The organism is Salmonella sp. SSDFZ54 (genome assembly GCF_004010735.1).
Lineage (GTDB): Bacteria > Pseudomonadota > Gammaproteobacteria > Enterobacterales > Enterobacteriaceae > Salmonella > Salmonella enterica.
Genome location: NZ_CP034819.1, coordinates 3743505 through 3798958, shown reverse-complemented (window position 1 = coordinate 3798958; position 55454 = coordinate 3743505). Strand labels below are relative to the sequence as shown.

Sequence of the window (55454 nt, the reverse complement as noted above, 5' to 3'; positions counted from 1 at the left end):
TTCAGCAATTTTTTAATGCGCGGAACTTCGTTTCGGAACTCTGCGCTGTCGATACTTAAATCAATGACCAGGTTCGCTATCTGGTCCATAGCGGACACCTCCGGTAATACCTTCGCCCAGGATCATCAGTTCATCATCCGTTTTTTCGTGCAACGACTCAGGATCAGTGATCAGGCTGAACATTTCTGCATCGTGATGCGTGCCTGTAACCAGTCCGGAAATCAGCGATTTCAGCGTTGCAAACTCCGCATCCAGCAACATGTCACTGAAGCTGTTCTTCCCGAAATGCTCCGCCCACTCACCCAGCTCTGTCGCACTCATTTCCGCCAGCATCTGCCGCCAGTCTGGTCGCCGGAACTCACGCGCGAGCCGCATCACAAACGCCAGCTCCCGGTTCAGGACTTTTCCGGCGTGGTCGTGTCCTTTTCACTCCCGCTGTCGTCTTCCTGCGATGCCGGAAGACGCATACCACTCAGGGACAGAACCATATCAGCGCCACGTCCCAGCGCCTCATAAGACCATTCCAGTCTGACGGACTCATACAGGGCGCGGGCCTCCTCCTCTTTTTTGCTTTCACACAGGGAGCGGGATACCAGCCATGCATTAATATCCACCCCCATCTGCATAAATTCTGTCTGACGCTCTGCTTCCGTCAGGGTTTCAGGCTGTGCGTCATAGTCTGCCGTCCGCTGCTGAATAAACTTCAGATAATCCACACGTTGCAGGGCAGAAAGCTCACTGAGCACGATGGAATGCCCACCGTAGTTAAAGGTGTCTGTATTGAGAAACATGATGATTTTCCATAGAAGCCCCGGAACCGGGGCGGACTGATAAGAGAGGGTTATGACGCCGTCACTGTCACTGCTGCCACCGCGACAAGACTGCCGTCACTGCTGATACCAACAATATTCACGCTGCCCGCCTTCACGCCTTTAACCGTGGCCACATTATCCTTCAGCGTGACGGTGGCGATCAGCGGATCGGCGGTCGCAACCTGCAGCGTTTTATCTGACGCGTTATCAGGTTTTACCGTAAATGTCAGCGTGGTGGTGGCTCCGGCAGCCACCGTGGCACTGGCCGGCGCAACGGTCACGCCGGATACGCTGACTACGTCAGGTGTATCCTCCTCCGCAAGAGAAGGACGCCCGACGCCGGTGATTTTTACGCTGCGTGTCATCACCTCTTTGGACGTCACGGTTTTACCCAGTGAACTCAGCCAGCCGCGGAACACATCAACCGTCCCGTTAGGATACCTGATACGGAAGGCGCGAACTTCGCCGGTGTCAAACAGCTCAACCAGTTTTTTCTGTCCGGCCTCACCGGGTTTCCAGGCCAGCGTGGCCGTGGTGTCACCGACGCTTTTCTGCCCCTGCGTAGTGCTTTTCCAGTCGGCATTTTCATCATCAAGATAGTCATCGTCTTCCGCATCTGCACTCATTTCTCCGGGCTGCAGATCCTTAATACCTGCCAGTCGCAGCCAGTCATCATCAGCCAGTGGATTTTTAAACGCATCGCCGCTGCCGGTATACAGCCAGAATGTGGTTCCGGCGCCTTTCGTTTTTACCAGTGGGTTTGGTGTTCCCATCATATCCTCCTCAGTTGGTATAGGTGATCCGGTAAGTAATTTCTGCCATCCCCCACGTTGCCATTTCGCTGTCACGCTGGTAGTCATAACCCAGCGGGGTCATGGTATCGATAAGGCGCTCCAGACCACTAACCTCTTCCAGCGCAGGAAATATTTTTTCTTCCATCCAGATATCAAGCTCTGTATCAGGAGCCTGAGCCCTCAGAAAAACTGCCGTATGGAGAGTAGCCTGCCAGTCATCCTCATCGGTCATAAGGCCTGTATACTGTGCGTCTGTCAGCCAGACAGCTATTGCGGGTAAATCTTCCTGTTCTACGAAAGCAGGAAGTCCATCAAAAAGAGTGACAGGTGCGCCAGTCACGGATTCCAGCTTTTCCAGAACGGCCCGGCGGATTAATGTGTGTTTGCTCATCGTGAAAGATAAAGCCTCAGTTGTTGTTTCAGGGCATACCCCAGTTGCTTCGGTATTTCCTCGTCAATCAAGCTTTGTGTGGCGCTTTCGAATGCCTGAGTCAATGGTCCGGAAAGAGGAATTTTCACTACATCAATTGGATAACGGTTTTTCCCGTTAACGCGTCGCATAACATGCCAGCGTCCGTTAGCCAGTTGCTGAATAAAGGCATCCCGGAACAGATATGGCCCGATTTTCAGCACACTTCCACGATACAGCAGTTTTCCCCTCCGTTTGCTCATCCTGACCTGTGCAGCGCCCAACTTTATGGCGGGAAGGTTTCCCCGGTTAATCCGTATCCGGGCAGAGCGTTTACCGTCTGTACCGGCTTTAAATAACCTCACCCTCTGGCGAACCAGCTTCAGCGGAAGTCCTCTTACCTGGTTATCTCCGGCGACAGTCTCCCGCGCCACCTTACGGGTTGCCACTGAAACAGCTTTCTGCGCCACGCGATTCACAGCCCAGATACTGGCCCGGGGAACCATCTGCCGGTCAAGGCTGTTCAGATTCCGGATCGCATTTTCAAGCCCTTTCAAACATTCCTCCCGTCCTGCGCCGGTTATCCGTCGGCGGCTCCCCCCTGCCCAGCAGAATAATACTGCTGTCTCCACCAGCCGGAGTGATGCGATCCACCCAGAAGGTGTCACCGAGAATGGTTAGTGTGTCCGGGCGCTTCAGATGGACTGTCAGGGATGTTTTGACAAAAAATGTAGGCTTGTCCCCCTCAATCCGGACACCTCCGGCGGCATACGACACACTTTCAGGATCGTCAAATACGCCCGTAAGCGTGGCCCCTGCCAGAACGCCGGAGGTTATTGTTGCTACCGTTCCCATCACCCGGAGGATGGCATCATCAGCCTGAGAAATCGCGGTATCAAACAGGTTTTCGGACTGCGACATATCGCCACCCTTACAGTTCAATAATAAGTCCTGCAGCAATCAGCTCGTCCACATCGTGTTGCGAAATACGCGCCGGGTTTCCCGCCATAACCATATCCAGTTCCCGGTTACTGTCCGGATCGATGGCGCAGATGTGTAGTGTACGAAGCGCCCTGATAAGTACCCGTTCGGATCTTTGCCCGATCCCGGGCGGCACTATGGATTCATCACTGTCATTTTCCACAGCAGGCAAATGCTCCGCCTCCGCCTCCGCTTCCTCTTCCCATTCCATGACACGCTGGCTGAGTTCAGCGGCGCTCCCGGACACATCCGGATCACGACCAAGCCGCGTCGCAAGCTCCCGCAGACGCTGTATATTCTCTTCTTTTGTTGCCATAAAAGATCCTCCCGCAATTTGTAACAATAAAGGCCTGAATCAGGCCTTTTGGGATGCTTAACCGACAGTGACAATGACAAACTCATCCGGGTCCGGCAGGACCATCAGCGGCGCAGACTGCGTCATGGTATATTCATTCGCCGGGTCCCCCACCGTCAGCCAGTGTTTGGGATAACGGGTGGCGGCAACAATACCCTCCGCGAGCGCCTGTGAATCCTGAATGGCACCATAGCAGCGGATACCTTCTGCCGCCGTATTTCCCAGAACCAGAGTCCCTTCAGGCAGGTAACGCTTTTCGGTCCCGTTATCAGCAACATAGGATGTTTTAGCCACCACAATGGCCAAATCTCCGTAATACCCCTTGAACGACACCACAGCCCCAAGGTCCTTCACCGCCGTTTCCAGCTGAGAATTTGAACCGCGGCGTGTATCCAGTTTTTCACGGAACAGCTTAAAACCGTTCAGCAGACGCCAGACTTTCCCGTCCATCACGGCAATATTGATCAGACCGGATGCCTGGTCGCAGTACATATCCAGATCATAAGTCGGGTCAAAGGTTTCCCTGTCCTGCTCTGACCATTTTTTACCTGTGGCCTGAATAATGTTATTCCCGGCTGAGCGACCAAAATCCACCTCCACGGTGTCAAACTGCTCGCCCTGCATGGTGTATTTCCCGTTCAGCACCGCACTGACGGCCTGCATCTCCTCCACCTGGACGATGGCCTTCTCTTCCTGCTTCAGGTTATCGGTCAGAATGCGCAGACGACGGTAGGCCGGATCGTTAAGCCTGGCCGGGTCTTCACCCGGCAGACGCTCAACAACCTGCGCATAGTTAACTTCATGCTTCGGTTTGACATACCCCGGACGCAGTACGCGCGTTTCCCCGCCGCGGTTACGCAGAACCTTCCCTCCTACCACCGGAGATACATAAGCGGCAATCGGTGTTTTTCCGGTAATTTTGTCCAGCATGACTTCCTGGGTAGGAAATGTCACAGTACGGCGAAAAAACAGGCTCAGGAAGAGTGGGTTAAATTTAACTTTCTGCTCGGTATAACCCAGCAACTGGCGGGTGGTAAACAATCCCATAAATGGTGTCCTCCGGACGTTAAATACGATAAAGGCCGCTTCGCGGCCTTCTTATTACGGTAAAGCGGCGTGACTGACGGCGCTTCCGGCGAATGCATTTGCCTGCTTAATGGCATCCACACTCTTCGGCCATGCCAGTGATTCTGTGGCAAAGGTGCCGCTCTTCCAGTACGTCAGCAGGTTTTCCGACCCGTCCAGCTCAAGGGCCAGAACCCCGACTGCCGTTCCGGCCTTCTGCCCGTCCCAGGCCACCAGTTTCCCGGTGGTATCATCCAGCATCAGGGGCGTCAGCATCGGTGTGGCCGCCGTTATACCGCTGACTCCCGTTGCGGTATGTGCCGGATCGTTACCGGCGAAAATGCGGTTATCCGCACGTTTCTCAATAGTGGTGGTAAATGACATACTGTCTCCTTATCAGGTGGCTGAAGTACCGGGAATACTCATCAACAACGTCGTTTCGGTATCATTACTGTGGCCTTTGCCGCCGGATATGGGGCCCGGGGAATGAGACTGCATGAAAGCATCAAATGCGTTGTTCATGCTCAGCCCCGCATTACCGGATTTGTCCGGCGCGGCAGCCAGCAGGTCACGGGCCTGATCTGTGGTCATACCAGGCATGACAGCCAGTTTTTCCGCCAACTCTTCACGGCCTTTCGCCTCATCAAGCGCCATCACGGCATCATGAAGTGACGTTGCCGCAGCGATCGGCGATGCTGCCAGAATGGTTCTGGCCTGTTCCACCGTCATCTCTGGCATGGCCGCCAGTGTCTGTGCGAGTGTTTCCCGACCACCAGCTTCTTCCAGGGCAAGGATACGGTCAGCGGTGCTGGTCGTGTCCGTCGGCGCGGCGGCAGCCAGAATAGACTTCGCCTGAGCAACGCTCATTCCCGGCTGCCCGGCCAGCATCTGTGCCAGTGCCTCATGCCCCCTGGCCTCCGGGCAACCCAGAATTCCCATTACGCGCTGGTTTTCCTGCGTGACAGCGTCAGCTGCACTTAATTCAGGCATAGTGCCTCCTGTCTTGTTACTGTTGATAGCTTCTGCCATCACGCCGATGGCGTCAGCAGCATTCACCATTCCATCTGCCAGTCCGGTAGTGATAATGGCCTGCCCGTCATACACTGCCGCCTCCGTCGCCATTACCGCATCGACAGACAACCCCGTGTACCGGGCCACTTTTTCTGCAAACATCTTTCTGGCCTCGTCCATTCGCTGCTGGTAGTCGGCATGGACGCTTTCCGGTAATTTCTGGCTGGGCGTCAGATCAGCCTTGTGTGCGCCAGAATAGATAAGGGTGATATCGATCCCTTCCTGTTTCAGTTTTTCGGCGTAGCTGGTATGCGCCATCACCACACCAATTGATCCCATTCTGGACGTCTGGGTCACAAGGCGGTGCGAACAGGCTGCCGCCAGCAACATGGCCGCCGAACAGGCTGTTTCATTTGCCAGTGCCCAGACAGGTTTCTGTTCGCGCATCCGGTAAATCATGTCAGCACAGTCAAACGCCCCGGCAGCCTGACCGCCGGGACTGTCAATATCCAGCAGAATGCCTTTTACCTCCGGATCTGAAACCGCCTGTTGTAGCCGGGCAGTGACACCGTCATATCCGGTCATCCCTGAAAAGGGACGCATTCCGCCGAGTTTATGAACCAGTGTTCCGGTCACGGGTAATACCGCAATACCGTTCACTACCTGATAAAAACGTGCCTGCGGCTTTCCGGTCGCCATAAAATCGCCTGTGACCAGTGCCATATCCGACTGATCCAGACTTTCGTTATTACCGGGAATGTGCAGGCTGTTAATGCCTGACTCCCTGCCCAGCGCGCAAAAGAAAACCCGCGCATAGGCGGGTTCAAGCAGCAACGGAGCACTGGTTGCCTGGCTGATGATGTGCGGGAGATTACGTTGCACGCTTTTCCTCCTCCGTCTGACGGCTCGCCGCGATCTGTTGTTGATAGGTATCAGTGATCCATACCGGACGCGAAAGTCCGGCTGCCCGCCGTTCTTCGGATTCCCTGACCTGCTGGCGGAATATCTCCTGGTAATCCTCGCCCATAATGGCGAGTTCTTTTTCATAGGTACTCAGCCCGGCCTCAATACGCATCACGGATTCCTGAACCTCCTTGAGTCCGTCAATCGCCATACGTCCGGCACCAATCCACTCCGAGCGGCTCCAGCTGGATCGGGCCTCCCAGAAGGAAAACCTGGCCCGGGGTGCCCGGATAACTCCCCGTATCAGCGCCTCCTCCAGCCAGCAGGAAAACATTTGTGTCGCCAGCCGTCCGGCAATGAACCGGCGCCGCCCCAGGAAATAGCGCCAGGACTCATTGGCAGATGCGCGGGCGCTGGAATAGCTGACCTGAGAATAATCACGCGAAAGCTGCTCATAAGAGACCCCCAGCCCGGCGGCAATATACCGGAGCAGCGCCTGCTCCAGCGCTGAAAAGCCATTATCGGAATCCTGCGCAGTCTGCAGATTCAGCTCATCACCCGGGTACAGGTGGGGAATTTTTACACCGCCCAGTTTGATACTGTTGGTACTGTAATAGCGGGCATAATTTGCCAGCATGTTAACAAGGGGCGTATCTTTGTTATCTGCCGCCGTGATGTATTCAAAGGCTTTCTCGGAATCGAGTTCGCTTTCGATCGTGGCGGCGTACATGGCTTTGACAATCGCGGACTGAAGCTGCGTTGCCTGCAGGGTATCAAGCATCTTCAGCCGCTCCATCACACTGTAAAACTGATTGGCACCGCGCGTCTGTCCGTCCTCAACCGGCTCGAAAATATGTAACATCGCGGGTCGTCCGGACGGCAGAAAACGAGGAATACGGGTCCAGCGTTCCCCACCAGCCACCGGCCAGTCATCATCACAGACATGATAGGCGAGGGCTTTTCCATTCCGGTCCGTTTCCACTCCTGCGCGAAGCTGGCGGTTTCCGCGGGCATACCCCGGCGTGTCCACCCGTTTCGGACTGACAGCCTTGAATCGGGTACGGAAAACCTGCGTGGTTTCAGCGTCCCAGACAGGCTGGAGAAAAATTTCACCATTAAAGGCGTGAACGCCCACGCCTTCACGGATGAACTCTGTAAAAGTACGCTTCCCCTCGGCATCCATTTCGCCAAAAATACCATCGCAATATTCTGTCCATGCAGCTTCAACCTCATCCACAAAACTCTTCGCTGCGCTCTCACGCATACCAAGATAGCGCCAGTTTGGACGATAGCTGATAAGAAACAGGTGTCCGACAATATGATCCTTGTGCAGCGCCACCGCATTTGCTGCAATACCATTATTACGGACCAGATCATCAGCCCGCGCATTGCCGAGGCGCAACGAAGGCAGCAGCGCGGCATCCACGCTTTCCGCCGGGGGCATCCAGTCAGCCATCTGTCCGCCGAAACCGATCCCCCCGCCGGTGTATCCCAGACTTTCCCGCAGCGGCGTGCCGTGAACATCCACCAGAACCGGGGTGCGCTTCACAGTCTCACCCCCACAGGTGCCCGGCGGCGACCATTGCACAGTGACGCCTCAAGTTCCGCGACATATTTTTTCAGATCCCCTACCGATGTCGCGGTAAATTCAACCCGTCGCCCGTCTTTCTGAACCGTCGCCACCCGTTTTCCCGTCATCAGGTCATGCAGCGCGACGCGGGCTTCCTGTAGCTCAGTGATTGTTGCCATTAACTCCTCCTGCCAGCATTGCGGCCAGTTGTTCAAGTGTCGGGGTATCCTGCTCTTCGCTTTTCCTTGATGTCGCCAGCGCCTCCAGATCCAGTTGCCAGCGCTGCACAGACACCCGTAACGCTGCACTGGCATAGACAAGACAATCCAGCGCTTCGTTACGACGTCCTTTGGCATCCCATAACAGCCGGAATTTTCCGTTAACCAGTTTCTCCACCAGCTCTTCGGCTACCAGTTGCTTCGCTTCCACCTCCGTAAAAACATCCGGATTATCCGGAAAGCGGATCGCATAAGGCGTGGCTTCGTCGGCAGGCGCAGTAACCGCCCCCATTCTGGCGTAAAGCATTTCTTTGGCAGTATCAGTACCGATTTCGCACAGGAATACCCCGCTCTGGTTGCGTTTTTTAGGCATGGTAATAACGGGTTTTCCGTAAACGGAGGCCCCTTTGACAGGCAGCACGCGGAAAATGCCGTGTTTTTTTGAGCGTTTATAGACGATTTCTGCATCGATACCGCCGATATCCCAGCAGATACGGGAAATGGAAATATCCGTCCCGTCAGCATGACGATATTTTTTATTAATGACGGCATCCACACGCTGCAGGGTATCTTCATCATCATGCCGTCCCATGATAATTTGCTTATCAATAAGGAAAGCCTCTTCGCCCGGCGCCCAGCCCCAGACATACATTTCATAACGGTTACGCTGGGAGTCGATACCAGCGGTCAGATACACCACCCGCTCCGGAACCGGCGCCGCATAATGAATCACTTTTTCCAGCAAAAGCTCATGGCTGAGTTTTTCGGCCACCGCCTCTTCATAAGGCTCGCCCAACGTGGTGTTTATAAAGGTTTTCACACCATTTGGATCTTTCAGCGCATCCAGCCAGTCATAAATAATCTGTATCCAGGTGGTAAAGGGACTGTAAGCCGTCCAGATATGAAAGGTAATGGATCGTGGCGGCGGAACCTCCTCACCGGACGCGCTGAAATAAGCCAGTCCATCGCGTGTCCACATGCCTGTGTTATCGCAAATCCAGCGGCCTGCTTTCTGATCAAGTTCCGATTGACGGATCACGCATCCATTATGTTCACAAAGGTAATACACCGTCTCCGGCTTGCTTTTCTCCCATTTCAGACCGAACGGCGTACTGCCATCACCGAATTTAAGGTACTGTTCTTCGCCACAGTGCGGACACGGTACATGAAAACGCATAAAATGCGCCGATTCATTTGCCGCCTTTTCAATCTGGCATGACCCTTTGACTTTTGGTGTGGAGCCCCGAATGGATTTAGGCCAGACAGAACCTTCAATACGTTTATCCCCCAGCAGCGTCGGCGAACCTTCTTTCTCGACATCCGGCTCAAAAGATGACAATTCGTCATAGCAGACCACATCCACCGATTTTTCACGGTAGTTTTTGGCTGCTGCACCGCCGAGGCACCAGAACCCGACACCGGAAGAAAAGCGTTTCAGGGTGAGCGTGTTATCACGATGTTTACGCCCGAACCAGGGGGCCAGCTCCAGCAATACAGGAACATCCCTGATAGTCGGCTCCACGTGGGATTTCATAAAATCCTCAGCGGATGAGTCGGTCGGCTGGAACAGCAGGCTGTTGCGCGACTTGTGCTCTATGAAATAGCCTTCCACCCCCAGCAACATTTTGGTATAGCCCACGCGGGCAGACTTAATGAGGTTTACAACGCGGATCAGTTCATACCCCATCGCGTTCATTATCGCTACCTGAAACGGCAGCGTTTCCCATTTGCCGGGGGTGTAGGAGGACTCTTTTGGCAGATAGTAATACTTATCAGCCCACTGCACGGTGGTAAGCGGTACGGGAATATGAAGCGCTATCAGCCCGTTAGTTATGGCTCTGTTGGCATTATTCGCCCTGCGCTCTCCGGAAATCATCGGTCCACTTCTCCACATCCGCTATCGTGGCGGCCCTGCCTGACGCCCTGGCGATTTCCGTTCTGACCACATCGATGTGCGACTGGCACAGATCAGGATATTTGCGCTGTAATACCAGCGGTACCCTTGACAGTATCCCTGCTATTTCCTGAGCCACCCGTTGCAGGATGTAGGTGAACAGTTCGGTCTCAAGAACCAGCCCTTCGCGCTCAGCATTTTTAAGTTCCTGCGCATCCGCCTGGGCTTTTGTCAGGCGGTAGCGCTCATAGTCGATGGTGCCGGGATTAAGATCTGATTCCGCAGCGGCACGTAAATCATCAACCTCTTTACGCAGCTTTTCATTTTCAATAGACGCATCACGCTCCGCGTACCATGAAATCGCTGCCGCGGTGTCGAACACTGCTTCGTTACCTTTTCCTCCTCCGGAAACAAGTGGCAGCCCCTGGCTTTGCCAGGCTGTGACAGTTCTGACGTCACAACCAAAAATTTCAGCCAGTTTTTTTTTGTTCACGTTCATGGAAAAGTCTCCCGGAAACAGGAAAGGATCTGCGATCTTCGTTTTTAACTAAAAACGTTATCCAGCAGATCCTTTCTTTTTTCTAAAAAAACCTTTAAAAACAGGAAATAAACGATAAGAAGAACGGATCTGGCTTTTCCCTGAAAATTTTCATAAGGAGTGAAATCCTGCGACGCTGCCGCCCCGTAACAGGCAGAATTCCCGGAAAGGACCCTGGAAAAAACCGAACAGTTATTGTTACAATATAACAATTAATCATTTTAACGCTGACTGAGGGTCTTACATATGAAATTCAAGAGTATCGCTAAAACTGTTTTTCTTTTTGCACTGCTAACCTCAGCTGGCTTTGCAACTGGTAAAAACGTGAATGTCGAATTCGATAAAGGACAAAATAGCGCCCGCTATTCCGGCGTAATAAAGGGATACGATTACGATACATATAACTTCCAGGCCAGAAAGGGGCAGAAAGTACATGTAAGTATTTCGAATGAAGGCGCAGATACCTACCTGTTCGGGCCAGGAATTGGCGATTCCGTTGACCTGTCCAGATATTCATCTGAACTGGATGGCAATGGCCAGTACACGCTACCGGCGTCCGGAAAATACGAACTGAGAGTACTTCAGACACGTAATGAAGCCCGTAAAAACAAAGCGAAAAAATACAGCGTCAATATTCAGATAAAATAAATGCCAGCCTGGTCAGGGGATTCGTTCCAACACCAAACTTTTCAGCCACTGGGTTATTTCATGAGGTGTACCAGTTTTTAGCGTCTGGTTACGTTTTTGAGGTGTACGAAAACTGGCTTACGTCAGTACTATAAAAGCGCGATGTGGTAGTACGAAGACCCAGAGACATTATCATGTTTATGCATTTCTGAAACTCCCCCGCAGGTAAGCTCCTTTTCCCTCCTGCGGGGATTTTTTATTTACGAAGTTTCTCAGACTACTTACGTAGCCGTTCCTGCAAATCTTTTTCAAATATCCCGGTACTTTTACACTCCACCGGCTTCACCTTATCGTTACCGTCGGCAGTATCCAGTCCGGCAGTGCCTGTCACCATTACCGAAACATTACTGCCTTCACCGGCACTCCAGACCTGCGCGACGATACGGTAATGCTCCTGGATATTTTGTGTCTGCGGTAACAGTGAACAGTCCAGATACAACGAACTCAGTTCCGGGTCATCCCCGGTACCGGCGATAATTCCTGTGGTCTGGTCGTTAACACTGGCTGTGATGGCTTTCTCCCTGAAATACAGCGCCACGGCATTCAGCAACTCATCCGGTTTACGGTTACCGATGAATGAGGTTGATATCTGTTCGCTCATCCCTGGCTGCTGCCCGGACTGGCTGTCCTGCTGTTGCTGCCCGCCCGTTTTAACCGGACCATACACAGTAATGCAGCCGCCAAGACAAAGTGCGGCAGCGGTGGCTAATATACGGCGCATAGTCATTACCGATAATAAAGCGTTGTACAACCGGCGAGGGACACACATACCAGGGCCAGTACGAATAATTTTGCCTTCATTAATTTTCCTTGTTATCAGGTTTCAGTTCTGTCCGCTCATTTTGTCCGGGGCTCGTTGACAGATGTAAAAAAGCCAGTGGTCAGACTGGCCAATGTTTTGTTATGTTATATCATCAATCATCTGGGGATTATTTCACTGGTTATAGTCTCCAGAAACAACTAAATAAGATTTCATGGCGTGCTTTTAATGACGATTCTGAACATGTTTGTCTTCCGCCCGGAGATGCAGGTGTCCATCTCCGGGTCTTTTATTTCAGACATTGCGTCCGGATGTACTCCTGCAAATACTTCAGTTTTTCCTGGTCGCTGATGATTCCGGCGCGGATATTGAGAACGTTTTGTCCAGCACCTGGAGAGAGTTCGACGGTGGCAGCATTGCCCACGCGGCTGGTGCTGGCGGTTTCGGTCCGGGTGGGCACTGAACATCGCCCTTCGACGCGCACCCGGCTACCAGCAGCAAGGCGGCGCTGCAAATCAGTATTCCTGTTTTGTGCATCAGCTAGTTCCTTTGTGTATTTTGCATCGAGGGCGGCAACGTCACGCTGGCGCTTCGTCATGTCGGTAATTGTCTCGTTCGCCAGCTTCAGGTTGTGAGTAGCAGTATCACGCTGGTACTTGTAAGTGATAGCGTTATTGCGGTAGTGATTTGCCAGCCGACCGGCAACAATTAGCGAGACGAGCAACAGGCCAACAAACATCGTTTTCCAGTTGAACATCATGACAGGAACAGAGCACGCTCCGCCTCACGCCGACGGGTAAGCCCGTTCAGTACTTTGCCACCAGCCTTATTCCAGCGCAGGAACTCATCAGCGGCGCCGGCGTAATCACCAGCGTTTAGCTTCCGCAGCAGAGTTGATGAGGATAATGTCCGGGCGCCGAGGTTGTACGCGAACGACACCAGCGCATCAAACTGGCCTTGCGTCAACTTGACCTTAACCAGTTTGGACACATCATTTTCATAACCGACTAAACCAGTTTTAAGCAAGCGCTCGGCAGTAGCCTCGTCAATCATCATTCCGGGCTTAACTGGCTTACCGTCAACAGAGTGGGTCCAGCCATAACCAATCGTCCAGGGATCTCCCCCCGTTCCCGGGTCCGGATAAGCTGTCAGGCTACAACCTTCAAACTCTTTGATTAGGGTAATGCCTTTTTCACTGATTCTCATCATTAACCCCTGCACGTTTTTTGAGTGCGCTAATTGCGATTTCGCGCAGCTTGTCCACACCGACAAAGCCAATAATTCCGCCAACGAAAGGCGAAATGGAAACCGGCAGGCCTACCACATCAAGCGCACTGGTGACACATAAGGAAAGAGCGCCACACAGGACGCCCTCAAGCCATTTATTTTTACGGGTGGCGCCGTCGTATATCAGTCGGCCGTAGGCAATGAGTCCGGCCATTAACGCCCCAAGTATCTGGGGCCACGCATTTTTGAGTCCGGTCAAAACCGCAGCCCAGAATTCAGGAGTCTTGTCATTCATTTTCATAAGCCTCACCTCCGATGATTTCGGATGGTAACTAGAGTGAGTGAAATGGTTGGGTTGCAGGGTTTAATATCTTGTAAAACAGGATTGCCTGTGGTTGCAGAATCTGAAAGTAAAATCACGCAGAGTACAATTTTAATGGAGGTGAGGCACAAATACTGCAAATTTAGCTTTTAGCTTAATTGATTGCGTGCTGAGTGAATTCTGTTTGACAAAAACATGCTATTTATAGAATGTTAATTCCATGTAATAAAAAGGATGTGTAACTCATCATGCCAACGGGAATTAAACCAATATTTATCAATAATATGATGTCAACATATGGATTATCCCATCCTCATGACAGCAAGGTATTTCCAGACCTTCCAGAACACCAAGATAATCCTTCTCAATTACGCCTCCAACATGATGGTCTTGCTACCGATGATAAAGCCAGGCTGGAACCAATGTGTCTTGCTGAATACCTTATCTCTGGACCAGGAGGAATGGATCCTGATATCGAAATTGATGATGATACCTATGATGAATGCCATGAGGTGCTATCACGCATACTTGAAGATGCATACACTCAAAGCGGGACATTCCGCAGACTGATGAATTATGCCTACGACCAGGAATTGCATGATGTAGAATAACGCTGGTTGCTGGGAGCCGGAGAAAACTTTGGTACTACCGTAACTGATGAGGACCTGGAGAGTTCAGAAGGCAGAAAAGTGATTGCCCTCAACCTGGATGATACAGACGATGATTCAATACCAGAGTACTATGAAAGTAATGATGGCCCACAACAATTTGATACAACACGCTCATTTATTCATGAAGTTGTACACGCGTTGACTCACCTTCAGGACAAAGAAGACAGTAATCCAAGAGGCCCGGTAGTCGAGTATACCAATATCATTTTAAAAGAGATGGGTCACACATCACCACCAAGAATCGCCTACGAATTTAGTAATTGACACTCATCAAAAAATGCAAAATCCCACGATGCTACAACACAGTAACCAGTTCAGGTCTGAGCTAATACAGGTCAGCAGTCCATAGACACTGGCTCCTGTCAGGATGCCACCTGCTAACCCAGTACCAGAAATCGATTCGGACATTCATCCCCCTCTGGTTGTGTGGGGCCTCTCAGTTATGAGGGGAAATAATAAATATCCTCCGGCATAGCCGGAGGATATTTATTCATAAAGAACACAATTAAGAATAATACCGATTTAATTAAAATAACTTGATCTCACAGTTGAAGAATGAATAATAGCGAGCCCTGCCAAGGCAGGGCATAGAAATAACCAACGAGAAGAAATAGGTAGGAACTAATGAAAAACACCGCTCTGGGTAAGTTCATTTTTATCGTCGGCACCGCGTTACTGCTCGGTGGCTGTAGTGGCATGGTCATGCCTCCCTATGCCACCCACGGTACATCGGTCGGAATCATTGCGCCGGCGGGAGGCTATAGCGAGTGGCACACGGATAGCCGCAACCACACCACAGGAGACAGTCACAGCCAGTCACAGGGAAACTGCACCCAAAGTGAAGATAGCCAGCTCAACGAAAATGGTCTCACACGGACACACCAAAGCAACTGTAACACCCGTAGTCAAACCCACAGCAGTAGCACCAGCAAAACCCGCTCCAGCAGCGTCGGTTTCAGCGTCGGGGGGCCTGTTGGTGCTAGCATAGGGTTGATTAAGCAGATGGAGTCGATGAACCGTGCGCCAGCCAACGATATGAGTAGTAATGAGATGTTCAAGAATTTCGGTTTCTAGCACATAACGCCACCTGGTACCGTTGTGGTGTCTGGCCCGGCGGCTATCTGTAACGACTCACAATCGAAAAAAGTCAGACTCGCAATCAGCGCAAATTTTGGCTCACAATAACTGCAACTGAAATCGGACGTGGACTCACGCTAAGTGAGAGCGAAATCCGACGCTCAGAGCCAAATGAGAAGTTTTTTCCATTGGCAGTAATTGTGAGCCAGCAAAAATAGATTGTGAGTCCATTGAATGGGGATCGTTGTGCATTTTCATAAGCCTCACCTCCGATAGCTCGGATGGCGCAGTGTGAAGTAGGAAGGCCGCCCGGTGGATTAACGACAAAACTCAGAGGGATTATTCCGGACGGCACAAACAGAAAAGCCCCGGCAATCACCGAGGCTTAAATTGTTGCCGGTTACCGCTCCGGCGCGATCAGCAAAAGCTATCGCGGTATCAGATTGTGGTCCTGCCTGTGTGAGCTTTGCGGTCGGCTGGAACATGTAGACTCCGCATCACTCCCCGCACTTTGTCTTATTGGCGTCGGGAATCCATAAAAGAAAACCCCGCCGAGGCGAGGTTCTTAATTCTTGTAACATCACAGGCATAATAACCCATCGTTGGAATCAGGTTAGCCATTTTCCGTTAAGTTTGCAATAGCTAAATTATTTTGGTCATCGAGTCACGTTTCCCAGAACCTTTTCTGCATACGATTCCTCAATATGGCAATGCTCCACCAGCCGATCGAAAAACAGTTTATAGTTGTACCGCCATACCATTTCCGTTACTCCTAGTGCTTTAAAAATCTCGGTATCTTTGAGACGTGGGTAGCCTCTTCCCTTGCATCTTGGGCATTTTTTATAAACCGGCACGCCCTGCAACTCAGATTTTTTCTTATCGAGAATTTCTCCGCGTCCCCGGCAACGACATTCATTTTTCACATGGCCTTTGCCATCACACGCCTTACACACTACGCGCACCTGCTCACGAACTGATTTCCACACCTCCCAGTCGGACGGAGAAATACCTTTCGTATCTTTTACCCATTTTGGTGGCTTACCATCCGGGTAGGTAACCTTGTTCGTGAAAACCTCAGCATCAATTAATTTAGCACCATGACAGCTACTGCACGTCACCAGGCTGGCCGCGCTGAGGGAATAATCGCGAAATACATAACGCGCCATAGTGTCGAGAAATTTTGAACGCTTACCCTCTTCCATTTTCCGTAATGCCCCATGCCGTTCTGCACGCTGCTCTGCTAATAGCCTGATATAGGCGATGATATTTTCAGAAGATAAAACCCCAGCTTTTGCAAGATACAATTCAATACCCACTGCGGCTTTTGCAGTAAGTAGCCCGAGGGATGCCATTACGTCAGTAATAGTCAGCGTATCAGACGTTATTCCGCATGGTACTGCGCCGGGCATCATGGATTTAGGTGAAAAATATTTCGGTAAGGACTCAAGATTCATTTCGATGCTCCCGTTTTGCTTCAATGCGGACGTAATTACGAAGAATGCGGTATGCCACAGGAAAAGATCCCCGGTATCGATAAATTCGGAGACGCAACCAGCGCATGCGGAGTATCTCGATCAGTTCTGGTTTCATGCGGCCTCCAGCTTTTTTAGCGCACGCAGATCCGCCAGAGCCGCGAGCCTGATTTCCTTCAGCTCCTCGACCGTCCAGCGGTGCGGGGTGTTATTGTTCTCGAGTGCCAGCACCGCAGCCTCACCGTAACGCTCAACCAGCGCGGCACGATATGCTTCGATGTTCCCTGATTTGTAGACGTTGCAGACATCACACTGAAGATGGATGTTGAAGCGAGTAAAGCGCAGATGCCCGGCGGCGGCCGTACTCCTGTAATGGCCTGCATGCCATGCGAATGCCGTCTTCGTTCCACAGGAGATGCAACCGAGTCCTTCTGCCAGTTCGGTTTCGCGGCAAATGTCATTTACGGCGCGCTGCGTCAAGTCAATCCAGTGTTTCAGCGGCTTAACCGCGGCTTTCCGCTGGCGCCAGGCGGCGCGTTCTTTTTTCTCAGCGGCGCGCTGAAGGGATTGCGCCTTACGTTGCGCGGCTTCGCGAGCTTTTCTGGTCTGTTCTTTGCCGACGGCGCTGGCGCACTGGTACGAGCAAACGATCTGCCCCTCGCGTATCGGGTGAAACCACTGGCGGCATTCTTTGTTTGCGCACTTACGGCGCGGTAATTTAGCCATGTTCACCCCCAGACCTTTTGGCGTAAGGATTTTGGCGTCCGCACCCGGTGTGCATATTCAGGTAATTTCGCGCTGACAGTCCAGGTAATGAAGTCAGGGTTCAGGCTCTTTTCTGTCCTTACGCCCCGCTTCTGATAATCCGATATCAGCGTGTCGGCCTGCTCGGTTGTGCAGTCGTGATGATGGAACCAGGAGTATTTCATCGCCATCACCCCGCAAAGCTCATGAGCTGGGCGGCGGCGTTCTCGGCCTCGCGCTGGGTACGGAATATCCGTGATAAAATCCACCGCCAGAGCACATCAAGCGCGGATTTATACAACTGCTGAAATTCGACCTCATCCATGCTGGAAAAAGCGATGCTGCGGGGATGTTTGCGGAGGGTGCCGTCCGGTAGCTGGATGGCGTCATAGTGACCAGCCTCAACCGTCACCCATGCGCGGTAGGCATCGAATGATTTACACAGGCTAATCCCGTTTGTTACCCGGCGGTTTGCAATCTGTTCCAGATACTGTTCAGCCGCATCCAGTAATGCGCTTTCATTCCCGCCATATGCAGCGAGAAACTTTGCATAACCGTTTACCAGTTTGCGCTCATTGGCAGAAATGGCGCCGCCGGTGGGTTCCCAGTATTCAAACCCAAGATTAAGCAACGCGAAAAAGCGGCGATGGAATGCAGGATTCCTCACCTGACGGAACTCAGCCACCAGCACGGCGCCGAGTTTGATTTTTGATTGCAGAATATCACTGGTCTCCGGCGTTGCGGGGATCAGAATTCCAGATGACTGCTTGATGAGTTGTAATTCGTGCGCCATGGTGTTCTCCGTGGCGCAGAAGGTTAACGGTTGTTCAGGCCGTTGATTTCATATTATCAGAAGGTGGTGTTACCCGGTAGCCGAGACGGCGAATAAAATGCATAAAACCGTTGGGAGTAAAAACTTCTTCATCATCCAGCAAAGGACGCATAGATACCATGCCATTTACACGATAAATAAGATGCCTGCCTGATGATGGAAAGCTAAACACCACGCAGCCATCAGATCTTCTTACAATGTCATACCAGCTATCTTCTGACTTTTGCAAAGCTGAATTACTCAATTTTTGTTCTCCCTTCAGGCGATATACAGACGCGGTTAAAAATTGTCGGCAGCAGCATCAAAGGGATACGCAAATTGCGGTATTCTGAAAAATGCGCGCCAGCATTAAGCGCAATGTTAATAAAACCAGTCGTCAGCGCTTTCCCACGTTTCCTGCAGAATGCTCTGTATACGTTTTTTATCGCCATCAGCAGCACCGACGATACTCAGACCATCCTGACTGCCTCGACGGATGGTTAAGTTGCAGTTTTCATACTGATTCTGGAGACGGGTAATTAATTCTTTTTCAAGTGCAGGAACGGCACCTTCCGGAAGCTGTTTTGTCCGGCTGATAACAAGTTCAATTCTCATAATTCCCTCTACACTTAACTACTGTATATAAACACAGTATACCTGTTAGAAAGAATATTCAAGAGGTGAATAGCACTTTTTGCAAAAGCTAGCATGTTGTTTCATATCAGATTTTAGGCGAAAAAACCCGCCGCAACGGGTTAGTATTTGTAGCGGTTTTCCGGGGCACACGCGTATTCGTAGGTAAAACTGAGCGCCTCGTTGTCCTGCTTGTCTTTTGATTGTGCTGCAATATTCCAGTCAGACATTAGTCAGCAGTTCTCCCACGCCAGCGTTTATTACTCTTAGAGATTCGATCTGTATCAACGGATTCAACCTCCCCTTCAGAAAATCTAATGGCATTTGCTTTATTTAGTGCCGCCCTGGCATCTTCTTCAGCCTTACTGAAATGCACCTTCTTTCTTCCCCTGAAACTGCCAACGCGAATTTTGGAAGAGGTCTGCAACTTGTACTTGCTAATCCGTAACTGTGCCGCTAAATGTGCTTTTGCCTCTGTCCGGTTCGCAGGCTTCTTCTTGACTAATTCAAGGTCTAATTGGTACTGCTGCTTAGCATTTAGCTTCTTCGGCTTCATGGTGTCACCCTCAAACAAAGTCCGTTTATCATAGAATAAAAGGCCCTAAGGGCCTTGATTAATGTCTATGCCAGCCTCTCCACTTGGCACCAATTACTCGACCTCCTGCGGCGGTTCTGGTAGCTGCATCCAGTGAGTTATCTCACTCCTCGGTAATATCATTATCAAACTCTATCCTGTCGGCTTCAAGCCAACGCCTTACTCTTTCCTCTTCTTCTTTCCTCTTTAGGTGCTCGGTGATATAGATATCAGCGGGGAGCGGGGGGAGTGGAGTCGAACGCGATTTTTGGTCTTCCTCGTACATAGCCCGCATTCTCTTCTCAACCTGCCAGTAGTTAATTTCCTTATACTCAATAGGCCAGTTTTCTTGTAGTTTTCTTGCAGTATCAGCAAGTTCGAATTTTAGGTACGGGTTTAGGCCAATGAAGTTACCTGCAAGGTCGTCATAAACCTCGTCTACATTTGCGATGACCGCGAACTTTTCGATGGCCTGATTTATATCCCAGCCTGAAACAAACAGCAAAAGCGCGGAAAAGGCGAGAAGTTTAACTTCGCCATCAGCACGGTCTCTTACAGATTTATTCTTAAATTCGTCATAACTGCTTATGATGAAAGCGTTGAGCTGGAGTGTTTTCTCATACTCATCTTTTAGTAAGGTAGGGTCAATCAATACGCCCTGCGATGGGCTGCTGACGAACTTGGTCAGCATTGAAAGTTGTTTTCTCCAAACTTTTAAGTCTTGAAGTTTACGCAGGGTGGGCAGATGCACCAGAGTGAACTCTCGTTGGATAGCATCTTCCCATGAAAAACCGGGGATGGTGGCTTGCACTGGGCTAAATGGCGCTACGCCATTCACATACCCCCAATTGACACTTGTATTATCTGTTATGTAATGAAGCCAACTGACCTGCTCTTCAGTAAGAGACAGCTTAAACGTTGAGTCGACACGCTTCTGGAAGAACCACTTACGCATCTGCCTCATGGATTCTTGATCAAAAAAACCCTCCTGTATCCCTGCGCATACCATTTTTCTTATAACATGCGTAATCTTGGTTCTGTCGGTAGAGAAGTAAACCAGATGGTTTTTGACATCAGGTGAGATGCGCTCATCGTAGAAATCGCAAGAAGGATGGTGATTGCTTTTGTCTTTTGTGTTTCTGAACCGGAAATGTGCTCTTCTGTTAAAGCGAGCATTAGTACCGCCACGGACAAACGTTCCACCAGTTGCCTCGCATATTGGGCAGACAATATCTTCTCGCGCAAATGTGTGAATAGTATCGATAGTATGCCCTGTGAGTACAAGATATTGTTCAGGGTCAACTTCCTTTTCAAGTGACTTAGAATATGCTGTGTCAGTCATTTAAGGCTCCATTTCAGAGATGTTCAGCCAGTGTTACTGATTGATTATTATCTGTATGTTACCAAAGATCTCAGTCATAGATATGGGGCCACTGGTTGCGAAACGAGTCTTAAAGCCAGATATTTCAATTTTTCTTGCTATCTACTCTGTATCATAGTCTGGGACTGTTAATCGAATACGTTCGTCATCTCTTACCAGTCCCAGGCTAGCATCCCCTCCACTAGCTCGGCGTCACGGTCAAAATGAACCACGTCGTATCACGCTTTCAACGCACAGGTATCTGGCGTGATTGGCCCTTCGTGGAAGTGGTTCATTCAGCCTTCCACTTGATGCCAGCAGCGGCCAATGCTTTTGCTTTGGCGCATACCGGGCAATAGAGCTCGCCTTTATGCAGCACCCAGCCGTTATTAAGCGAATCATCTTTAAGAAATTTCAGCGCTATGGAAACACTCTTAACACTTTCACGTGCTGACGTTATTGAACCGGCGTTCTGGCTAGAGAAACAGCCATCAATATCACCGAGACCCTCACAGCGCACTTCCATGAAAATAGCCATTACATGTCCTCCACACTGAATCCAGCCAGACGAACCTGCCGCTTAGCGAGCGTAATGGCTTCTTCATACGCTTTCTCTTGCTCGGTCCAGTAGCCGTTTGTTTTCGGCAGCAACACGGGTTTAGATAGCTTTGACTCCAGTTCTGCTATGCGCTTCTCAGAATCGGCCAACGCTGCAATAAGCTGGTCGGTGTACTGCTCGACGGCTTCCGCTATAGCGCGAAGCTCTGCGCTATTAGCTTCAATGATGAGACGAGAAAGCCTGTGTTGGTTTGCGTGTTTATCGGCACCCAGTAGCGCCTGTTTGTCGATGTTGCTCATTGGGCTCCCCCCTTGTTGATGCTCATTTTGGATGCTCCATAAACCTGCATTACCTGGCTTTTCTCCAGTGCCGGTAGCGCTGAAAATCCGGTTGTCTTGTTGCAGCTATAACGCTTCAGGTCATAATCAATTACTGCCCGCTGGTCACGAAAAACGCCGCACCGCCCGTGGCGGATGAAACCTCCGCGCACTAACGCGATCTGCAGATATTTCTCCGCCGTGGTTCGGTGCACGCCGAACATCGCAACGACGTCGTTCGTCGTGATGCGCCCCTGCTCTTTCACCAGACCGATAATCCGCTCAAGAATAATCATCCGTTCGCTGTGTGTTTTAGGTCGGGCCATTTTTAACCCCTTATTTCACAATCCGGAGGTGGCTAACGTTTTTCCGGTAGCTTCCCCAGTCAAAATTCACCCACATCCCTCCGTCCATCTGGAGGCGATCGATAACCCTCGCGCCCAGTGAATCCAACAGCCCCTCGTGGTTAAGATTCGTCAGAGCGCCAACAGGTCGCATCGATGAGAGACGGCGATCGATAACCTGATTGAGAATGACCTTCTCACCACTGCTCCCACGCTGAATACCGACTTCATCCAGTACCAGCAGGTCAACTTTGCAAAGGTCATCAAGCAGGGACGCTTCTGATTGCCCACCGTCGTAGCACTCACGAACCCTGAGCATCAGGTCAGGAATGGTTACCACCAGAACGCTATGACCGCTGGCCAGCAGATGATTTCCGATTGCCGCCGCAAGATGGTTTTTCCCGGTTCCCGGACCACCGCTGAACACAAAGCTCGCAAATCCGGCGCCAAAGTTCTGCGCATAGCTCTTAGCCATCGTGAAAGCCTTACGCTGGCCATCGCCGTTAACTTCGTAATTGGCGAACGTGCAACCGCGGTGTAAATCCTGAATTCCGGAACGTCCGAAAATCTTCTCGGTGCGGGATTTCTGATTCATCCTGTCAAGCTCTTCACTGCGTTTACGCCCTTCGGCTTCCTGCCATGTCCGCCACTCATCAGCAGTCGAGAATTTCGGCTGCACACTGGCTGGGATAATTCTTTTCAGGCGATCAAGCGCACTGCCAGTACCGATTACGTTTTTCATCGTTACCCCCTGAATCCGGTAGGAATGGTTTTGTCTGGCGCAGAAATGTGGTTCACATCTCTGCCAGCTCTTCGGTCGTTGAGAGCGAACTTCGGTTTGAATAGTCCCTGGTAGCCGTTGGCAATGCTTGTGTTGATGACGTTTACCGGATCGTGGCCTTCATCCAGGCACTCCTTCAGAAGCCTGAAAGCTTTTGTTACCGTCAGTTCGGTTTTTATGGGCTTTCCGGATTGCTGGCGGTATGTGACCCATTCGTTCCACGACGCAGCATTCAGCCATTCGGGAACAGGAATACTCAACGGATCAAACTTCACTTTTCCCTTAGGGGGATTAAAGGGGGTTAGATCTTTTATATTTGTCTTTGGAATAATGTCTTTGGTGTTCCCTGTTTTCGGGGATGCCATTCCCTCTTTTCGGGGATAACTATCCCCGTTTTCAGGGATGGCTGAATGGGGTAAAACGCTATCCCTGTTTTCAGGGATAACTATCCCCGTTTTCGGGGATGCCCTTCCCCCTTTTCGGGGATAACTATCCCTGGTTTCGGGTACAGAAATAATCCATGTGGCAATTTCATCATCAGGAAAAGACACCGGACATTTTGAGCAATGTGGCTTGGAATAAGCCCATTTATCCAGGTTTGTATTAATCCCTATGTATCTTGTTTGACCAATACGGCGCAGGATAATGATGTTACGATAGGCAAGACTCAGCACCGCTTCGGATACGTGCTTTACCTTCAGTGTTGTCTTATCTGCAATGAGGCTGTTGGCAATACGATCTGATTTTTTCGACCAGCCATAAGTCAGCCGGATAATCGCATTCAAAACACGGAACTCACGCCCCGATAGTTCAACGATACACAAGGCGTCCTGGATCTGATTAGCTAAACGTAAATAGCCATTTTCCAGATCAGCCATACGGCACTCCTGTTGCGTCGGTACCGGCGCAGGGAATTTGTATATTTCAGCGGTATTTGACATACTCATCTCCGCAATTACCTACCGTTTTTGCACCAGAAAGCCGTTGGTGTTCGCGCACCGCGGCTTTCGCCTTTTTGGTTGCTGCCATTTTCAGTCCCACCCCAGCGCATCCGGCCTGGCTCGTTCAGCCTTTAGCCCGGCATCAGCGAGAATCTCTACGGCTGTGAGATAGTTTCTGGATACCAGTACCGCTTCCGGTGGCGCGGCCTGAATCCCAAGAAAAGCCAGCTCTTTCGCCATGTTGCAGAAATATCCCTCAGCTTTACGCCTGCTGACTGTCGACTCGCTGATGCCCATATGCTCGGCGTATGATTTCTGCCCTACTGATGCAAGTCGGTTGAGCAGGACACTCTCTATCTCAATCGGGTTGATTTCTGGTGGGTCTAACTTTCGTGCAATTGCGTTCTCCATGGGTAAATATCCTCTATGGTTATTTGGCTGATGCCTCTTGGCTTGGTAATCCATCTGTTGGGTTTGGATACATGTCAGGGCGAAGTTCGTGTGGGGTGATGCCAGTTACATGAAAAATGGGGAAAACTCGGCCTTTAGGTACAACACCACCGTAACGTTTTTTCCAGTGACTAATTGTCATTGACGAAACACCGAGCTTTTCTGCCAGCTTTGAAGAATTGCCGGCAACTTGTATGGCTTTTTCTAATGCGTTCATAAACCACTCCTTAGAAGTTACAAACAAAATTAAACATTATGTTTAGTTTAAAGTCAACATTATGAATGTTGAGGAGATAAACTTTTAGTTTAGAATTTCGATATATGAGAAAAAACACACACCAAACTGACAATCCGCAGGTTCGGCGGTTAAATGAGATCATTGAGAAGAAGCGCATATCCAAAGCGGATATAGCGAGGATCTGCGGTGTGAGCGCTCAATCGGTCAACAACTGGTTTGTCAGGGGAGCAATAGGTAAAAGCTCTGCAATAAAACTTGCCGATGCGCTTGGCGTTAGCCTGGAATGGGTTTTAGGACAAGACGTGGATGCCAAAGATGGTTTGAGGCACGACGAACGGAGACTGTTGGAACTCTACAACCAACTACCAAATGAAGAAGAACAACAGAACATGTTGCGGATCGTATCCCTGCGCCTGAAGGAGCTCGACGAACTGTACGCCAAGTATATGGGGCGGCGGATTAAGGGTGATGCCGAGTAACACACAGCAGACGTACAGGAAGCATGGGTAATCATGCAAAAGAAGTCCGTTGAACTTAAAACAATATCGTAAATTAACTGTATATGCGATCAGGTGAGTGCCATAATGGATGCAGGCAGCGATTCGGAAACTAATGATATGAAGTTCAGGATAGTATACGACGGTCCAGCACTGGAGACGCACGAAATGAACGTGCGTGACCTTGCTCCTGCCCTCCTATCCTTGTCAGATGCATTAGAGGAAGCCGGAAAAACAGTTTATGGAAACAAGACCGTTGTTTCCGTAAAGGTTAACGCATCATTCAAAGCTGGATCATTTGGAATAGATCTGATTGCCTCATCTACATCTTGGATCAAACAGGCTGTTGATTTTTTTTCTGGCGATACAGCAACAGCCGCCGCTAATCTTATTGCTTTAATTGGTTTTTGCCCTGGCCCCAGAGAAAAAATTTGCAAGGGTCTAATCCAACTAGTTAAATGGATTGGACCAAGAGAAATAAAAAAGTTACACAATCTGCCTGATAGCAACGTTGAAGTCTTTGTTGATGACGATAGTGAAATTTTCGACAGCAAAGTAATTGAACTGTATAGAAATATTAAACTTCGTTCTTCATTGCAAGAAGTTATAAGCAAGCCATTAGAGCAAGAAGGCATCGACAGTTTTGCTTCCACTGTCGATGATGGACTGACATTCATGACGATCGACAAGCAAGAGGCACATTATTTCAAAGTTGAGCTACCTGCAGAGTCAATAATTTCAGAGTCCACGGTAGAGAAAGCTCTTCAGATTAAAAACATTTCTTTTAATGAAGGCAGCCGATGGAGATTTTCTGATGGTTCCAGTAGCTTTTTGGCTGAGATTAAAGACCAGAAGTTTATCAGTGATATTGATAACAACACCTTAAACTTTTCTAAAGGTGATATGTTGCTTGTTGACCTGAAGGTAACCCAATACATGATTGGCGATGCCATAAAAACCACATTCGAAATTGAGCATGTAAAAAAACAGCTGAATCCACAAAGACAAATAGATCTCCCATTCGAATAAATATACCCGGCCACCGCGCCGGGTATTTACTGCCCTTTCCTCACCATCGCAGCCGCATCCCGCAATACACCTTTGTGAATGACGTTTCCCACTGCCCTGCGCTTCTCCTCCAGGCGTTCAACGATCGCATCACGGTTAATCACTACGCCGTCGATTATCAATTCGACCACTGCGCCGCCAATCTCACCCGCAATGAATGCCGCACGGTCTTCTTCCAGCTCGTCACGATCCATAGCTAACCCTCTTTGATGATTTTATGACCATATGAAACCTTAAAATACATACTACCCACACCCCCCCCCTCCCAACAAATAAACAATTTGTTTATATAAAAACACTCATTATGTTGACACACTAATAAACATTGTGTTTAATTAATCCATAGCAACAACGAACCACCCAGGCAGGACGCCCACGAAGTAGCCGTCCGGGGCATACGAAGACCGGAATGAGGTGGAAAAGTTAACGCGCAGAAGGTTTAAAACGTTCCGCTGGCCGGCGATAAGGCACGAGGATGAGAATGATTGATTTCGCACGTAAACCAGCTCGACAGCAGGCCGTCCCGCTCAACCGGATTGAGGTTTTAATCCGCCGCCTCTGCTACCTGCTGGCGCAGAAAGGAGATCCGGATGCATAACCAAAAGACATGCGCTTACCACCTGTGTGGAAAGACGATTGAGCAAGGCAAAGAAGTAAAAAACGAGCTGACGCTGATTCGCGGCGCGCAGCTGACACATGAAGAGCGCGATTACTGCTCTGTACGTTGTGCCTCATACGACCAGATGGCGCACGAAAGTTAAATAGTAGTTCCGAAATATGAAATGAAAAATTCGCCATTAATTTGGCGTGGCTTCCTACACCCTGAATTTAAGACTGGAGAAATTATGGAAATCGTAAAAATCGAAATGAACCTGAAAGCAGTTAATAAGAGCATTGCTTTATTCAATTGCGAAAAGAAAGTCTCAGGCGTTATTCACTCAAATTCAACTGGCGAAACTACTGTGATTCTCGACGGTGGATATGTACTCGGAAAGTTCGACTGTCCTCATTGTGCTGTAGAAGCCATTTCGCTGCTCACAGTCAAGGTAAGTGATGGAGAACAAGCAGGGTTTGGTAATTACCGAAGTTACAAGCTTGATTACTCAGAAAAATTTTATCAGACCATCCATTAAGAAAACGCCCACCGAAGCGGGCGTGCCCTGTCCGGTCCAACCGACCAAAGCGAACCGGACCTAACAACCAGATATATCGGGGTGCTGTTAAGGCACCTCCATTCTACACGAATTGAGGACAAAACAATGAGTGGAACTAATCCTGTATTTTTAGTCCGCAAAGCAAAGAAATCATCAGGCCAGAAAGACGCTGTACTCTGGTGCAGTGATGATTTTGAAGCGGCAAATGCAACACTGGATTATCTTCTGATTAAATCCGGTGCGAAGCTGAAAGATTATTTCAAAGCTGTCGCTACTAATTTCCCTGTCGTTAACGAGCTGCCGCCGGAAGGCGAACTGAGCTTCACTTTCTGCGATTACTATCAACTCGCTAAAGACAATATGACCTGGACGCAAATCCCCGGCGTCACCCTGCCATCATCTGAAGCCGCCGCCGCGGCGCGCCAGCATATCGTCGATGGTGTTGATACCGAAACAGGCGAAGTGCTGGAAGACCACACCGAAAATTTTGGTAACGAAAGCAACAGCCCTGCCCAGGCAACAGCCCCAGCCCCCGAGCTGACTGTTGTCGCAACTATGCCTCTCCGTCACCGCGTTCTTGCTCAGTACATAGGTGAAGGTGAGTATCTTTATCACGTCGACGCCTCCCAGAAAAAAGAAATTCTGCGTCTCGAAATGGACACCGATAATTCATATGTCCAGAACTTGCTGCTTGCCGCCGAGAATGTTGAAGCGTTCAAGAAAGCCATTGAACACGATGTTCATAAGGTAGTTAATGCCATCAAAAAAGTATTCCCTGTCGATGGAAAAACTCCTGAACTGGCGACTGTTATCCAGTTCCTTAAAACATGGTTCGAGACGGAGCATATCGATCGCAGTTTGCTCGTTAAGGAGTGGGCGAAAGGCAACCGTGTATCGGCTATTCAACGCACTGAAAGCGGCGCCAACGCTGGCGGTGGCAATAAGACTGACCGTAACCCTGATTACGAACACACTCTCGATACTCTGGACGTAGAGATTGCAATGGCCACTTTGCCTATGGACTTTAATATCTATGAGCTACCTGGCAGCGTTTACCGTCGCGCAAAAGAAATCGTAAAGAAAAAGGAAAGTCCGTTCAAAGAATGGTCCGCAGCACTTCGCGCAACGCCCGGTATCCTGGATTATTCCCGCGCCGCTATTTTCGCGCTGATCCGAAGCGCACACCCTGAGTTTTATCACTACCCCGGACGCCTTCAGGGGTATATCAACGCCAACTTAACGGAGACTGATCACGAGAACCCCACCGAGGAAGCTCTCACGGCTGCCCGACACACTCCGGAAAAAGACGCGGTAGAAGAAGCCAACCGACAGCTTGCCGCCGCGCGCGGTGAATATGTGGAAGGCATCAGCGACCCGAACGACCCAAAATGGGTGAAGACCGGGACAAGCCAGCCGACCACCGAACCTGGACTGGTTAAAAATGTTGGCAACGGTATTTTCGACGTGTCCGCTTTAATGCAGAACTCATCAACTCATGGCACAGAAACGAATCCGGAGACCACCAGCAATGTGCAGGTTCAAAAAGCTGACAGTGATGAAAAACAGGCTGGTGATGCGGTGCAGGCAGGCGAAGGCGATCTGGGTACTGGTAAAGAAGCAGTTACCGTAGAGAACCAGAATCAGGCTGAGACGCACCAGAACAACGATTCTGTGAGCCAATCTGAACCTGAGGCGCAACAAAACGTACCGGAATCGCAACAAGAAGAGCCAGAAGCAGCCTGGCCGGAATACTTCGAGCCGGGCCGCTATGAAGGTGTACCAAACGAGGTTTACCACGCCGCCAACGGGATCAGCTCAACTCAGGTGAAAGATGCTCGCGTGTCGCTGATGTACTTTAACGCGCGTCACGTAGAGAAGACTATCGTCAAAGAGCGCTCTCCAGTGCTTGATATGGGCAACCTGGTACATGTTCTGGCTCTACAGCCGGAAAACCTCGAAGCAGAGTTCAGCGTAGAGCCGGAGATCCCTGAGGGTGCTTTCACCACCACCGCCACCCTGCGCGAGTTCATCGACGCGCACAACGCCAGCCTGCCAGCGCTGCTGAGTGCTGACGATATCAAAGCGCTGCTGGAAGAGTACAACGCCACCCTGCCGTCGCAGATGCCGCTTGGAGCTTCGGTAGATGAAACCTATGCATCGTATGAGCAGCTTCCCGAAGAATTCCAGCGCATTGAAAACGGCACCAAACATACAGCCACGGCGATGAAAGCCTGCATCAAAGAGTACAACGCCACCCTGCCCGCGCCGGTTAAAACCAGCGGCAGCCGTGACGCGCTGCTGGAGCAACTGGCAATAATCAACCCTGACCTGGTCGCTCAGGAAGCGCAAAAATCGTCGCCGTTGAAAGTCTCTGGCACGAAGGCCGATCTGATTCAGGCCGTGAAATCAGTCAACCCGGCAGCGGTATTCGCCGACGAATTGCTGGATGCGTGGCGGGAGAACACCGAAGGGAAAGTGCTGGTCACCCGCCAACAGCTCAGCACCGCGCTGAACATTCAGAAAGCCCTGCTGGAGCACCCGACCGCCGGCAAATTGCTGACTCACCCAAGCCGCGCTGTCGAGGTTAGCTATTTTGGGATTGATGAGGAAACCGGGTTGGAAGTTCGGGTACGCCCTGACCTTGAGCTCGATATGGGCGGCCTGCGCATTGGCGCCGACCTGAAAACTATTAGCATGTGGAACATCAAGCAGGAAGGCCTGCGTGCGAAGTTGCACCGGGAAATCATCGATCGGGACTATCACCTGAGCGCGGCCATGTACTGCGAAACTGCGGCGCTGGACCAGTTTTTCTGGATTTTCGTCAACAAAGACGAGAACTACCACTGGGTCGCCATCATTGAGGCGTCTACCGAGTTGCTGGAACTTGGCATGCTGGAATACCGCAAAACAATGCGAGAGATAGCAAACGGCTTCGACACTGGTGAATGGTCAGCGCCTATCACAGAAGACTACACCGACGAACTGAACGATTTTGATGTGCGCCGCCTTGAAGCGTTGCGCGTACAGGCATAAGGGGAAAATCATGGAAAACACAAATATTGTTACCACTGAGCAGCAGGCACCAAACACCATTTCTGCCAGTAACGCAATTTTTAACGTTCAGGCACTGGGTCAGTTAACAGCTTTCGCTAACCTGATGGCAGACTCACAGGTGACGGTACCGGCACACCTTGCAGGGAAACCAGCCGACTGTATGGCAATCGTCATGCAGGCTATGCAATGGGGCATGAACCCTTACGCTGTGGCGCAGAAAACACACCTGGTTAACGGTGTTCTTGGTTACGAGGCACAACTGGTCAACGCAGTAATCGCAAGCTCCAGTGCCATTCATGGCCGTTTTCATTACCGCTATGGGGGTGACTGGGAGCGCTGCACCAGGACACAGGAAATCACACGCGATAAAAACGGTAAAAATGGGAAGTACACCGTCACTGAGCGCGTTCGTGGCTGGACAGATGAGGACGAGATCGGCCTGTTCGTTCAGGTTGGTGCCATTCTGCGAGGTGAATCTGAAATCACCTGGGGAGAACCTCTTTACCTCTCCGGCGTTGTTACCCGCAATTCTCCGCTATGGGTTTCAAACCCTAAACAGCAAATTGCCTATCTGGGCGTTAAATATTGGGCTCGCCTGTACTGCCCGGAAGTGATCCTCGGCGTGTACAGCCCTGATGAGGTTGAGCAACGAGAAGAACGCGAGATTAACCCTGCTCCAGTCCAGCGCATGAGCGTACAGGAAATCACCAGCGAGGTTAGCACCAGGACCAGCGCGCAGGAGTCGGCAGCTAACGTTGATGCTGTTGCCGACGATCTTCGCGAACGCATTGATACAGCAAGTTCCGTTGATCAGGCAAAAGCAATCCGTGCGGATATCGAATCACAGAAAGCGTTGCTGGGTACTGCGCTGTTCACCGAATTAAAAAACAAAGCAGTGAAGCGCTATTACCAGGTCGATGCACAGAACAAAGTCGAGGCAGTGATCAACTCAATTCCAAACCCTGGCGAACCGGAAGCCGCAGCGATGTTTGCTAAAGCTGAAAGCACGCTTGGCGCTGCTAAACGTCATCTTGGCGACGAACTGCACGATAAGTACCGCGTCACCCTGGACGATATGAAACCGGAATACATCGGCTAATTGCATCGGGAGGGGTTACGCCCTCCCGCCTGAGGAGGTTTTATGCGCCTTATAAATCGCAGTAAGCAATCGCCATTGGGCCGTCGCGCATGTGATGTTGCACTGGCGGCGCATCATGAAAAGTTCGGCGATTACGGCAGACAAAAGCACGTTACCAATTACACCGTTGTAGTGGATGGCGTAAAGGTGCCTGTTGAAGTAGTTAACCGGGCCACCAGCTACGTAGCCACCGCAATGATCGGCGTCCGGAAACTTAGAAATCTGCCAGCACAGGCAAACTGAATATTAGCGATGGCCCGCTGCGGGGCCACTGGAGAAAACGATGAGCAACATTATCCAACTGACGCCAAACAAGTGGGTTAGCGAAAAAGTTCTGATTGCGGTTACCGGGCTTAAGCCCGGAACCATTACCCGCGCCAGAAAAGAATCCTGGATGCTGGGCCGCGAGTACCTGCACATTTCACCAGACGGAAATCCGAAGCCTTCGAGCGAATGCATATACAACAGAGAAGCCGTTGATCAGTGGATCGAGGCGCAGAAAAAAAATCAACCAGGTGCGAAGACAACATGAAAAGCAGTACACTCGTCAATGCTCCTGGACGTCAGGAGGGATTAATGGCTAATGCATCATACCCGACAGGCGTCGAAAACCACGGCGGTTCGCTCCGCATCTGGTTTCTGTATAAAGGTAAACGTGTCAGGGAAAACCTTGGTATCCCTGACACTGCAAAAAATCGCAAGATAGCTGGCGAACTGCGTTCTTCGGTTTGTTTTGCGATAAGGATGGGGAATTTTAACTATGTGGAAAAATTCCCAAACTCACCGAACCTTGCCCGGTTCGGTCAGGATAGAAAGGAAATTACTGTGCTGGAGCTTACCGAAAGATGGTCCGAGCTGAAGAGAATGGAGATCAGCTCTAATACCATGAGTAGGTACGAATCTATCATAAAAAACATGCTTCCACTCATCGGCGAAAACAAAATGGTTTCTGCGGTGACTACTGAGGATTTGCTGTATGTCAGGAAGGAGTTGCTGACGGGCTTTCAGGTAATGAAGAAGGATCACCGGACTCAGGTTAAAGGCCGGAAATCGTCCACAGTGAATAATTACATGATGCTGATGGCCGAGATCTTCCAGTTTGGAACAGATAACGGCTATGCAAAGGAAAACCCGTTTAGCGGAATTAACCGTCTCAAGAAAGCGAAAGGGGAACCAGATCCACTCACGACAGACGAGTTCATCAGGTTTATCCAGGCATGCGGACACCAGCAGATGAGAAATCTCTGGTCACTGGCAGTCTATACCGGAATGAGGCATGGGGAGTTGTGCGGTCTGGCCTGGGAAGATATCGATCTGCATGCCGGGACGATCATTGTGAAGCGCAACCTTACCCAGACGGATGAGTTCACCCTGCCAAAAACCGACGCAGGTACTGACAGGGTGATATATCTCATTCAACCAGCTATTGATGCCCTGAGGAATCAGGCCCAGTTGACACGCCTTGGCCGGCAGTTTGAGGTTGAAGTGAAGTTGCGGGAATATGGACAATCTGTCATTCAGCCCTGCACGTTCGTATTCAGCCCTCAATGCGTCAAACGTGGACCTCGCACAGGATATCACTACGCGGTTAATTCCATTAATAAAATTTGGGCCCCGATAATCAAGCGTGCCGGCATTCGTTACCGTAACGCGTATCAGTCACGACATACCTATGCATGCTGGTCATTATCAGCTGGTGCTAACCCAAACTTTATAGCAACGCAGATGGGGCATACCGATGCACAGATGGTTTACAAGGTGTATGGAAAGTGGATGTCAGAGAAGAGCGCAGAACAGGTTTCTCTGCTCAACCAGGCACTTTCCCGCTATGCCCCATCACTGCCCCAAAGCATGGTAGCAGCGCAGTAGAAATCCTTAAATTCAAGGGGTTAGCAGTCGCATCGCTACATTTTTATAACATGGGGCACGAAATGCGCTCGACCCTAAAGACAGCTTATGGTGTGATCGGGGTTCAATAAATCGCTAAACAAGGTATACTCCAGCGGTTTTCTTAGTTGTTTATTGTACTAAACGCTCCCGTGAGAGGACGCAACAGCGCACCTATGACACAATTCGCTTCTCCTGTTCTGCACTCGTTGCTGGATACAGATGCTTATAAGTTGCATATGCAGCAAGCCGTTTTTCACCACTACTATGATGTGCAGGTAGCGGCTGAGTTTCGTTGCCGTGGCGACGACCTGCTGGGTATTTATGCCGATGCTATTCGCGAGCAGGTGGACGCGATGCAGCACCTGCGCCTCCAGGAGGACGAGTTCCAGTGGCTCTCCGGCCTGCCCTTTTTTAAACCGGATTATCTGAACTGGTTACGCGAGTTTCGCTATAACCCGGCTCAAGTCTGTGTCACCAACGATAACGGCAAGCTGAATATTCGCTTAACCGGCCCGTGGCGTGAAGTCATTATGTGGGAAGTGCCGCTGCTGGCCGTGATCAGTGAGCTGGTTCATCACTACCGCTCGCCAAACGCGGGCGTTGATCAGGCGCTCGACGCGCTGGAAAGTAAGCTGGTTGATTTCACTGCGTTAACCGCCAATCTCGATATGTCCCGCTTCCACCTGATGGACTTCGGCACCCGCCGCCGTTTCTCTCGTGAAGTGCAGCAGGCGATAGTTAAACGTCTCCAGCAGGAGTCATGGTTCGTCGGCACCAGCAACTATGATCTCGCGCGTCGCCTGGCGCTGACGCCGATGGGCACTCAGGCGCACGAATGGTTCCAGGCGCATCAACAAATCAGTCCGGACCTGGCGACCAGCCAGCGTGCCGCGTTGGCCGCCTGGCTTAACGAATATCCGGACCAGCTTGGTATCGCATTGACAGATTGCATTACAATGGATGCGTTTTTACGCGATTTCGGCATTGAATTCGCCAGCCGTTATCAGGGGTTACGCCACGACTCAGGAGACCCTGTCGCATGGGGCGAAAAGGCGATTGCTCATTATGAAAAGCTGGGGATTGATCCGCTGACAAAAACGCTGGTCTTTTCAGATAACCTTGATCTGCAAAAGGCGGTCGAGCTCTATCGCCATTTCGCCTCTCGCGTGCAGTTAAGCTTCGGCATCGGTACCCGACTGACCTGTGATATCCCTCAGGTAAAACCGCTCAATATCGTGATTAAACTCGTGGAATGTAACGGAAAGCCGGTGGCTAAACTTTCCGACAGCCCCGGTAAAACGATCTGTCATGATAAAGCGTTTGTGCGCGCGCTGCGTAAAGCGTTCGATCTCCCGCAGGTGCGTAAAGCAAGTTAACCATGCCTGTGCGAAGCGCCCGGAAAGTGGGCGCTTTGTTACTCTTCTGACCATCTTACCTGTTCTGGCCGCGATGGTTACTCCTCTTTCCCTTCACTCTTCGACATATTTACGTGCGTGATTTGCGTTGTTTTTACAGAATTAGTGTCCCGCTGTGTACGCGTTCTGAATATATTGAATTCGCTAATAAATTCTTTACGCAGCAAGAACAGAGCAATTACGTTGGGGATAACCAGAAAACCGACAGCAATATCAGCCATTAACCAGATTACCGGGATTTCCATATTAACGGCAATCAGTGGCGGCAAAAAATATAGCCATTTAATGATGCGTTCTAGCTTATCGCCAAAGATATAGTTTATCGAAGTGCGAAATTTAATATATGAACCAAGATAAGAAGTAAACAGAATCAACGCCACACCGAGACAGAGAACCTGAACAATAATCGGATGCCATGTTTCTTTTAAGGCGGCAAAGATAATCTGAATACCTTTATAACTGGCGTCTGTCCACATACCAGAAGCAAGTACAGCAAATGCGGTAAAGTTACAGGTAATCATTGAAACAAAAAATACTTCCACTGCCCCCCACATTCCCTGACGGAAAGCATAATCCACGTTGGCAGTAGCATGTACTGTGGCCGAGGTACCCATGCCGGCTTCGTTAGTGAATATTCCGCGACTGGCTCCTTTACTGATGGCCATCATGATGGTTGACCCGACAAAGCCACCGGCTGCTGGCGCAGGGGCAAAGGCATAATAGAAAATACTTTTTATAACCTGTGGGATAGCCTCGATATTCAATACCACTACACCAGCGGCACCAATGAAATAGGCAATGGTGATCGGTGGAAGTGCAATCGTACAGAATTTACCAAGACTGGAGAGTCCTTTTAAAATAACCAACGCGCCTACGATGACAATAAATCCCCCGATGACGCTTGTTGGGATTTCAAACGTATAGTGAATGACCGCCGCCATCGTATTAGTTTGCACAAAACAGGCATCCGTAATAACCAGAATCATTAATGCAAACGCATATAATCCTGCCAGGGGATGCCATTTTTTATTGAGCCCTTTCTTAATATAATGCATTGGGCCGCCATAATATTCGCCATTCTCACCTTTACTTCGGTATTTCACCGCCAGCGTCACTTCAACCATTTTGGTCATCATACCCACGACCGCAATGATCCACATCCAGAAAATTGCCCCAGGTCCGCCAACCGCAATAGCCGCAGCAACACCTGCGATCGTTCCCGCGCCTAATGAGCCGGATAGCACAGTGGCAGCCACCTCTATTGATTTTAAGGATTTTTTAGACGCTGCCTCGCCAGTAGTGTTTTGTTTATTTTTTCCGGCAAGTGTACCAATTGTATTACGGTAAATTTCTTTTAAATTGATAATCTGGAAAAATTTGAGGCGTACTGTGAAATAAAAGCCAATGCCGATAACACACAAAAATAATGGGCCACCCCATAGAAATTCAAAGAGTTGTGAAAGTTGCTCTAACATAATGACCTCGGATTTAAATTAATTCGTTCAGTCTCAGAAATAATCTTTCCAGTTCAGCGTAATCCTGAATTTTGCCAACAACACTAAACTGGAAAGTCAGCGGGTAGGAGCATCCCTTACTCACTAAATGCCGTTTTAATGGTATATTGTTATGAAGTTTTGCTTCCTGCATTAGGTTTATTATGCGTATAAAAAACGCGATTTTTACATGCTGCCTTTATTATCTAATTTTTTAGTCGTAATGTTTAAGCACTGCGTCCGTTCCAGACTATATCTTCATAAATATCTGGGGACGTATCGCCTTCGGTGCTAATAAGCAGAACATGAGCACTGGCATCAAGCTGTAAGCGATTAGCAAGATCCTGATAATGCATATTGTTCATCAACTCATAAAGTAATCCTACGCCAATAGCTCCGGACTCGCCGGAAATAAAAGGCGTATCAGTGCCTGGACGCGGCGCGGCAGAAATGCGCATACCCTTAGCCGCCAGACAATCATCAGCGGAAATAAAACAACTGGTGTTGTCCCGAATAATAGGCCAACTGATAATATTCGGCTCCCCACACGCAAGCCCGGCCATTATCGTCGCCATATCGCCAGTGACGCAGTGAGGTTGACCATCATCCATAACTGCGGATTGATAAAGACAGTTGGCCTGATGCGGCTCAACCACAATAATATTATGGATATTTTCCTGCATTTTTTCAACAAAATAACCCATAACACTGCCAGCAAACGATCCCACCCCCGCTTGTAAAATAAGGTGGGTTGGCAACGGACTGTTTGTTTCTGCGAGCTGCTCATAAGCTTCAACCGCTAGTGTCATATAGCCTTGCATAATCCACGTTGGGATCTCTTCATACCCTGTCCAGGCTGTATCCTGCAAAAGCACCCAGCCTTTTGTTTGCGCCATTCTATGGGCCAGTCGCACTGCATCATCGTAGTTCAGATCGGTGATGGTGCATTCAGCTCCATGATGGCGAATATTCTCTGCCCGGATTAACGATGATCCTTTAGGCATATAAACGACGGCTTTTAGACCTAATTGCTCCGCCGCCCACGCCACACCACGGCCATGATTGCCATCCGTCGCGGTAACAAAAACACAATCCTTAATTTTTTCTTTAATCTCAGGAGTGTTAAGGGCAGCAAAACTTAACGAGTTAATATCACATTGCAATTTATCAGCGAGATATTTTCCTACAGCATAAGAGCCGCCCAGACCTTTAAAAGCATTCAGACCAAAACGCCAGGATTCATCTTTAATATGGATGGACCCTAGTCCAAGCCGCCGGCTTAGATGCGCCAGATTATGTAACGGCGTGACGGCATAATTGGGTAATTTTTTATGAAATGCTAACACCTCACGCCCAACGTTTCCGTTAAGCAAACTTAAGGCCGCTCCTGTACCATATTTTTTCCGACGTGTATTAAACTGGTATTTAATAAGTTCATGCATAATGATACCTTTTGTTAAAGTTTATTTATTGAAATAATATGTTTTTGGCAATTATTGAGTAGAAACAAGTAAAGAACTCGCGTTTTGTGGCTGTAGTAGTGGTTATCCTCACTTTAATAAACCGTACTGATAAAAGAGTCGCACAATATCTATTACGTCCTTTTCTTTATTCCACTGATTATGATAGTACTATGCTTATTGCTGTTAAATGGCGCGAAAATGCCCATCGTCGTGCAATTTTCACCTTTTTTTAACGACCTGGACGCGGCAAAATTGCGCACAGTGATAGTCATCACATTAAAGAGGTTATTTGCGATATGAAGCTTGACGCCTGGGATAAAAACATTCTGACATTATTGCAGCGCGATAATCGTCTTTCTCAGCGGGAAATCGCCGAACAGGTCAATCTTTCACCTTCGGCAGTGAATCGTCGTATCGCGGCACTGGAGGAGGCGGGCATAATTAAAGGCAATGTCAGCCTTATTGATGCTGGCAAAGTGGGACGCCCGGTCACGATTGTGGTGCAGGTGGTGATCGAAAACGAGCGATTCAATTTACTGGAAGAGGCTCGTCAACGGTTTGTCAGTTGCCCGCAGGTGCAGCAGGTCTACTACGTAACGGGCGATTTCGACTTTTTACTGGTGCTCAATGTTCGTGACATGGCGGAATATGAAGCGCTTACCCGTGAGCTTTTCTTTTCCTCAGGCAATATTAAGTCTTTTAAAACGATTGTCGTGATGCAAAACGCCAAGCAAGAGATGCGCGTCCTGATCGAGTAACGTGCGCAAAGCTTGCAAAACCAGCCTAAATTCTCAATGGTTCGCGAGCAGGTGCGAACTTTTTACAGGTTTCTTTCTGAAAACCTGCTTCCAGATGCGATTTCTGCTTGTCTGATTGCAGATGCCAGGTAACATAGGAATACCCCCATTTCGGGTGGACAAGTGTTTATTTTTTCCGACTATTAACTAGAGAGAATATTATGAGCGTTGTGCCTGTAGCCGACGTACTCCAGGGCCGCGTAGCCGTTGACCAAGAAGTCACCGTGCGCGGATGGGTGCGTACCCGCCGAGATTCAAAAGCTGGCATCTCCTTCCTCGCCGTTTATGACGGCTCCTGCTTTGATCCTGTACAGGCTGTCATTAATAATTCTCTGCCCAATTATAATGAAGAAGTATTACACCTGACGACAGGCTGCTCCGTGGTAGTAACAGGTAAGGTTGTCGCGTCGCCGGGACAGGGGCAAAGTTTCGAAATCCAGGCCACGAAAGTAGAGGTCGCAGGCTGGGTGGAAGATCCGGATACCTACCCGATGGCGGCAAAACGCCATAGCATTGAGTATCTGCGTGAGGTCGCGCATCTGCGCCCGCGCACCAACCTGATTGGCGCGGTAGCGCGCGTCCGCCATACTCTGGCGCAGGCGCTGCATCGCTTCTTCGATGAGCAGGGTTTCTTTTGGGTCTCTACCCCGCTGATTACCGCTTCCGATACCGAAGGCGCTGGCGAAATGTTCCGCGTCTCAACGTTGGATCTGGAAAACCTGCCACGTAACGACCAGGGCAGAGTAGATTTTGACAAAGACTTTTTTGGCAAAGAATCATTCCTGACCGTCTCCGGCCAGCTCAACGGTGAAACGTATGCCTGTGCGCTGTCCAAAATCTATACTTTTGGGCCGACCTTCCGCGCGGAAAATTCCAACACCAGCCGCCACCTGGCGGAGTTCTGGATGCTGGAGCCGGAAGTGGCGTTCGCCGATCTGGAAGACAACGCCCGTCTGGCGGAAGCCATGCTGAAATATGTCTTCAAGGCGGTTCTGGAAGAGCGTGCGGATGACATGAAGTTCTTTGCCGAACGCGTGGATAAAGACGCTATCGCTCGTCTGGAGCGTTTTGTCTCCACCGACTTTGCTCAGGTTGATTACACCGATGCGGTCGCCATTCTGGAACGCTGTGGTAAGACATTTGAAAACCCGGTGTTCTGGGGCGTCGACCTCTCTTCCGAACACGAACGCTATCTGGCGGAAGAGCATTTCAAAGCGCCGGTAGTGGTGAAAAACTATCCGAAGGAAATTAAAGCGTTTTACATGCGCCTTAACGAAGATGGCAAAACCGTGGCGGCCATGGATGTGCTGGCGCCGGGAATCGGCGAAATCATCGGTGGTTCCCAGCGTGAAGAGCGTCTGGATGTGCTGGATGCCCGTATGGCCGAAATGGGGCTGAATAAAGAGGATTACTGGTGGTATCGCGACTTGCGTCGCTACGGTACTGTACCGCATTCCGGCTTTGGCCTGGGCTTTGAACGCCTTATCGCTTACGTCACGGGTGTGCAAAACGTGCGCGATGTTATTCCGTTCCCACGGACCCCACGCAACGCCAGCTTCTGATTTTTACGTCACACTCAAGGCCAGCTATGCTGGCCTTTTTTTTCGCCTGAATGTCAGTTTTATTATCAATAAGTAAATAAATTTAATTACAACCCTCTGAATTACCACATCTTGTTACTGTATATTTCACGAAAATATTTACACATAAAAATTAATCCTTAATTTTATTGCGGATTAGATTTTTCTGCTCTAATAGCACAATTTTTCACCACAATTTCGGACATCAAGACTTCTAAATGGCTATTTTTATGAAATAGCTCGTCTGCTGCTTTTTCAGGCACAACGGTTCTACAAGCCAATAATTACAATAAAATCATAGTAATAAAAGAAAAACGATCAAATCAAAGCGAGAACTCAGGGGAAGTTTGACGTTGTTCACAAAGTTCCGTGAAAATAACATTTGTTTACATATTTTTTCCTTTTGAAACTAAATCTTTATATTTGTAGCACTTTCACGGTAGCGAAACGTTAGTTTGAATGGAAAGATGCCTGTCAGACACATAAAGACACCAAACTCTCATCAATATTTCTGTAAAGTTTTATTGACGGAATTTATTGACGGCAGTGGCAGGTGTCATATAAAAAAACCAATGAGGGTAATAAATAATGATGAAGCGCAAAATCCTGGCAGCGGTGATCCCTGCCCTGCTGGCTGCTGCAACCGCAAACGCAGCAGAAATTTATAATAAAGATGGTAATAAGCTGGATCTGTACGGTAAAGCCGTGGGTCGTCACGTATGGACAACGACCGGCGATAGCAAAAATGCCGACCAGACTTATGCCCAGATTGGTTTTAAAGGGGAAACGCAGATTAACACCGATCTGACCGGTTTCGGTCAGTGGGAATACCGTACTAAAGCAGACCGCGCTGAAGGCGAACAGCAGAACTCGAATCTGGTCCGTCTGGCCTTCGCGGGTTTGAAATACGCGGAAGTGGGTTCAATCGATTATGGTCGTAACTACGGTATCGTTTACGATGTTGAATCTTATACCGATATGGCCCCCTACTTCTCCGGCGAAACCTGGGGCGGCGCCTATACCGATAACTACATGACCAGCCGTGCTGGCGGTTTGTTGACCTACCGTAACTCTGACTTCTTTGGTCTGGTGGACGGTCTCTCTTTCGGTATCCAGTATCAGGGTAAAAATCAGGACAACCACAGCATTAACTCTCAGAATGGCGATGGCGTAGGTTACACCATGGCATATGAGTTCGACGGCTTTGGCGTCACCGCAGCGTACAGCAACAGCAAGCGTACTAACGATCAGCAGGATCGCGATGGTAATGGCGATCGCGCAGAGTCATGGGCCGTTGGCGCGAAATATGATGCAAACAACGTCTACCTGGCTGCCGTATATGCTGAAACCCGCAATATGAGCATTGTTGAAAATACGGTTACCGATACCGTGGAAATGGCAAACAAAACGCAGAACCTGGAAGTGGTCGCTCAGTACCAGTTTGACTTCGGCCTGCGTCCGGCAATCTCGTATGTGCAGAGTAAAGGTAAGCAGTTGAACGGCGCCGACGGCTCGGCCGATCTGGCGAAATATATTCAGGCAGGCGCGACTTACTACTTCAACAAAAACATGAACGTATGGGTTGACTACCGTTTCAACCTGCTGGACGAAAACGACTACAGCTCCAGCTACGTTGGCACCGACGATCAGGCGGCTGTCGGTATTACTTACCAGTTCTGATCAGCAGACCCCTTTGTTTTATGCCTCAAAAACAGGACTTCGGTCCTGTTTTTTTATCTCTCTTAGAGAAAATGTGCGTCTTTCAAAAACAGGCGGGCTTTTTAGCGCTAACGGTTGGCATTTTGTAAATCTGCCGTTAACCTGATAGCGGATTTCCCTTCTGTAACTATAATGGAACCTCGTCATGTTTGAGAACATAACCGCCGCTCCTGCCGACCCGATTTTGGGCCTGGCCGATCTGTTTCGCGCCGATGACCGTCCAGGGAAAATTAACCTTGGCATTGGCGTATATAAAGATGAAACCGGCAAAACACCGGTGCTCACCAGCGTTAAAAAAGCCGAGCAGTATTTACTGGAAAATGAAACGACGAAAAACTATCTCGGCATTGACGGGATTCCGGAATTTGCTCGCTGCACTCAGGAACTGCTGTTCGGCAAAGGCAGCGCGCTGATTAACGATAAGCGCGCACGCACGGCGCAAACGCCGGGCGGTACCGGCGCGTTACGCATTGCCGCCGACTTTTTGGCAAAAAATACTCCGGTAAAACGGGTGTGGGTGAGCAACCCCAGCTGGCCGAACCACAAAAGCGTGTTTAACGCTGCCGGCCTGGAAGTTCGGGAGTACGCTTACTACGATGCGGAAAATCACTCGCTGGATTTTGAAGCGCTACAAGCCAGCCTGAGCGAAGCACAGGCCGGCGATGTGGTTCTGTTCCACGGTTGCTGTCATAACCCAACCGGCATTGACCCTACTCTGGAACAGTGGCAGGTTCTGGCTGAGCTTTCCGTTGAAAAAGGGTGGCTGCCGCTATTCGATTTCGCCTACCAGGGCTTTGCCCGCGGCCTGGAAGAAGATGCGGAAGGTCTGCGCGCCTTTGCCGCGCTGCATAAAGAGCTCATTGTCGCCAGCTCCTACTCCAAAAACTTCGGCTTATATAATGAGCGCGTCGGCGCCTGCACCCTCGTTGCCGCCGATGCGGAAACCGTGGATCGCGCTTTTAGCCAGATGAAATCCGCCATTCGCGCTAACTACTCCAACCCACCAGCGCACGGCGCGTCCATCGTCGCGACTATCCTGAGTAATGACGCCCTGCGCGCTATCTGGGAACAGGAACTGACGGACATGCGCCAGCGTATTCAGCGTATGCGTCAACTGTTCGTGAATACCTTGCAGGAAAAAGGCGCGAACCGTGACTTCAGCTTTATTATCAAGCAGAACGGGATGTTCTCATTCAGCGGTCTGACCAAAGATCAGGTGCTGCATCTGCGTGAAGAGTTTGGCGTTTATGCCGTGGCTTCTGGTCGCGTGAACGTGGCGGGCATGACCCCGGATAATATGGCGCCGCTGTGCGAAGCCATTGTCGCGGTACTATAAAAAGCTGCCGACTGGCGTGACCGATAAAAAAGCCTGCACATTGCAGGCTTTTTCATTCTGCTTACCAGACCGGCATCTCATCTTGCAGGAAGGGATTATGCAGACGCTCGTATCCGAGCGTAGAGAGCGGGCCGTGGCCAGGAATAAAGGTCACATCATCGCCAAGCGGCAATAATTTACGCTTAATGGCGTCAATCAACTGGGTGTGATCGCCGCGAGGAAAATCGCTGCGCCCGACGCCACCTTTGAAAATCACATCGCCGGAGATCAGCAGTTGCGACTGTTCATCAAAGAAAACCACGTGTCCCGGCGTGTGTCCCGGACAATGTAACACCTGTAACGTCACATTCCCCACGCTGACGCGATCGCCGTCGTTCAACCAGCGATCAGGCGTCAGCGGCTGACACTCATCCAGACCAAACATGCGGCTTTGCGCCGGCAGTCCTTGCAGCCAGAACTCATCTTCTTTTTCCGGACCGATAACAGGAACGCCGTAATACTGCGCCAGTTCACTCGCCGCGCCGACATGATCGAGATGCCCATGCGTGAGTAAAATTTGCATCAACGTCACGCCGCTGGCGTCCACTTCCTGTTTAATTTTTTCCGCGTCGCCGCCCGGATCGACCAGCGCCGCCAGCCGGGTTTGTTCGCACCAGATTAATGAACAGTTCTGGGAGAACGCGGTGACCGGAATAATACGATAGTTCATACTGCTCCTTTGATTAAGCCTCGCTGATTACCAGTGCCGCGCCGGCCCGGTATCAATATGCACAAAGTTACTACGTGGGTAATATCCTACACCACCTGCGCGCATAGATAACGCCGCTTTGCGAATATTGCTCAGCGCCACGCCTTCAATATGAAAATCCATCGCCTGCCCTTTTGTATGGTAGCTTTTTTTCGCTACGCCGCTGCTACGGGCGCGTAATTCATTATTGGTATCAAGAGAACGGTAGCCTGAGATGAGCTGCACAGGTTTACGCGTCCCTAACAGCCCCTGAAGTCGGTAAAGTTGGTCAAACAGGCGGGGATCGATTGATCGGACTTTATTCGCGCGATAGTCACGGAAAAAATGGTTTAACTTTGCTAATTCATCCTGAATGTAGGCTCTTCCATCGAAAAACTCCGCCTTGATTGACTCTCCGGTATGGAGATTGTTTAACGTCAAAATGCGCGGGCGTGGGGTCGAGAGTGTGGCAAACGCTGGCGCGGGCAGGATGGCGGCGCCGAGAGCGACACCACCAAGCGCCAGCAGCTTGCGGCGATTAGCGTCAAATTTGTCCATGATAATCAGGTCTACAGGTCAATGTTATCGTTAATACACTTCTACCTTTAAGCAGACATGATACCGGCTGGCACAGACTTCTGAACGGCCCGGTCGACTTAAAGGTTGTTGTATATGCACTTCTGGCGCACGAAAGGCACCTTAACTGCCGATAAAGCCCGCGTCAAGATGGCCCTCCCCCAGCCACAACGGGGGTCTACAGCGAAACGCCCCGTTGAAGCCAAACATTAGGACAACATATTTACCAGAACTTCTTCATTTACCTGATTAATTGTTCAACCTTTGGCACAATTTGTGCGCTGGATCGCGCTGTGAGATCGTAATTGTAAATATCTGTACGATATTGCATACGTCCATCTGCGCCGACAAACGCGGTCAGATAGTAAAGATTTACTGGAATGTTCTGCCGGATATTGACATACCGCGTGTCGCCTTGCTTCAGGGCGCCTGAGATCCGCGCATCGTTCCAGCCAGCATCCTGCAAGAGCATATTCGCCAGTTCAGAGGCCTTATTGACCCGCACGCAGCCGGAACTTAACGCCCTGGCGTCACGCTGAAAGAGAGTATGGTTAGGCGTATCGTGCAGATAGATCGCATCTGAGCTCGGCATATTAAATTTATAACGCCCCAGCGAATTGTGCGCGCCTGGCGCCTGCTGGAAACGGAACGGAAGATTCGATGGCGTAATGGTGGCCCAGTCAACCTGCCACGGATCGATCGCTTCTTTGCTGTTCCAGCCGCGCATCACGGTGTAGCCATGGCGCTCCAGATAGCCTGGGTCATTCCACACCTTCGGTAAAATGTCTTTACGCGCAAGCGTGGGCGGAACGTTCCACGGCGGGTTCACCACCACATTATTCAGCGCGCTGCTCATCATCGGCGTTTTACGATCGGGACGCCCGACGATCACCCTTGAAGCCAGCACCTGGTTGCCATTCTGATAGTAGACCAGCGAATAAGCGGGAATGTTTACCATAATACCGGTAGAGAGTTCCGCCGGCAGCAGGCGTAAACGCTGGATATTCAGTGCCAGTACGCCTGCGCGTTGCGCGGGGGTCATATTAAGCCAGTTACGCGTCGCCGGGCCAATAACGCCATCCGCCCCCAGCCCTTGCCATGCCTGAAAACGCTTTACCGCCTCGACCAGTTCACGATCGTAGGCGCGTGCCGCCGGAACCGACTTACTACGGCGGGCCGTTTGTTCGTCGACCGGCTGCGCCACCGATGTTTCGACTACCGCGGCGGAGGGGCTGACGACGGCGCTATCAGCAGTGTTATCGCCGGGTAAGGCTATCTTTGGACCGCCATCCAGCATCCCCGTACGCTGTAATATTTCGCGCAGCGCAGGCACATCGTTACTCCATTGCCCCGGGCGCAGCGTCGCGGTATTGGCCAACTGCGGCCACGGGCGAGAGTCCGCCACCAGCTTCAGCAACGCGTCATGCATGGGCGCATACTGTGGATGCTGCGGCGCCAGGCTGGCGACAAACATCGGCAACTGGCCCTCTTCCAGCGCGATTTGCCACTGGTTAATCACCGAGACTGGCGGCGTCGCCAATGCGTAAGGTTTGTTGCTATATAACCAGCGCTGGCCTTTGACGGGGATATTCGCAATGAAATGGAGATAGCCCATCATGGCGTCTGACAACACAACATCGCGCGCCATACCGTTTACGGCGGGATCGGTCAACAATGCCACCCAGGCGGTAAACTGCGGCTGGAATCCGGCAATCGCCACCTCCGCCAACTGTTGCTGGAAGGCTTTCACCGCATCGCGATTATCCCACATGGGCTTCATGTCGCGCGCGGCATACAGCAATGTCAGCTGGCTCATATAGACCGGCGTATAGCCGGAAGGAAGCTGCGACTGTAAATCAGCCCGGACTTTCTCGGCTGAAACGCCCTCCGGCAGCGGCTGAATCCCGGCCATAATCGCCGTCGCGGCGGATTGCTTCTGCGGCCCAGCCTGATCCGTCGCGGCAACGGCGCTATCGCCAGGTATCATTTCAGGCTCATCGGCCTGCGCATTGAACAGTGGAGCGAATGTTACGGCCAGGCATAAACTGATTGCCGACAGACAACGACCACACATCTTATTAAGCAACATCCCTTGCCCCCTGTTTTCGTTATCATACTCCGCATGACTGCGCTGCCCGCAGCGCGGGTCAACCGCAACCAATGCTTTTGTTTAGTATGACGAGTCAGCCTGCTCACTCGTCAGGCTTAACTCCAGTATATAAAGTTCGTTACGTTTTTGCCTAACCTAATGTAAAGAAGTTTAAAGAAAATGCACTACCCGGAGAGATTTTTCAGATAAAGAAAAAGGCGGCCTTCGCCGCCCCAGGCTAATGATAAAACAGAACTTGTTGTGCCGGATGGCGGCGTAACCGACTTATCCGGCCTTGCCTGATAAGCGAGGCGCCATCGGGCACTTCATCGTTTCTGCCGTGTTTAACTCGCTTCTGAAGGCGTATCTTCCGTCTGCGTACCGGGAAGCGTTTCCGGAAGCTGCGGCGCAAAGCCACGCAGCCCGACAACATGAACATGCTCAGTATTCTGAAACACTTTACGCACCAGTTTATACGTCGTGCCCTTCTCCGGACTGATGTTTTCCGGCGCAGCGATGATGAGCTGCATCTGCAAACGTTCGCATAGTTCAAACAGCGTGGCGATAGAGCGCGCATCCAGACGCGCCGCTTCATCGAGGAACAGCAGGCGACATGGCGAAATATCTTTCCCGCGCAGTCTGCGCGCTTCGTCTTCCCAGCTTTGCACCACCATCACCAGAATTGACATCCCGGTCCCGATAGCTTCCCCCGTTGATAGCGCGCCGGATTCCGCACGCAGCCAGCCGTCGGACCCACGGTTAACTTCAACTTCCATTTCCAGATAGTTACGGTAGTCCAGCAGCTCCTCGCCGATGGTCTGCGGCGTGCGTTGCCCCATATCGATCTGCGGATTCAGACGCTGGTACAGTTTCGCCAGCGCTTCGGAGAAGGTCAGACGATTGCTGTTAAACAGATCCTGGTGCTGCTCCTGCTGTTCTGAAAGCACATCCAGCAAGGTGGCATGCGTTTCACGCACGTTGACGTTTAACCGCACGCTATTCACCTGGCCAAACGAGACGCTTTGCAACCCCTGGTTCAGCATACGGATACGGTTCTGCTCACGCTGGATAGTCTTGCGGATAATGTTTGCCACGCTGCGGGAACTGATCGCCAGCTTTTGCTCACGCGATGTCAGCTCTTCCGTCAGACGGCTCAGTTCAATCTCCATTTGTTCAATGGCTTCAACCGGATCGTCGGTACGAATAATATCCTGACGAATACGTTCGCGCAGATGCTGGTAAACGGCCACAAAGAACTGGATTTTACGTTCCGGGCGTTTCGGATCTTCCGACAGGCGCAATACGTCGCGCAGATGTTCGTTATCCGCGACGGCCAGGCGCAGCGCGCCCAACGCCTTATCCGACATGGAGCGCAGTTCATCCGCCGACAGATAAGCCAGCTCACGACGGTGCAGACGGCGTTCCACGCCATTGTCTTTCACCATCCGCATGACTGCGCACCAGCCGGCTTTCGCGGTCACAACCTGCTCGCGCATTTCATGATAATCGCGCTCCAGCTTGCGCAGCTTACGGGTCAGGTTCTCCATCTCCGCTTCGCAGAAGGTGAGCGCTTTCTCAAGCTGATTGCGACGCGAACGGTTATTGCTCAACTGGGCGTGCAGTTCATCGCGACGCTGGCGGGCACGCTCTTCCGCCCCGCTGTCGGCGCGAACGCCAATATCCTGTAATTCGCGCTGCAAATCGTTAAGCAGCTCTTTTTTCGTGTCGTAAGAGCTTTTTAGCGAGGCCAGGACCTGGCTGTACTGACTTAACTGCGCGGCATGGCTGCGCAGCGCTTCGCGGGCGCGGGTACGCTCGGCTTCCGCCTGCTCCAGCCGCTGGCGCAGCTTTTCGTTGAGATCGCTGTTGCCGCTCAGCATTTCCGCCGAGTCGGAATAGCTGAAATGCGCCCGACGTTCGACGACTTCAGCCAGCGCAAAAGCCTGCTGGCGCGCGTCGCGCTGCATTTGCTGCGACCAGGCATAGTCTTCTTTTAACTGCTCAAACTGTTCCGGATCGCTTTGCAGAACGGAAACCACCGGCTCCAGTTTGGCTAACTGGTTGCCATATTGCTGCACAAATCGCGCCGCTTCCTGCGCCTCATCCAACCGTTCCTGAATTTCATCGACCCGATCGGCCAGCGTTTCATCGGCCAATAAATTCAGCCGCGGCAGCAAACGGTTAAGCGCGGAAACGCCCTCTTTCGCCTGCTCAAACTGAAGGCGCTGCTGCTGGTTGTCGTTTTCATGCGTCGCCAGCGCGCGCTCCAGCTCGACGCGACGCCCGTTCAGTCGGCGAATTTCCGCTTCCGGATCGTCCTCAAAGGCAACGGAAAGGTGGCTACCGATAAAACGGCTGAACGCCTGGTGCAAACGCTGGGTTTTCTGCACGTCAAACGAGAGCGTGGCAAAGCGCTCGGAAAGCACTTCCCGTTCCGCATGGAGACTTTCAATACGGTTCTCGCGCGCCGCACGGCCAAAAATAGGCAGCGACGGGAAACGCGAATAACGCCACTGGCGGTCGGCAATTTTCACGACCACCGCTTTTTCCAGCTCGTCAACGCTGAATACGCTGTCATCAAAAGACTGCGGATCGCCCTCGATCAGGTACAGATCTTCCGGACAATCGGTCAGACCTTCAAGCTGTTCGGCTATTTGCGATAAATCCGGTACGACGATCGCATGGCGCGACGGGCCATACAGTGCGGAAAAGTACGGCGCATCTTCAAGACTGACATCATCGTAGATTTCCGACAGCAGTACCCCGCCAAAACGCTCCGCCAGCGCATTCAAACGCTGATCTTCCGCGCCGCCCGGCTGGCTTAAACGTTCGATCTCTTCATCAACCGCATTTTTACGCGCGCCCACTTCGTCGCGTTCGACAATGGCTTCGCGCTCACGCTCCAGTAGCTGTTGCAGGAATTCGGTCACTTCCTGGCTGGACGTAAACTCCTCGCCGCACTGTTCGCTAAGCTGGTTCAGACTGTTTTGCGCCGCCAGCCAGACGGGCGCACGCCGCATCAGATGTTGAATACGCGACTGAAGCTGCTCCTGCTCCTGACGCAAGGCCATACGCTGTTCGCTGGCTGACGACACGCTATCAGACAAGGACGCGATGCGGGCTTCCAGCTCCTGATGCAGCGCTTCCAGTTCGTCAATATCAAAATTTTTGCCCTGTCGCTTACAGAACTCCGCCAGCAGACGTTCCGCCTCTTGCTGCTCGCGCAGCCGCTGTTCCAGTTCGCTCAGACGCATCCGCAGCGGCTGTACCTGTTCCGCCAGATGACGCTGGTTCACGCCGTCCCGTAACAGCTCGCGCGCCACGTCCCAGGCTTCGCTACGCGCCAGCGGGCCGTTGATCGCCGCCACCAGCTGATAAGCCTGCTCAAACTGACTGTGCGCGGTTTGCGCCACGCTCATTTTTTGTTCCAACGACAGCAGTTTTTCCGTAGCTTCCTGCTCTTTTGCCTGGAAAGTATCCAGCCATTCGGCGGCGCTTTCCGGCGTTAGATCCGGTAGATGGCAAAGTTCTTTAGCGCGGGCAAGCGCTGATATCGCCTGGTTATACTGAATCGCGCGCGTTTGCTGTACATCCAGCGCCTGCTGGTAATCCGCAAGCTGGCTTTTGAGTTCATCGACTTCCAGCTCGGCGGCTTCGGCACGCGCTTCATTTTCGTCCTGCATTTCGGCGGCTTCCGCCACCACTTCATTTTGCTCTTCGAGTCGAATCTGCAGCTCTTCAAGATCCGCTTCGTAGCGTTCAATTTTTTCCTGCTGGCGCAGCGCGGTTTGCACCAGATTCAGGTGATCGCTCGCCGCCTGGTAATCCGCTTCAAGAGAACCTTCGGCGCCGTTATGTTCGCCCAACTCACGGGCCATATCGACGTGCTTGTACTGCTCCGCCGCCAGTTGTTTGCGCGATGTGTACAGTTCGCGTCGAAACGCCAACGCCTGATCAAGGTGAACCCGACGCTCATTGGCGTGGCGCATATAATCCGCCGCCACATAATCGGTGGCTTCGCTGATCAAATGCTTAAACAGATCGCGATCGGATTGGGTAACACGAATCGCTTCCAGCGTGAGTCGGTTCTCGCGCAGCGCCGCTTCCATATCCTGGAACGCCTTGCGCACGCCGCTGTTTTCCGGCAATAAATAATCGCGTAGCGATCGGGTAATGGCGCTGGAGATCCCGCCGTACAGCGAGGCCTCTATCAAACGATAGAATTTACTACGATCGGAAGCGGAACGCAGACGACGGGCGATAATCCCTAAGTCAAACATCAGCGAATGATAATCGGTGATGGAGTTAAACTGCTTAAACTGCACGCCTTCCATCTCGTCAAGCTTGTCTTTCAGCTCAGCAAGCGACAGTACGCGCGCCTGACGTTCGTTTAATGTCTCCGTCACCAGTTGTGTCGGCTGTACCGACATCGGCAGCCCCTGGATAGCGAACGGTTTGATGTCCACTTTGCGATCGCGCCCAGCGACCTGCTGCAGACGCACGCCGACCACCACCCGCTGATGGCGGGAATTAATGGTGTCGAGCATGGAGTAACAGACGCCCGCCTTCAGCTTACCGTGCAGACCTTTATCGCGCGAACCGCTGGTGGCGCCGGCTTCCGTGGTGTTACGGAAGTGCAGTAATGTAAGATCCGGGATCAGCGCCGTGACGAACGCCGCCATCGTCGTGGATTTCCCGGCGCCGTTGCCCCCGGATAACGTCGTGACCAGTTCATCCAGGTCAAAAGTGCGGGCAAAAAAACCGTTCCAGTTAATCAGCGTTAGCGAGCGAAATTTACCGCGTTCAATCATTATTCTTCCTCTCCACTGTCCGGCTGACTCTCTTCGGTCTCATCATTAAGTTGCAGATGGTTTTCAATGGGCATCGCTTCCCCGTCGCGGATGAGACGACGCTGCGCCTCGCGAGGATCGTCGCCGGTGCGGACATCCGCGCCAAAGCGGAAGACCGATTCGGTAATGCGGAATTTGCTACTGTCGTGGCCCATAAACCATACCATGCCCAAACGACGCAGGCGGTTTAAAGAAGAACGCACCTTTTCCTGCAGTTTCTGACGATCAACGTCAGATCCCGTCGAGCGGTTATTCACCAGCTTTAGCAGTTTGGCTTCGTCCGCAAGGGTAAGCAGCTCGTCGTACAACTCCTGCTGAGTAAAGATCCCTTCGTTGGCCAGACGCTCCGGGCTAAGGTAGAGGTAGCAGAGAATTTTACCGACCATCATATCCAGTTCGGATAACACCGAGCGCGGAATAAGCGTGGTAGAACGCGGACGCAGGTAGAAGAATCCCTCCGGCGCGCGGATCAGTTCCACGTTATAACGCGCGTAAAACTCTTCCAGGTATTCCTGAAAATCCATCAGAAAGGCATGATTATCCAGTTCGTCCAGCCCAATGTGGCGGCCCGAACGTAATGCGCTATCCAGCGCCGGAAATAACGGATTCGCCAGCGCCTGCGCCAGCTTAACCGGCATCACTTGTTCAATATTTGTCAATGACATGCGCCTGTACCTTGGCTCCGTAATCATTAATCGGCTGCCATTTGGCTGGCAGTCCGGTGAAATCTGCTTGCGCTACGCCAAGACGTACCGCTTGATCGATAACAATACGCGCCACGTCGAAATGACGCGCGCGCGGGTATTGCGCCAGATACTCGCGCACCACCAGCCCAAGATCCAGTGGCGTTTGTCTGGTTTTGTAGATAGCCAGCTGTTCTTCAATGATGGCCGCTAACTGCTCGCGGATCTCGTTAAACTCTTCATATTCCAGATCCGGCGGCAACTCCCCGGTGACTTCATCGTCACGCAACGCCATCTCTTCATCGCGCATATCCAGCAGACGATCGGCATTCGCGTAGGTTAGCGCCCACGGATCGTCAAAATAAGTCTGTACGGACTGGCGCAACCGCTGGGCGAAGACACGGTTTTTATCCATATCGATCGCGGTACGGATAAATTTATGCACGTGACGATCGTAGCCGATCCATAAATCAATAGACTGCTGACCCCAACTGATAATGCGGTCAAGTTTACTTTGTAAGTCAAACACCAGCCTGTCGACAAAATGCAGATCGTCGTGCGTCATCGTGGCATCCTGAATGCGCAGCAGGTTAGCCTGCAGCTTATCGCCCGCCGCCTCCAACGTATCCTGCAACTCGCGCAGCGTACCGGACGTTTCGGAAAGCAGCAATTCACAGCTGGAAATCGCCGCCCGCCAGTCTTTATTCAGCAGTTGTGCGATATCATCTTTCACCTGCTGCTGCTGTTCATCCATGATGCGCTGGGTGAGATCGATACTGTCGAAAATCTCCGCCACCGAATATTTCAATGGCGCGTAAACGTTGCGATGCCAGTGGAACTCATCGCCCCCCTCCGCTGCCGCATCCGCCGCGCGCTTCAATTCGCCGGCCACAATCGACAACTGCATAGAAAGACGCAGCGTAGAGAATTCGCGTTGACGAATGTAGTAATCGGTGATGCCAATCCCGAGCGGGGTTAATCGGTAAATCGCATTGCCTTCCGCCTGCTCGCTGGTAAAGCGGTTCAGCAGACGTTGACGCACCATATCGTTAATCGCGTTATTAGCGCGCACGCCGATGGTTTCGCTGGTTTGCTCAAACGCATCACTCACATGGCGGAATGCATCCACCAGCTCGCCTTCACTCATCTCGCCGTCAAGGCGTTCGCCGTTCAACGTGGCGACCGCCAGCAGAAAGGAAAGTCTGTCTACCGGCAGCGAGATGGAAAAGTCGTTTTTTCTGGCCCAGGCAACCAGTTCGGGGACTGTCTGGGAAAATTCACTCATAGGTTATCCTTGCATCTGCGGCTAGCGCCGGGCTTTTAATCGCGGTGACATGAATGTAGCGCCCAAGGCTAATATACGGCTCCTGGCGGCAATAACGCGTTTCCAGTTCGACCAGGGTCTCATAACAGTCACGCTGCTGGTGTTTTTCACGCAGATAATCATGAAACACACGCACGCCGGTTTTACCGGTAATCTGCCAGCCAATCGCCTCCAGCCACTGGTACACCTGCGCGGGGTCGCGCGGGTAGTCAGGCGACAGCGTGCGCTTCTTGCGTTTAGGCATCCCCGCCTGCACGTAGTCAAAATTACCCGCCACCATATTGTGCATCAGCAAACCGTTAGCGTTATAGAACATCAACGACAGCGCGCCGCCAGGGCGCAATACTGACCAGAGCGTTTCTAATACGCCGACAGGATCGGCTACCCACTCCAGCACAGCATGAAACAATATCAGATCAACCGGGCTTTCCAAATGCGAAGCGACGTCCTGAGCCGGGCATTGTATAAAATGCATGTCTTTGCTCACACCTTTTGCCTCGGCCGCCTGCCGCGCGCGGGCGATCATTTCGCCAGACAGATCGCATAACGTCACCTGATGGCCGCGTTCCGCCATCTTAATCGCCGTTTGCCCTTCGCCGCCGCCGGCATCCAGTACCCGCAGTTTTCGCCCGCCAATCTCCTCCAGCACGCGATCCAGGTCTTGCCACAGAATGGCTTGCCGCAGTTGTCCTTTGGTCGTGCCGTAAATGTTACGGGAAAACTTTTCAGCAATGTCATCAAAATTGCGATCCTGCATCGGACTCTCCACAGGCTGGCTCAGGCGTTATCTGATAAAACCGCTATTTTGTCACAGCCGCGGCCAGAATGAACCTGTCTGGTGTAATATCACCGTTAATCCTCCGCTATATGGTTAAAAAAGGAACCAAAAAGGATGCTTTTTACGCTAAAGAAAGTGATTGGCGGTATGTTATTGCCGCTTCCGCTGATGTTGCTGAGCATTGGCGTCGGCCTGGCGCTGCTCTGGTTTAGCCGCTTTCAGAAGACCGGAAAAGTATTTATCAGCGTAGGTTGGCTGGCGCTATTGCTATTAAGCCTGCAACCCGTTTCCGACCATCTGCTGCGTCCGATAGAAAACCGCTACCCTACCTGGCAGGGTCCGCAAAAGGTGGAATATATTGTGGTTCTCGGCGGCGGCTATACCTGGAACCCGCAGTGGGCGCCGAGCTCTAATTTAATTAACAACAGCTTACCACGGCTGGCGGAAGGCATTCGGCTGTGGCGCGCGAATCCGGGAGCCAGGCTGATTTTTACCGGCGGCGTAGCAAAAACCAATACGGTAAGCACGGCGGAAGTCGGTGCGCGGGTGGCGCAGTCGCTGGGCGTACCGCGTAGCGATATTATTACGCTGGATAAGCCAAAAGATACGGAAGAAGAAGCCGCCGCCGTTAAGCAGGCCATCGGCGACGCCCCTTTCCTGTTGGTAACCTCCGCCTCGCATTTGCCGCGTGCGATGATTTTCTTTCAGCATGCAGGGCTGAATCCGCTTCCCGCGCCGGCGAATCAGTTGGCGATCGATTCGCCGCTCAATCCCTGGGAGCGGGCAATTCCGTCCCCGGTCTGGCTGATGCACAGCGATCGCGCTGGGTATGAAACATTAGGGCGACTTTGGCAATGGCTGAAAGGCATATCAGGCAAGCCAGGGGAGTAATGATTTCGCCGCCAGATCAAAATTGGTACGGTTAAAACGTCCGGTATTGACCAATTGCGCAACCTCGTCCCACAGCACATAGAGCCAACGCCGCCAGATGAAGGACTCCGCCACTGGCGCGCGTTGCAGATAATGCCAAAGCAATCCCTCCGCCAATGGATTATCCATCAGGCGAAACAGTTCGAACTCTCTCGGCGCCCACAGCATCAGCCCGGGGCCGACCATCGCCAGAAGCTGATCGCTACGGGCGTCTTTAAGCATACTGCGCAGGCAGAAGTTGCCATGCACCAGTACGCAGTTGTCGTTAAACCCTTCAAATAACGAAGGAAGACATTCTCTGGTACGAAACAGAATGCGTCTGTCCTGCATCGTCAGGCCGGTATTGCTGAACTGATTTAGCGTCGTCCACAGCAC

The 55454-nt window shown here is 51.2% G+C and carries 64 protein-coding genes and 2 pseudogenes (2 of these 66 cut by a window edge); 19 read left to right on the top strand and 47 right to left on the bottom strand.

Annotation, left to right across the window (positions count from 1 at the left end):
- The 15 genes in view from EOS97_RS18715 to EOS97_RS18645 are tightly spaced (at most 57 nt apart) and all read right to left on the bottom strand, a layout consistent with a single transcriptional unit that may run on beyond the window.
- On the bottom strand, window positions 1-89 hold the start of the coding sequence (locus EOS97_RS18715; protein WP_000372075.1) for a phage tail tape measure protein. 3007 nt of this gene lie to the left of the window's left edge; only the first 89 of its 3096 coding nucleotides appear in the window; the start codon lies at window positions 87-89; its stop codon lies off the left edge, out of view.
- Window positions 61-399, bottom strand: coding sequence for a phage tail assembly protein T (locus EOS97_RS18710; RefSeq protein WP_010989052.1), 339 nt, complete (start codon window positions 397-399; stop codon window positions 61-63). The genes EOS97_RS18715 and EOS97_RS18710 overlap by 29 nt, the downstream gene beginning before the upstream one ends.
- On the bottom strand, window positions 396-791 hold the full coding sequence (gene gpG / locus EOS97_RS18705; protein WP_000479607.1) for a phage tail assembly chaperone G: 396 nt from the start codon (window positions 789-791) through the stop codon (window positions 396-398). The genes EOS97_RS18710 and gpG overlap by 4 nt, the downstream gene beginning before the upstream one ends.
- A 50-nt stretch (window positions 792-841) precedes the next feature.
- Complete coding sequence (locus tag EOS97_RS18700) at window positions 842-1588, bottom strand: phage tail tube protein (RefSeq protein WP_000971953.1); 747 nt, start codon at window positions 1586-1588, stop codon at window positions 842-844.
- A gap of 7 nt (window positions 1589-1595) precedes the next feature.
- A complete protein-coding gene (locus EOS97_RS18695) occupies window positions 1596-1997 on the bottom strand; it encodes a phage minor tail U family protein (RefSeq protein WP_000033885.1) in 402 nt (133 codons plus the stop codon).
- Window positions 1994-2572 (bottom strand): phage tail protein, encoded by a 579-nt coding sequence (locus tag EOS97_RS18690; protein ID WP_000677089.1) that lies wholly within the window; start codon window positions 2570-2572, stop codon window positions 1994-1996. Before EOS97_RS18690 ends, EOS97_RS18695 begins: the two co-directional genes overlap by 4 nt.
- Complete coding sequence (locus tag EOS97_RS18685) at window positions 2559-2936, bottom strand: head-tail joining protein (RefSeq protein ID WP_000083293.1); 378 nt, start codon at window positions 2934-2936, stop codon at window positions 2559-2561. Before EOS97_RS18685 ends, EOS97_RS18690 begins: the two co-directional genes overlap by 14 nt.
- A gap of 10 nt (window positions 2937-2946) precedes the next feature.
- A complete protein-coding gene (locus EOS97_RS18680) occupies window positions 2947-3312 on the bottom strand; it encodes a DNA-packaging protein FI (protein WP_000201485.1) in 366 nt (121 codons plus the stop codon).
- A gap of 57 nt (window positions 3313-3369) precedes the next feature.
- A complete protein-coding gene (locus EOS97_RS18675; protein ID WP_000522566.1) occupies window positions 3370-4398 on the bottom strand; it encodes a major capsid protein in 1029 nt (342 codons plus the stop codon).
- A gap of 54 nt (window positions 4399-4452) precedes the next feature.
- Complete coding sequence (locus tag EOS97_RS18670) at window positions 4453-4800, bottom strand: head decoration protein (RefSeq protein ID WP_000011260.1); 348 nt, start codon at window positions 4798-4800, stop codon at window positions 4453-4455.
- A gap of 12 nt (window positions 4801-4812) precedes the next feature.
- On the bottom strand, window positions 4813-6309 hold the full coding sequence (locus tag EOS97_RS18665) for a S49 family peptidase (RefSeq protein ID WP_001189498.1): 1497 nt from the start codon (window positions 6307-6309) through the stop codon (window positions 4813-4815).
- A complete protein-coding gene (locus EOS97_RS18660) occupies window positions 6299-7879 on the bottom strand; it encodes a phage portal protein (RefSeq protein ID WP_000831821.1) in 1581 nt (526 codons plus the stop codon). The genes EOS97_RS18665 and EOS97_RS18660 overlap by 11 nt, the downstream gene beginning before the upstream one ends.
- Entirely contained in the window at window positions 7876-8079 is a 204-nt protein-coding gene (locus EOS97_RS18655) for a phage head-tail joining protein (RefSeq protein ID WP_000201415.1), read from the bottom strand. Before EOS97_RS18655 ends, EOS97_RS18660 begins: the two co-directional genes overlap by 4 nt.
- Window positions 8063-9994, bottom strand: coding sequence for a phage terminase large subunit family protein (locus EOS97_RS18650; protein WP_000623092.1), 1932 nt, complete (start codon window positions 9992-9994; stop codon window positions 8063-8065). The genes EOS97_RS18655 and EOS97_RS18650 overlap by 17 nt, the downstream gene beginning before the upstream one ends.
- The gene (locus EOS97_RS18645; RefSeq protein ID WP_001102153.1) at window positions 9966-10511 is read right to left on the bottom strand and encodes a terminase small subunit; all 546 of its coding nucleotides are present in this window, start codon (window positions 10509-10511) and stop codon (window positions 9966-9968) included. The genes EOS97_RS18650 and EOS97_RS18645 overlap by 29 nt, the downstream gene beginning before the upstream one ends.
- A 285-nt stretch (window positions 10512-10796) precedes the next feature.
- On the opposite strand from EOS97_RS18645, the gene pliG reads away from it, so the two are divergent.
- Entirely contained in the window at window positions 10797-11198 is a 402-nt protein-coding gene (gene pliG, locus EOS97_RS18640; RefSeq protein ID WP_001750111.1) for a g-type lysoyme inhibitor PliG, read from the top strand.
- Between the two features lie 256 nt (window positions 11199-11454).
- On the opposite strand, the gene EOS97_RS18635 is transcribed toward pliG, so the two are convergent.
- From EOS97_RS18635 to EOS97_RS18620, 4 genes are all read right to left on the bottom strand, one after another.
- Window positions 11455-11958, bottom strand: coding sequence for a hypothetical protein (locus tag EOS97_RS18635; RefSeq protein WP_001252721.1), 504 nt, complete (start codon window positions 11956-11958; stop codon window positions 11455-11457).
- A gap of 328 nt (window positions 11959-12286) precedes the next feature.
- The gene (locus EOS97_RS18630) at window positions 12287-12736 is read right to left on the bottom strand and encodes a lysis protein (RefSeq protein WP_031607240.1); all 450 of its coding nucleotides are present in this window, start codon (window positions 12734-12736) and stop codon (window positions 12287-12289) included.
- 17 nt (window positions 12737-12753) lie between these two features.
- Window positions 12754-13206, bottom strand: a complete 453-nt coding sequence (locus EOS97_RS18625; RefSeq protein WP_000984583.1) for a lysozyme — start codon at window positions 13204-13206, stop codon at window positions 12754-12756.
- Entirely contained in the window at window positions 13190-13519 is a 330-nt protein-coding gene (locus EOS97_RS18620) for a phage holin, lambda family (RefSeq protein WP_001574216.1), read from the bottom strand. The genes EOS97_RS18625 and EOS97_RS18620 overlap by 17 nt, the downstream gene beginning before the upstream one ends.
- Before the next feature lie 275 nt (window positions 13520-13794).
- Here EOS97_RS18620 and gtgA point away from each other — a divergent pair.
- Both gtgA and EOS97_RS18610 read left to right on the top strand, forming a co-directional pair.
- Window positions 13795-14481 (top strand): annotated as a pseudogene (gene gtgA, locus EOS97_RS18615) (type III secretion system effector protease GtgA).
- 360 nt (window positions 14482-14841) lie between these two features.
- Window positions 14842-15291 (top strand): hypothetical protein, encoded by a 450-nt coding sequence (locus tag EOS97_RS18610; RefSeq protein WP_000798705.1) that lies wholly within the window; start codon window positions 14842-14844, stop codon window positions 15289-15291.
- Between the two features lie 135 nt (window positions 15292-15426).
- Here EOS97_RS18610 and EOS97_RS18605 read toward each other — a convergent pair whose 3' ends face one another.
- The 17 genes from EOS97_RS18605 to EOS97_RS18520 form a co-directional block, all read right to left on the bottom strand.
- Window positions 15427-15552 (bottom strand): hypothetical protein, encoded by a 126-nt coding sequence (locus tag EOS97_RS18605; protein ID WP_001534733.1) that lies wholly within the window; start codon window positions 15550-15552, stop codon window positions 15427-15429.
- A gap of 398 nt (window positions 15553-15950) precedes the next feature.
- Complete coding sequence (locus EOS97_RS18600) at window positions 15951-16748, bottom strand: antitermination protein (RefSeq protein ID WP_001047630.1); 798 nt, start codon at window positions 16746-16748, stop codon at window positions 15951-15953.
- Window positions 16738-16884 carry a YlcG family protein gene (locus EOS97_RS18595; protein WP_001617856.1) on the bottom strand — a complete coding sequence of 49 codons (147 nt, stop codon included), beginning with the start codon at window positions 16882-16884 and terminating at the stop codon, window positions 16738-16740. Before EOS97_RS18595 ends, EOS97_RS18600 begins: the two co-directional genes overlap by 11 nt.
- Complete coding sequence (locus EOS97_RS18590) at window positions 16881-17492, bottom strand: recombination protein NinG (protein WP_001096547.1); 612 nt, start codon at window positions 17490-17492, stop codon at window positions 16881-16883. Before EOS97_RS18590 ends, EOS97_RS18595 begins: the two co-directional genes overlap by 4 nt.
- Window positions 17493-17494: 2 nt before the next feature.
- Window positions 17495-17701: a hypothetical protein gene (locus EOS97_RS27255; protein WP_001241019.1), complete on the bottom strand. Its 207-nt coding sequence runs from the start codon at window positions 17699-17701 to the stop codon at window positions 17495-17497.
- A complete protein-coding gene (locus tag EOS97_RS18580; RefSeq protein WP_001750112.1) occupies window positions 17701-18303 on the bottom strand; it encodes a DUF1367 family protein in 603 nt (200 codons plus the stop codon). The genes EOS97_RS27255 and EOS97_RS18580 overlap by 1 nt, the downstream gene beginning before the upstream one ends.
- A gap of 34 nt (window positions 18304-18337) precedes the next feature.
- Window positions 18338-18586 carry a hypothetical protein gene (locus tag EOS97_RS18575; protein ID WP_014343878.1) on the bottom strand — a complete coding sequence of 83 codons (249 nt, stop codon included), beginning with the start codon at window positions 18584-18586 and terminating at the stop codon, window positions 18338-18340.
- Window positions 18587-18702: 116 nt separating this feature from the next.
- The gene (locus EOS97_RS18570; RefSeq protein ID WP_001217669.1) at window positions 18703-18936 is read right to left on the bottom strand and encodes a DinI family protein; all 234 of its coding nucleotides are present in this window, start codon (window positions 18934-18936) and stop codon (window positions 18703-18705) included.
- Window positions 18937-19183: 247 nt separating this feature from the next.
- Window positions 19184-19510, bottom strand: a complete 327-nt coding sequence (locus EOS97_RS18565; RefSeq protein ID WP_000802853.1) for a hypothetical protein — start codon at window positions 19508-19510, stop codon at window positions 19184-19186.
- A 142-nt stretch (window positions 19511-19652) separates the two neighbouring features.
- Window positions 19653-20870: a hypothetical protein gene (locus tag EOS97_RS18555; protein WP_000132543.1), complete on the bottom strand. Its 1218-nt coding sequence runs from the start codon at window positions 20868-20870 to the stop codon at window positions 19653-19655.
- A gap of 310 nt (window positions 20871-21180) precedes the next feature.
- A complete protein-coding gene (locus tag EOS97_RS18550) occupies window positions 21181-21426 on the bottom strand; it encodes a hypothetical protein (RefSeq protein ID WP_000974174.1) in 246 nt (81 codons plus the stop codon).
- Window positions 21426-21746: a hypothetical protein gene (locus EOS97_RS18545; protein WP_000065089.1), complete on the bottom strand. Its 321-nt coding sequence runs from the start codon at window positions 21744-21746 to the stop codon at window positions 21426-21428. The genes EOS97_RS18550 and EOS97_RS18545 overlap by 1 nt, the downstream gene beginning before the upstream one ends.
- Window positions 21743-22090 (bottom strand): DUF977 family protein, encoded by a 348-nt coding sequence (locus EOS97_RS18540; RefSeq protein ID WP_000113626.1) that lies wholly within the window; start codon window positions 22088-22090, stop codon window positions 21743-21745. Before EOS97_RS18540 ends, EOS97_RS18545 begins: the two co-directional genes overlap by 4 nt.
- A gap of 10 nt (window positions 22091-22100) precedes the next feature.
- Entirely contained in the window at window positions 22101-22850 is a 750-nt protein-coding gene (locus EOS97_RS18535) for an ATP-binding protein (protein ID WP_001750113.1), read from the bottom strand.
- A 2-nt stretch (window positions 22851-22852) separates the two neighbouring features.
- A complete protein-coding gene (locus tag EOS97_RS18530) occupies window positions 22853-23836 on the bottom strand; it encodes a replication protein (RefSeq protein WP_046340607.1) in 984 nt (327 codons plus the stop codon).
- Between the two features lie 84 nt (window positions 23837-23920).
- Complete coding sequence (locus EOS97_RS18525) at window positions 23921-24295, bottom strand: CII family transcriptional regulator (RefSeq protein WP_010835408.1); 375 nt, start codon at window positions 24293-24295, stop codon at window positions 23921-23923.
- Entirely contained in the window at window positions 24261-24497 is a 237-nt protein-coding gene (locus EOS97_RS18520) for a YdaS family helix-turn-helix protein (protein ID WP_000992434.1), read from the bottom strand. Before EOS97_RS18520 ends, EOS97_RS18525 begins: the two co-directional genes overlap by 35 nt.
- Before the next feature lie 104 nt (window positions 24498-24601).
- On the opposite strand from EOS97_RS18520, the gene EOS97_RS18515 reads away from it, so the two are divergent.
- Together EOS97_RS18515 and EOS97_RS18510 are read left to right on the top strand one after the other, a co-directional pair.
- On the top strand, window positions 24602-24997 hold the full coding sequence (locus EOS97_RS18515; protein WP_001230956.1) for a helix-turn-helix domain-containing protein: 396 nt from the start codon (window positions 24602-24604) through the stop codon (window positions 24995-24997).
- A 105-nt stretch (window positions 24998-25102) separates the two neighbouring features.
- Window positions 25103-26044, top strand: a complete 942-nt coding sequence (locus EOS97_RS18510; protein WP_001750114.1) for a hypothetical protein — start codon at window positions 25103-25105, stop codon at window positions 26042-26044.
- A 26-nt stretch (window positions 26045-26070) separates the two neighbouring features.
- Here EOS97_RS18510 and EOS97_RS18505 read toward each other — a convergent pair whose 3' ends face one another.
- Window positions 26071-26277 (bottom strand): hypothetical protein, encoded by a 207-nt coding sequence (locus EOS97_RS18505; RefSeq protein WP_001750115.1) that lies wholly within the window; start codon window positions 26275-26277, stop codon window positions 26071-26073.
- Window positions 26278-26524: 247 nt separating this feature from the next.
- Here EOS97_RS18505 and EOS97_RS27245 point away from each other — a divergent pair.
- The 9 genes and pseudogenes from EOS97_RS27245 to pncB all read left to right on the top strand — a co-directional run.
- A pseudogene (locus EOS97_RS27245) lies at window positions 26525-26681 on the top strand (hypothetical protein); the annotation flags it as partial.
- On the top strand, window positions 26674-26844 hold the full coding sequence (locus tag EOS97_RS26800; protein ID WP_000551857.1) for a YdaE family protein: 171 nt from the start codon (window positions 26674-26676) through the stop codon (window positions 26842-26844). The pseudogene EOS97_RS27245 and the gene EOS97_RS26800, both read left to right, overlap by 8 nt.
- Before the next feature lie 21 nt (window positions 26845-26865).
- Window positions 26866-27216 carry a hypothetical protein gene (locus EOS97_RS18500; protein ID WP_001750116.1) on the top strand — a complete coding sequence of 117 codons (351 nt, stop codon included), beginning with the start codon at window positions 26866-26868 and terminating at the stop codon, window positions 27214-27216.
- A gap of 126 nt (window positions 27217-27342) precedes the next feature.
- Window positions 27343-30270, top strand: coding sequence for a RecE family exodeoxyribonuclease (locus EOS97_RS18495; RefSeq protein WP_001750117.1), 2928 nt, complete (start codon window positions 27343-27345; stop codon window positions 30268-30270).
- Window positions 30233-31390, top strand: coding sequence for a RecT family recombinase (locus EOS97_RS18490; RefSeq protein ID WP_010835407.1), 1158 nt, complete (start codon window positions 30233-30235; stop codon window positions 31388-31390). Before EOS97_RS18495 ends, EOS97_RS18490 begins: the two co-directional genes overlap by 38 nt.
- Window positions 31391-31432: 42 nt before the next feature.
- Window positions 31433-31672 carry a DUF4060 family protein gene (locus tag EOS97_RS18485; RefSeq protein WP_001237031.1) on the top strand — a complete coding sequence of 80 codons (240 nt, stop codon included), beginning with the start codon at window positions 31433-31435 and terminating at the stop codon, window positions 31670-31672.
- A 40-nt stretch (window positions 31673-31712) separates the two neighbouring features.
- On the top strand, window positions 31713-31961 hold the full coding sequence (locus EOS97_RS18480) for an excisionase family protein (RefSeq protein WP_000065276.1): 249 nt from the start codon (window positions 31713-31715) through the stop codon (window positions 31959-31961).
- Window positions 31962-32005: 44 nt separating this feature from the next.
- A complete protein-coding gene (locus EOS97_RS18475) occupies window positions 32006-33298 on the top strand; it encodes a site-specific integrase (protein WP_001262307.1) in 1293 nt (430 codons plus the stop codon).
- Between the two features lie 194 nt (window positions 33299-33492).
- Window positions 33493-34695, top strand: coding sequence for a nicotinate phosphoribosyltransferase (pncB, locus tag EOS97_RS18470; protein ID WP_000191406.1), 1203 nt, complete (start codon window positions 33493-33495; stop codon window positions 34693-34695).
- Window positions 34696-34772: 77 nt separating this feature from the next.
- On the opposite strand, the gene EOS97_RS18465 is transcribed toward pncB, so the two are convergent.
- Window positions 34773-36209 (bottom strand): sodium:alanine symporter family protein, encoded by a 1437-nt coding sequence (locus EOS97_RS18465; protein ID WP_127836186.1) that lies wholly within the window; start codon window positions 36207-36209, stop codon window positions 34773-34775.
- 245 nt (window positions 36210-36454) lie between these two features.
- Entirely contained in the window at window positions 36455-37669 is a 1215-nt protein-coding gene (gene dpaL, locus EOS97_RS18460; RefSeq protein WP_000544856.1) for a diaminopropionate ammonia-lyase, read from the bottom strand.
- 317 nt (window positions 37670-37986) lie between these two features.
- Here dpaL and EOS97_RS18450 point away from each other — a divergent pair, with 317 nt between their 5' ends.
- The 4 genes from EOS97_RS18450 (at window position 37987) to aspC (ending at window position 43122) form a co-directional block, all read left to right on the top strand.
- Window positions 37987-38448 carry an Lrp/AsnC family transcriptional regulator gene (locus EOS97_RS18450; RefSeq protein WP_000762342.1) on the top strand — a complete coding sequence of 154 codons (462 nt, stop codon included), beginning with the start codon at window positions 37987-37989 and terminating at the stop codon, window positions 38446-38448.
- A gap of 200 nt (window positions 38449-38648) precedes the next feature.
- Window positions 38649-40049, top strand: a complete 1401-nt coding sequence (gene asnS / locus EOS97_RS18445; RefSeq protein ID WP_000117867.1) for an asparagine--tRNA ligase — start codon at window positions 38649-38651, stop codon at window positions 40047-40049.
- Window positions 40050-40655: 606 nt separating this feature from the next.
- The gene (gene ompF, locus EOS97_RS18440) at window positions 40656-41747 is read left to right on the top strand and encodes a porin OmpF (RefSeq protein WP_000977709.1); all 1092 of its coding nucleotides are present in this window, start codon (window positions 40656-40658) and stop codon (window positions 41745-41747) included.
- Window positions 41748-41931: 184 nt separating this feature from the next.
- Window positions 41932-43122 (top strand): aspartate transaminase, encoded by a 1191-nt coding sequence (gene aspC, locus EOS97_RS18435; protein ID WP_000462647.1) that lies wholly within the window; start codon window positions 41932-41934, stop codon window positions 43120-43122.
- A gap of 61 nt (window positions 43123-43183) precedes the next feature.
- Here the strand turns inward: aspC and EOS97_RS18430 are convergent, their stop codons facing one another.
- From EOS97_RS18430 to cmoM, 7 genes are all read right to left on the bottom strand, one after another.
- Window positions 43184-43831 carry an MBL fold metallo-hydrolase gene (locus EOS97_RS18430; protein WP_001109478.1) on the bottom strand — a complete coding sequence of 216 codons (648 nt, stop codon included), beginning with the start codon at window positions 43829-43831 and terminating at the stop codon, window positions 43184-43186.
- 27 nt (window positions 43832-43858) lie between these two features.
- The gene (locus tag EOS97_RS18425; RefSeq protein ID WP_000357052.1) at window positions 43859-44407 is read right to left on the bottom strand and encodes a YcbK family protein; all 549 of its coding nucleotides are present in this window, start codon (window positions 44405-44407) and stop codon (window positions 43859-43861) included.
- A gap of 259 nt (window positions 44408-44666) precedes the next feature.
- Entirely contained in the window at window positions 44667-46514 is a 1848-nt protein-coding gene (gene ldtD, locus EOS97_RS18420; protein WP_000925876.1) for a L,D-transpeptidase, read from the bottom strand.
- 344 nt (window positions 46515-46858) lie between these two features.
- Window positions 46859-51325, bottom strand: coding sequence for a chromosome partition protein MukB (gene mukB / locus EOS97_RS18415; RefSeq protein ID WP_000572741.1), 4467 nt, complete (start codon window positions 51323-51325; stop codon window positions 46859-46861).
- Window positions 51325-52029: a chromosome partition protein MukE gene (gene mukE / locus EOS97_RS18410; protein WP_000060027.1), complete on the bottom strand. Its 705-nt coding sequence runs from the start codon at window positions 52027-52029 to the stop codon at window positions 51325-51327. The genes mukB and mukE overlap by 1 nt, the downstream gene beginning before the upstream one ends.
- Entirely contained in the window at window positions 52010-53332 is a 1323-nt protein-coding gene (gene mukF / locus EOS97_RS18405) for a chromosome partition protein MukF (protein ID WP_001288828.1), read from the bottom strand. The genes mukE and mukF overlap by 20 nt, the downstream gene beginning before the upstream one ends.
- Entirely contained in the window at window positions 53325-54128 is an 804-nt protein-coding gene (cmoM, locus tag EOS97_RS18400) for a tRNA uridine 5-oxyacetic acid(34) methyltransferase CmoM (protein ID WP_001154025.1), read from the bottom strand. Before cmoM ends, mukF begins: the two co-directional genes overlap by 8 nt.
- A 135-nt stretch (window positions 54129-54263) precedes the next feature.
- Between cmoM and elyC the strand changes: the two genes are divergently transcribed.
- Window positions 54264-55040, top strand: coding sequence for an envelope biogenesis factor ElyC (gene elyC, locus EOS97_RS18395; protein WP_000899569.1), 777 nt, complete (start codon window positions 54264-54266; stop codon window positions 55038-55040).
- Here the strand turns inward: elyC and EOS97_RS18390 are convergent.
- A protein-coding gene (locus EOS97_RS18390) for a YcbJ family phosphotransferase (RefSeq protein ID WP_000436894.1) crosses the window boundary here: on the bottom strand, window positions 55020-55454 show its 3' portion. The gene runs 459 nt beyond the window's last position; the window shows 435 of its 894 coding nt (coding positions 460-894); its start codon lies beyond the right edge, outside the window — the gene reads right to left on this strand; it ends in the stop codon at window positions 55020-55022. The two genes, elyC and EOS97_RS18390, sit on opposite strands and share 21 nt — an antisense overlap.

Excerpts from the sequence above, each read along its gene's own strand:
- EOS97_RS18695 (WP_000033885.1), bottom strand. The coding sequence starts at position 1,997 with ATGAGCAAACACACATTAATCCGCCGGGCCGTTCTGGAAAAGCTGGAA.
- EOS97_RS18610 (WP_000798705.1), top strand. The coding sequence starts at position 14,842 with ATGAAAAACACCGCTCTGGGTAAGTTCATTTTTATCGTCGGCACCGCG.
- EOS97_RS18500 (WP_001750116.1), top strand. The coding sequence starts at position 26,866 with ATGAAAAATTCGCCATTAATTTGGCGTGGCTTCCTACACCCTGAATTT.
- EOS97_RS18515 (WP_001230956.1), top strand. The coding sequence starts at position 24,602 with ATGAGAAAAAACACACACCAAACTGACAATCCGCAGGTTCGGCGGTTA.
- gpG (WP_000479607.1), bottom strand. The coding sequence starts at position 791 with ATGTTTCTCAATACAGACACCTTTAACTACGGTGGGCATTCCATCGTG.
- EOS97_RS18680 (WP_000201485.1), bottom strand. The coding sequence starts at position 3,312 with ATGGCAACAAAAGAAGAGAATATACAGCGTCTGCGGGAGCTTGCGACG.
- aspC (WP_000462647.1), top strand. The coding sequence starts at position 41,932 with ATGTTTGAGAACATAACCGCCGCTCCTGCCGACCCGATTTTGGGCCTG.
- EOS97_RS18510 (WP_001750114.1), top strand. The coding sequence starts at position 25,103 with ATGGATGCAGGCAGCGATTCGGAAACTAATGATATGAAGTTCAGGATA.
- EOS97_RS18605 (WP_001534733.1), bottom strand. The coding sequence starts at position 15,552 with ATGAAAATGCACAACGATCCCCATTCAATGGACTCACAATCTATTTTT.
- EOS97_RS18655 (WP_000201415.1), bottom strand. The coding sequence starts at position 8,079 with ATGGCAACAATCACTGAGCTACAGGAAGCCCGCGTCGCGCTGCATGAC.
- EOS97_RS18675 (WP_000522566.1), bottom strand. The coding sequence starts at position 4,398 with ATGGGATTGTTTACCACCCGCCAGTTGCTGGGTTATACCGAGCAGAAA.
- mukB (WP_000572741.1), bottom strand. The coding sequence starts at position 51,325 with ATGATTGAACGCGGTAAATTTCGCTCGCTAACGCTGATTAACTGGAAC.
- EOS97_RS27255 (WP_001241019.1), bottom strand. The coding sequence starts at position 17,701 with ATGGCGATGAAATACTCCTGGTTCCATCATCACGACTGCACAACCGAG.
- EOS97_RS18580 (WP_001750112.1), bottom strand. The coding sequence starts at position 18,303 with ATGGCGCACGAATTACAACTCATCAAGCAGTCATCTGGAATTCTGATC.
- elyC (WP_000899569.1), top strand. The coding sequence starts at position 54,264 with ATGCTTTTTACGCTAAAGAAAGTGATTGGCGGTATGTTATTGCCGCTT.
- EOS97_RS18550 (WP_000974174.1), bottom strand. The coding sequence starts at position 21,426 with ATGGCTATTTTCATGGAAGTGCGCTGTGAGGGTCTCGGTGATATTGAT.
- EOS97_RS26800 (WP_000551857.1), top strand. The coding sequence starts at position 26,674 with ATGCATAACCAAAAGACATGCGCTTACCACCTGTGTGGAAAGACGATT.
- EOS97_RS18625 (WP_000984583.1), bottom strand. The coding sequence starts at position 13,206 with ATGATGAGAATCAGTGAAAAAGGCATTACCCTAATCAAAGAGTTTGAA.
- pncB (WP_000191406.1), top strand. The coding sequence starts at position 33,493 with ATGACACAATTCGCTTCTCCTGTTCTGCACTCGTTGCTGGATACAGAT.
- EOS97_RS18495 (WP_001750117.1), top strand. The coding sequence starts at position 27,343 with ATGAGTGGAACTAATCCTGTATTTTTAGTCCGCAAAGCAAAGAAATCA.
- mukF (WP_001288828.1), bottom strand. The coding sequence starts at position 53,332 with ATGAGTGAATTTTCCCAGACAGTCCCCGAACTGGTTGCCTGGGCCAGA.
- EOS97_RS18670 (WP_000011260.1), bottom strand. The coding sequence starts at position 4,800 with ATGTCATTTACCACCACTATTGAGAAACGTGCGGATAACCGCATTTTC.
- EOS97_RS18475 (WP_001262307.1), top strand. The coding sequence starts at position 32,006 with ATGGCTAATGCATCATACCCGACAGGCGTCGAAAACCACGGCGGTTCG.
- EOS97_RS18480 (WP_000065276.1), top strand. The coding sequence starts at position 31,713 with ATGAGCAACATTATCCAACTGACGCCAAACAAGTGGGTTAGCGAAAAA.
- EOS97_RS18595 (WP_001617856.1), bottom strand. The coding sequence starts at position 16,884 with ATGAAACCAGAACTGATCGAGATACTCCGCATGCGCTGGTTGCGTCTC.
- EOS97_RS18520 (WP_000992434.1), bottom strand. The coding sequence starts at position 24,497 with ATGAACGCATTAGAAAAAGCCATACAAGTTGCCGGCAATTCTTCAAAG.
- dpaL (WP_000544856.1), bottom strand. The coding sequence starts at position 37,669 with ATGCATGAACTTATTAAATACCAGTTTAATACACGTCGGAAAAAATAT.
- EOS97_RS18635 (WP_001252721.1), bottom strand. The coding sequence starts at position 11,958 with ATGCGCCGTATATTAGCCACCGCTGCCGCACTTTGTCTTGGCGGCTGC.
- EOS97_RS18555 (WP_000132543.1), bottom strand. The coding sequence starts at position 20,870 with ATGACTGACACAGCATATTCTAAGTCACTTGAAAAGGAAGTTGACCCT.
- EOS97_RS18505 (WP_001750115.1), bottom strand. The coding sequence starts at position 26,277 with ATGGATCGTGACGAGCTGGAAGAAGACCGTGCGGCATTCATTGCGGGT.
- EOS97_RS18590 (WP_001096547.1), bottom strand. The coding sequence starts at position 17,492 with ATGGCTAAATTACCGCGCCGTAAGTGCGCAAACAAAGAATGCCGCCAG.
- EOS97_RS18700 (WP_000971953.1), bottom strand. The coding sequence starts at position 1,588 with ATGATGGGAACACCAAACCCACTGGTAAAAACGAAAGGCGCCGGAACC.
- EOS97_RS18565 (WP_000802853.1), bottom strand. The coding sequence starts at position 19,510 with ATGAAGCCGAAGAAGCTAAATGCTAAGCAGCAGTACCAATTAGACCTT.
- EOS97_RS18485 (WP_001237031.1), top strand. The coding sequence starts at position 31,433 with ATGCGCCTTATAAATCGCAGTAAGCAATCGCCATTGGGCCGTCGCGCA.
- EOS97_RS18620 (WP_001574216.1), bottom strand. The coding sequence starts at position 13,519 with ATGAATGACAAGACTCCTGAATTCTGGGCTGCGGTTTTGACCGGACTC.
- ompF (WP_000977709.1), top strand. The coding sequence starts at position 40,656 with ATGATGAAGCGCAAAATCCTGGCAGCGGTGATCCCTGCCCTGCTGGCT.
- asnS (WP_000117867.1), top strand. The coding sequence starts at position 38,649 with ATGAGCGTTGTGCCTGTAGCCGACGTACTCCAGGGCCGCGTAGCCGTT.
- EOS97_RS18630 (WP_031607240.1), bottom strand. The coding sequence starts at position 12,736 with ATGTTTGTTGGCCTGTTGCTCGTCTCGCTAATTGTTGCCGGTCGGCTG.
- EOS97_RS18525 (WP_010835408.1), bottom strand. The coding sequence starts at position 24,295 with ATGGATTACCAAGCCAAGAGGCATCAGCCAAATAACCATAGAGGATAT.
- EOS97_RS18430 (WP_001109478.1), bottom strand. The coding sequence starts at position 43,831 with ATGAACTATCGTATTATTCCGGTCACCGCGTTCTCCCAGAACTGTTCA.
- EOS97_RS18545 (WP_000065089.1), bottom strand. The coding sequence starts at position 21,746 with ATGAGCAACATCGACAAACAGGCGCTACTGGGTGCCGATAAACACGCA.
- EOS97_RS18645 (WP_001102153.1), bottom strand. The coding sequence starts at position 10,511 with ATGAACGTGAACAAAAAAAAACTGGCTGAAATTTTTGGTTGTGACGTC.
- pliG (WP_001750111.1), top strand. The coding sequence starts at position 10,797 with ATGAAATTCAAGAGTATCGCTAAAACTGTTTTTCTTTTTGCACTGCTA.
- EOS97_RS18570 (WP_001217669.1), bottom strand. The coding sequence starts at position 18,936 with ATGAGAATTGAACTTGTTATCAGCCGGACAAAACAGCTTCCGGAAGGT.
- EOS97_RS18535 (WP_001750113.1), bottom strand. The coding sequence starts at position 22,850 with ATGAAAAACGTAATCGGTACTGGCAGTGCGCTTGATCGCCTGAAAAGA.
- ldtD (WP_000925876.1), bottom strand. The coding sequence starts at position 46,514 with ATGTTGCTTAATAAGATGTGTGGTCGTTGTCTGTCGGCAATCAGTTTA.
- EOS97_RS18425 (WP_000357052.1), bottom strand. The coding sequence starts at position 44,407 with ATGGACAAATTTGACGCTAATCGCCGCAAGCTGCTGGCGCTTGGTGGT.
- EOS97_RS18650 (WP_000623092.1), bottom strand. The coding sequence starts at position 9,994 with ATGATTTCCGGAGAGCGCAGGGCGAATAATGCCAACAGAGCCATAACT.
- EOS97_RS18465 (WP_127836186.1), bottom strand. The coding sequence starts at position 36,209 with ATGTTAGAGCAACTTTCACAACTCTTTGAATTTCTATGGGGTGGCCCA.
- EOS97_RS18540 (WP_000113626.1), bottom strand. The coding sequence starts at position 22,090 with ATGGCCCGACCTAAAACACACAGCGAACGGATGATTATTCTTGAGCGG.
- EOS97_RS18490 (WP_010835407.1), top strand. The coding sequence starts at position 30,233 with ATGTGCGCCGCCTTGAAGCGTTGCGCGTACAGGCATAAGGGGAAAATC.
- EOS97_RS18450 (WP_000762342.1), top strand. The coding sequence starts at position 37,987 with ATGAAGCTTGACGCCTGGGATAAAAACATTCTGACATTATTGCAGCGC.
- EOS97_RS18530 (WP_046340607.1), bottom strand. The coding sequence starts at position 23,836 with ATGAGTATGTCAAATACCGCTGAAATATACAAATTCCCTGCGCCGGTA.
- mukE (WP_000060027.1), bottom strand. The coding sequence starts at position 52,029 with ATGTCATTGACAAATATTGAACAAGTGATGCCGGTTAAGCTGGCGCAG.
- cmoM (WP_001154025.1), bottom strand. The coding sequence starts at position 54,128 with ATGCAGGATCGCAATTTTGATGACATTGCTGAAAAGTTTTCCCGTAAC.
- EOS97_RS18685 (WP_000083293.1), bottom strand. The coding sequence starts at position 2,936 with ATGTCGCAGTCCGAAAACCTGTTTGATACCGCGATTTCTCAGGCTGAT.
- EOS97_RS18600 (WP_001047630.1), bottom strand. The coding sequence starts at position 16,748 with ATGAATCTTGAGTCCTTACCGAAATATTTTTCACCTAAATCCATGATG.